This is a genomic window from Acidimicrobiales bacterium (genome assembly GCA_035533095.1).
Classification (GTDB): domain Bacteria; phylum Actinomycetota; class Acidimicrobiia; order Acidimicrobiales; family Palsa-688; genus DATLUM01.
The window spans coordinates 1-55,404 of record DATLUM010000137.1 but is presented as its reverse complement, the minus strand read 5'-3'; the positions used below and the strand labels follow the sequence as shown (position 1 = coordinate 55,404).

The following is a 55,404-nucleotide window of genomic DNA, read 5'->3' as shown; positions in this document are numbered from 1 at the left end:
CAGACCGGTTGCGCCCAGCCCGAACAGGACCGCCGCGAGGACGAGGTACCAGGCTCCCGGAACGCTCACTGGCCCACCGTCCTACGGACGCTGAACCAGCCCGTGCACATTGGTTCGCTCCCAAGGTCGCTCACTGGTGCACTGCCTCCTCCTGCTCGTCTCGCGACATCTCGCCGGCGGACGGGTCCCTTCGGCGGGACAGCACCACCGCTGCGACGACCGCGATGACCAGTAGGGCAGCCGTCATTTCGAACGGAAGAAGGTAGCGGGTGTAGATGGACTGCCCCAGCTTCTGGACGTTCTCACCCGGCCCGGAAAGGTTGCCGGCAAAACCGTGTAAGCCGCTCGTCCAGTGGTTCACCTGGGAAAGGATGAGGATCTCGACCAGTGCGACGATCCCGAGGAGGACCGCGAGCGGTCGTTGGAACCGAGTCCGTTCGGCTCCGGCGGGTTCTCGGCGGTCCACGCCGAGGAACATGATCACGAAGAGGAACAGGATCACGACTGCGCCGGCGTAGACGATGATCTGCACCGCTGCGAGGAAGTCTGCTGACTCGTTGACGAACTCGAGCGCTACTCCGAGCAGGGTGATGACGAGCATCAGCGCGGAATGGACCGGGTTGCGCATGAGGATCACGCCGAACGCGCCAGTGATGATCAAGGCCGCGCCGACGGCAAACACGGCCCAGGCGGAGCCGTGGGCCAGATGTACGCCCGACGCGGTGCCGGCGGCGAGAAGAGCGGCTGTCAACCCGTCTCCTGCCCCTTGGACGGCCTGCCCACCTTGACCCCGACGCCCTTCAGGGCGTTGCGTGCGAGTTCGCGGAGGGAAAAGTCGTTGTCCGCCGGGAAGTCGGCCGCCTCGGGGTCACTCTGGCCCTTCTGCGCTGGTCGCACGCCGTAGCCGAGCTCTCCCGACCACAGGGGCTGGCCTTCCAGCGATGCCGCCCCAGCGGGTGAGGTGGCCCGCACCCACGCCGAGGTGTTGCGATCGTCGCCGATAACCCAGTGCTCCCAGGGAAGCTCCTGCGGTTTGCCGTCGTCGTCGACCAGCAGCTCGGACTTGGTGTAGATGGCGTCGCCGCGGTTGGAGAACGAGAACTCGAACAGTTTCGACTCGGTGATCGCCTCGGTCGGGCAGGCCTCGACGCACATGTCGCAGTGGATGCAGCGGAGGAAGTTGATCTCGTAGACGTAGCCGTAACGCTCCCCCGGCGACACCGGCGAGTCCGGCGGGTTGTCCGCCCCGCGCACGTAGATGCACCGCGCGGGGCAGACGCCGGCGCACAGTTCACATCCGATGCACTTCTCCATGCCGTCCTCGTAGCGATTTAGGACATGGCGGCCGTGGAAACGCTCCGGCTTCGGCCGCTTCTCCTCCGGGTACTGGATGGTGACCTTGGGCTTGAACGGGAGCTTGCCCGTCACGACGAAGCCCTTGAAGAAGTCGATGAAGCTCAACCGTTCACCTCCCCCGATGCTCGGGAACGCCCGGATGCGAACTCGTCACGGGCCGATTCGACCTCCGTCGCGCCATGACCCACGTCTATGGCCCGCATCAGGAGCGCGATCAGGAGCACCGACCCTCCGAACGCCACGAATCCCCAGGTCCGGCTCACCTGGAACCCGGCGACGATCATCAGCATGGCGAGCGCGCCGGGGATGAGTCGTTTCCACCCGAGATCCATCAGCTGGTCGTAGCGCATGCGCGGCAGGGTCGCCCTGATCCACACGTAGATGTAAAGGATGATCAGCAGCTTGAGGAGGAACCAGAATGGCCCGATGCTGTGGCCGGCGATGCCCGGTCCGTCGGGCCCACCCAGCCAGAGGGTGACGATGATCGCCGAGTTGGTGACCAGCGCGGCGTACTCCGCGAGGTAGAACCATGCGAAATCGATCGACGAGTACTCCATGTTGTAACCACCCGAGAGCTCCTCTTCCGCTTCGACCAGGTCGAACGGCGGGCGCGTCATCTCGGCGGTGATGGCGATCGCGAACAGGGCGAAGGGGATCAACGCCGTCCTGATGATGTTCCAGTGATAGAGGAAGCCGCCGTGCTGGTTGATCACGATGGCGCTCGTGTGCAGCGAGCCGGTCACCACGATGACGGTCGCGGTCGTGAGACCAAGGACCGCCTCGTAGGACACCATCTGCGCGCTGGCCCGGACGGCGCCGAGCAGCGGGTACTTGGAACCGGATGACCACCCGGCGAGCATCACCCCGTATACGGCGATGCCGGAGGTCATGAGGAGGAAGAGGATTCCCCATGGGGGATCGACAAGCTGCAGCCGGGTCGTGTGGTGGGCGACCGTGATGGTGCCGCCGATCGGCACGATCGAGAAGGCCACCAGCGCCGGGAAGAGCATCAGATAGGGCGCGATCTTGTAGACGGCCTTGTCCGCCGTACGTGGGGTGAAGGCCTCTTTGAAGAGGAGCTTGGTCCCGTCGGCGAGCGACTGCAGCCAGCCGTTGGGGCCCGCACGGTTGGGGCCGTAGCGCACGCCGAGCCAGGCGACCGCCTTGCGCTCGTACATGACCATGAACAGCACCGAGACCATCACGAACGCGAAGACGACCACGACCTTTACGAGCAGGATGATCCAGACGGCCAGGTTGAGACCGTTCGCGAAGAGCGGGTCACCCATCGGAAGATCCCTCCTCTTCCGCGGCCGCTTCCACGCTGACACTGATGGCCGCTGCGCCGGCCTGGATGAGATCGCCGGCGGGCACGCCCGGCAGGTTCCACGGCAGGAAGGCCGTGCCCGGCGGCAGTGTCGGGTCGCCGGCGGCTGCCACGGTCACCTTCCCGCTCGCCGAGCGCAGCACCACCCGCTCGCCATCCGCAGTCCCGAGATCCGCGAGCACGGACGGGTGGACCCTCAGGCACGGCTGCGGGTGCAGCCCTGCTAGCGCCGGCACGGACCGCACGAGCGTCCCACCGTCCCACATGGTGCGCCGAGTCACCAACCGCAGACCTTGCTGCGAAATGCCGCTCGGGCCACCGGACTCACCGGAGCCGGATGCCGGCGCCATCTGCGGCAGGCCCATCGCCGCCGGCTGCGCCGGCGGCTCCGCCCCCTCGCCCGCCAGAACACCGGCCTCCTCGCCTGCTGGAACACCGGCCTCACCCTCGCCGGCAGCACCCGCCGTGCCCTCCGAAGCGGCTCCGGTTCGCACGCCACCCGCCGGCGACACCGTCACGGGCCGCACCCCGGCCTCGGTCTCGGGCTCCATCGCCACCGACGCGGAAGCCTTCAGCAGCATCGACGTGGGCGCGATGTTGTGCAGCTCGGCCGACGCGATCCCCGGATCCGCCATCGGGTCGAGTGGCTTGGGCGCGCGGCGGTCGGCACTGTCACCCGGCACGAGCGGAACGACCACCCCGTCGCGCGACTGCTGCTCCGAAAGGACGTGATACCCCGCGCCGGCGTGCACCGGCGACAGTCGCGTGACCTCCGCCCAGATGTCGTCTTGGCTGTTGAACCCGAGGTCCACGCCCATCCGGGTGGCGAGCTCGCTTGCGATCATCCAATCGGGCCATGCCAAGCCCGGGGCGGTCACCACCTGGCTGAGCCACGTGAGCCGTCCCTCGATGTTCGTGAACGTTCCGCGCTTCTCGGCCCAAGTCGCGGCCGGCAGGACGACGTCGGCGTGCTTCGTGGATTCGTTCAGGTGGGTGTCGACCGCGACCACGAAACGGGCACCGGACATCCCGCGCAGCGCCAGGCGGGCATCGATGAAGTCGCTGCGCGGGTCGGCCCCGAGCAACACCAGGCCTCCGATGCGGCCACGCGACGCTGCGTCGAGGATCCCCGCGGTGTCCATGCCCGCGCGACGAGGCAACTCGGCGCCCCAGTGGTGCGCGAACCAGTCGCGGCCCTCATCCAGCCCGAGTCGACCGGGTAGCACGCCGGGAGCCAGGCCGAGGTCGAGCGCACCGTGAACATTGCCACGGCGCAGGGCCGGAAGGAATGCGACCCCGGGGATGTCCGCCAGAACGCGCGCAGCAGCAGCGACCTGTTCGGCAGGCTCCGCAAGCGACGGGCGACCGATCAGGACCACCACGGCTGGTCCCGCCGAACCATCGCGTGCAGCGATCTCCGCAGCTCGCGCCAGGTGCCCACGCACCTCGGACAGGGCCGAGGCGTCGATGCCCGCCACCTCGCCCGTGACCGGCCCCTCGCCGGCCACTGCCGCGGCCAGCGCCTCCACCTCTCCGGGCCGGTACTGCAAGGTCAGGGCCGCGTACGGCGACAGGCCCGTGCGCGCGGGGGTGATCTCGACGATCTGCGCGCCCTTCTCACGGACCGCGTCGCGCAACCTGATGTACAGGACCGGTAGGTCGTCCTTGACGTCGCCGCACAGCGTGATGACAAGCGGCGCGCTGCACGCCTGGTCGATCGTCACCCGTGGCAAGCCGAGGATCGTCTCGGCCGGCAGCCCGTCACCGAGTTGCGCGTCGACGTTGTCGGTGCCGAAAGCGACGCGAGCCGCCTTCGCCCACGCGTAAGCGTCCTCGTTGGCCAGACGCGCGCCGCCGATGACCGCCAGGGACTCGCCGCCGCCCGACATTTTCGCCCGCGACAGGCCTTCCGCCGCCGCGGTGAGCGCCTCCGCCCAGGAGGCCGGGACAAGGTCGCCGCCCTTGCGAACCATTGGCGTCGTCAAGCGTGACTCGCTGCGGCCCGACTCGAAGACGAACCGTCCCTTGTCGCACAGCCAGCCCCAGTTGACCGGATCGGAGTCGACGCCGATCAGGCGGGTGATCTCGCCGAAACTCGACTGCACTGCGACGCGGCATCCGACCGCGCACGTGGTGCACGTGCTCTCCACCTGCTCCAGGTCCCAAGGGCGTGCCTTGAACCGGTACGGCTTGGACGTCAGCGCCCCTACCGGGCAGATCTGCACCACGTTGCCGCTGAAATAAGACGAATAGGGTTCGTCCGGGAAGACAGCGACCTCTGTCATGTCGCCACGCTCGGCGAAGTCGATAAGCGGATCCCCGGCCACCTCGTCGGCGAAGCGCACGCAGCGACCGCACTGGATGCACCGCTCACGGTCCAGCAGCACCAGCTCGCTCAACGCGATCGGCTTCTCCCAGTGCCGTTTCTCCTCGACGAAGCGCGTCTCACCGGGACCGTAAGCGAGGGTCTGGTCCTGCAGGGGGCATTCGCCTCCCTTGTCGCACACCGGGCAGTCCAGCGGGTGGTTGACAAGCAGGAACTCGAGAACGCCTTCCTGCGCCTTCTTAGCCATCGGGCTGGCGGTGCTGATCTTCATGCCGTCCGCGACGGGGTTGTAGCAGGCCGGCATCAGCGAAGGTCCCCGAGGGCCCTCCACCTCGACCAGGCACATGCGGCACATGCCCACCGGCTTCATGCGCGGGTGGTAACAGAAGCGGGGGATGTAGACCCCAGCTTCGTCGGCAGCCTGGATGATCCACTGACCGGCCTTCGCCTCGACCTCGCGGCCGTCGATCGTGATGTTCACGGTCTCGCCACCGGGAGCCGGAGCCGGCGGCGCCGTGCCGACGGCGCTCTCGGTCACGGTCGGGCGGGAGACCAGGCGGACTGGCGCCTCGACGCCGGTGTGGCCGGTCGAGGTGCCGGGTCCCGGGTTGACCTCAGACACGGGCCATCTTCCTCGGCAGGCGGTCGGGGGGGAACGGGCAGCGACCCTCTCGTACATGGGCGAGGTATTCGTCGCGGAACTTCCGGATCCCGGAAGCGATCGATGGGGGCATCGACGGGCCGAGGACGCAGATGGTGGTCTGCGCCGGCGGCCAGGTGACGCCCGGAGAGATGTTGTCGCACACGTCCATCAACAAGTCGAGATCCGATTCACGCCCCTGGCCGGACTCGATCCGCTCGAGGATCTTCTCGAGCCAGCCGCTGCCCTCGCGGCATGGCGTGCACTGCCCGCACGACTCGCGGTGGAAGAACCGCGTGATCCTCCACGCCGCGCGCACCATGCACGTCGTGTGGTCCATGGGGATGACCGAACCGGAGCCCGCCATCGAGCCCGCTCCGGCGATCGCTTCGTTGGACAAGGAGACGTCGACCTGATCGGCGCCCAACCACGGCGAAGACACTCCACCCGGGATGATCGCCTTCAGGTCGTTGTCGTCGCGGATGCCACCGCCGAGGCGGGGGTCGTAGATCAGGTCCCTGAACGTGGCCTTCGCCCACTCGAGCTCGTAGTTGCCGGGCCGCTTCACGTGACCCGCCAGCGCGAGCAGCTTTGTCCCTTTCGAACGACCCTCGCCCAGCGCAGCGAACGCCTCCCCACCGTGCAGCATCAACCACGGCAGGTTCGACACCGTCTCGACGTTGTTGACGATCGTCGGCGCGCCGTAGAGGCCCATTGCCGCGGGGAAATACGGTGGCTTGATCCTCGGGTACCCCCTCTTGCCCTCGAGGCTCTCGAGCAGCGCTGTCTCCTCGCCGCAGATGTAGGCGCCGGCTCCGGGGTGCACGACGATGTCCACCGAGAAGTCGCTTCCGAAGATCTTCTGGCCGACCGCCCCCATCCCATAGGCCTCGTTGAGGGCGGCCTGCAGTCGTTCGATCGCGAGCGGAAACTCACCGCGGACGTACAGAAACACCTGCGCAGCGCCGATCGCGTACGCGCAGATCAGCGATCCTTCGATGAGCTGATGGGGGTCTCCCTCGATGAGGGCGTGGTCCTTGAAGGTCGCCGGCTCGCTCTCGTCGCCGTTGATCGTCAAGTAGATCGGCTGCGCCTTGCGGAGCATCCCCCACTTGCGGCCCGCCTCGAACCCCGCACCCCCACGGCCGAGGATGTTGGCCGTGTTCACGTGCTCGTGCACCTGCTCAGGTGTCATCTTGAGAGCGGCGCGCAGTCCCTCGTAACCCTGGTCGTCCAGGTAGGACCGCAGGGTCCACGAGTGCGGCGTCGCCAGCCGCCGGCTGACGATCGGTGCGGCGTCGGTGACCGTCACTGGCGCCCTTCCAGGTGCCCGGCATTGATGGACGCCACTGCCGCCGTCGTGCGCCGCGTGCCCAAGGGCACCGGATGCTGACCGGCGCCACGACCGTCCGATCCAATGCCGGCCGCCCGGCGTACCCGGCTCAACGTCCCGTGCGGCGGCACCTCCTCGTCGAGCCGCCCGGCGCGCAGGTCCTCGACCAGCGAGTCGAAGCCGTCCGGGTCCATGTCACCGAAGAACCGCCAGTTGACAGTGACGCACGGAGCGTTGCCGCACAGCGCGAGGCATTCGGCGTCCTCCAGGGTGAACATACCGTCCGCCGTGGTCCCGCCGGGCGCGACGCCAAGACGGTCCTCCACGTACTCCAGGAGCCGGTAGGCCCCCTGGAGCATGCACGCGATGTTGGTGCAGACCGCTACGAGGTACTTGCCGACCGGTTCGAAGTGGAACATGTCGTAGAAGGTGGCGGTGCCGCGTACCTCGGCGGCAGTGAGGCCGAGCATCTCGCCGACTTGCTCCATCCCATCTTCCGACAGGTACCCGTCCTGCTCCTGCAGCACGTGCAGGATCGGGATGAGAGCCGAGCGCGCGTACGGGTAGAGGGCGATCAGGTCGCGCGCGCGTTGCTCGTTGTCGGGCGTCAGGCGGGCCACGCCCGATCCTTGCCCATCGGCGAAGCTGCCGCAAAACCCGCGTGAAGTGAGTCTTGAGTTGGCTTCGCAAACCGACCCGTCCAACCCGGGCGGCGCCGCGAGACCATCACCGGTCGACGTCACCCAGGACGGGATCGATCGTCGAGACGATCGCGATCGTGTCGGCGATTAGCGAGCCTCGCGCAAGGTGCGGAAGCGCCTGCAGGTTGGCGAAGCTGGCGGCGCGCATGTGCAGCCGGTAGGGGCGGGACGTCCCGTCGGAGACGATGAAGCACCCGCTCTCGCCGCGCGGGCTCTCGACGGGGACGTACGCCTCGCCGGCGGGTACCCGGAAACCCTCGGTGTATAGCTTGAAATGATGGATCAACGCCTCCATCGACTCGTCGATGCGGTTGCGCGGGGGCGGCGTCACCTTCTTGTCCTGCACGCGGAAGTCCCCGCTGGGCATCATGTCGGCGATCTGACGAATGATCCGCACTGACTCGCGGATCTCGTTGAAGCGGATGGCGTAGCGGTCCCAGCAGTCGCCGTTGGTTCCGACGATCACGTCGAAGTCGACGTCGTCGTAGGCGAGGTAGGGCATGTCTCGCCGGAGGTCCCATGCCACTCCCGTGGATCGCAGCAGCGGTCCGGTGAGCCCGAGGGCGATGGCGGTATCGGCGTCGACCGGGCCGACCCCCTGCAGGCGCCTCTGGAGGATCGGCTGGCCGGTGAGCAGGTTGTCGTACTCGTCCATGCGGCGCGGGATGGCCTCGCACAGTGCCAGGACGTCGTCGCGCCACCCATCCGGGAGGTCCGCTGCCACCCCGCCCGGACGGATGTAGTTGTGGTTCATCCGCAAGCCGGTCACTTTTTCGAAGAAAGACAGCACCATCTCGCGGTCACGCCATCCGTACACGAGCATGTTGATGGCGCCGATGTCGGCGCTGTTGGTTGCGAGCCACAAGAAGTGGGAGCTGATCCGGTTGAGCTCCGACATGAGCATGCGGATCCAGGTTGCGCGGGGCGGTATCTCGACCCCGAGGAGCCGCTCGACGCTGAGGGAAAAGGTCAGCTCGTTGAAGAACGGCGACAGGTAATCCATGCGGGTCACGTTCGTGGACCCCTGGTGGTACATCAGCTCCTCGCCGGTCTTCTCCATCCCGGTGTGCAGGTAGCCCACGACGGGCTTCGACCTCAGCACCGTTTCCCCGTCCAGTTCGACCATGACGCGCAGCACCCCGTGGGTAGACGGATGCGACGGGCCAAGGTTGAGGATCATGGTCTCGTCCTCGGGCGCCTCTACGTCGAGGTCCATCCGGTCGAGTCGCGGTCCCTCACCCGTGCGCACCGTGGTGCCCGACTCGATCCACATCTCGCGCGCGCTCGTGCGCTGGCGGGGCGCCATCTCCTGGTCACCCTCGTCGGTCTTGATCTCGAGCAGCCCGGCCATCTCCTCCCCGCCCGGTTGGACCCGGCCGAGGATCTTGTCCAGGAGGCTCGTGCGCCGAGCGGGATTGGTCGGCGTGTCGCTCACTTGGGGGACTCCTTGAACTGGACCGGGACGTGCCCCACGTCGTAGTCCTTTCGCAGCGGGTGACCTTCCCAGTCCTCCGGCATCAGGATTCGCGAGGGGTCCGGATGGCCGTCGAAGCGGATCCCGAACATGTCGTAGGTCTCGCGCTCGTGTGCCTCGACGCCGGGCCAAACGTCGAACAACGTCGGCACGTGGGGGTCGTCACCCGGCACCTGGCAGCGGACCCGGATCCGCTTGCGTTGCCTGAGGGAGAGGAGCTCGACGACTACCTCGAACCGCTCCGCCTTGACGCTCTCAGGCAACGACCGACCGGGATGGGTGAGGTAGTCGACGCCCGTCACCCCTACCGGCATCGCGTACCCATCGGCCTTCAAGGCCTTGCACAGCTCGACGTAGGAGTCGCGGTTGCAGTGCACGACTTCCGCTCCGAAGAATGTTTCAGTCGGGCACCCGTGCAGGGTCGCCGGCTGTGAGGGCGGCGCGGTATCGGTCATCTCCTCGACGGGTGGAGTCTGCTCGCTCATGGGTGTCGCTTACGCCGACCTTGGTGCAGCGAGTTGGATCCCTGCGCCTTCGCGTGCACCGGAGGGCGATATGCGGCGGGTGATCTCGCCGGTCCGGATCTTCTGGTGCAGGGTCAGGATGGAGTGGATGAGCGTCTCGGGTCCCGGGGGGCAGCCGGGCGCATACACGTCTACCGGGACGATCTGGTCGACGCCCTGGACGATGGCGTAGTTGTTGAACATGCCACCGGTGCTCGCGCACACCCCCATGGAGATGACCCACTTCGGCTCCATCATCTGGTCGTAGACCTGACGGAGCACAGGCGCCATCTTCTGGCTGACCCGCCCAGCGACGATCATGACGTCGGCCTGGCGCGGCGACGCTCGGAACACCTCCATGCCGAAGCGGGCGAGATCGAAGTTCGCGGCGCCCGTCGCCATCATCTCTATCGCGCAGCAAGCGAGCCCGAAGTTGGCGCCCCAGGAGCTCGAGGCGCGCGCCCACTTGACGAAACCCTCGAGCGTGCCGGTCAGGAAGTTGTGCTGGAGATCCTCAAGGCCCATGTACCGCCTCCTTGCGCTCCTCGCGTTGCTGGCGTTCTCGTGTGGGATCGAAGGCCCGTACCGCACCGTAGAACGGCGCGCCCAGCTGCTGCCAACCGACCTGCACCAGGTTCGGGAGCACCTACGCGCTCTCGACGTGTTCGGGTTGAGGCTGGCCGGCCGGCGCTCTCTCGGAGCCGGGGTCGAGCGGTCGCGGCGCAGCACCGCGGTACAACTCGCTGGGGCGCGGGACCCGGCGCACCGTTGCCGTGGGGCTGCGTACGAGGTCGACCGGGGCCTTGCCACCCCTGCGCGCTCTCGGGCCCCAGTCGAGCGCGCCGTTGGACACGAGGTAGGCGAAAGCGATGAATACGACCACCGCGAAGGCCGCCATCTCGGCGAGCCCGAACGTGCCGAGCTGGTGGTACATGACGGCCCAGGGATAGAGGAAGATCACCTCGATGTCGAAGATGATGAAGATCATCGCCACCAGGTAGAACCGCACAGGAAAGCGGGCGGCCGGCTGGTAGTGCGGGACGATCCCGGACTCGTACGGCCCTTCTTTCGCGGCGGTCGGACGCTTCGGACCGAGCAGCCTCGACCCCGCCACCGACGCGCCCGCGAAGAGGGCGGTCAGGGCCAGCATCAATACGATCGGGAGGTACTGGTCCATCGGCGGCCGATGTTAGTGCTGGCCCCTCTGGGCCGGTCCATTCCGGCTAGCCGGGCGGCGCCGGCAGGCCCCGGCGGCCCCGTCCGCCATGCCGGCCGCCGGCGGCGACCCTCCGGTCCTCTAAATTGCTTCCATGGATAGCGCCGCTCCCGCCCAGACGCGCCACTGTGACGTCTTGGTGGTAGGCGGCGGGCCGTCGGGGTCCGCGTGCGCGTACTGGCTCGCCTCGGCAGGCCATGACGTCGTCATGGTGGAGCGCAAGACCTACCCCCGCGAGAAGACCTGCGGGGACGGCCTGACCCCGCGGTCCGTGAAGCAGCTGGAAGACATGGGCCTGGGCGACGAGCTGGCTGGCGCCGGGCACCGCTACAGCGGCCTTCGCTCCCACGGCTTCGGGCGAACCCTCGAGTTGACCTGGCCGGGCCATCCCACCCTGCCCGGCTACGGGTACGTGATCACCCGCAAGGACCTCGATGCCCTCGTCGCCGAACGCGCGGCGAAGGCAGGCGCGACCGTGTGGGACGGGTCCGAGGCGACCGCGCCCATCGTCGAGGGCGGCCTGGTGCGGGGAGCCGACGTGAAGATCAAGCCCGAGGGTGACAGGCGGTCCCCCACCGGCGTAGCCGTCCGTGCCCGCTACGTGGTCGTCGCCGACGGTGCCAACTCGCGCTTCGGGCGCATCCTCGGCACGAGCCGCAACCGCGCCTACCCGCTGGGCATGGCGATCCGCGGGTACTGGACCTCGCCGCGCCACGACGAGCCGTGGATCGACAGCTGGCTCGACATACGGGACAAGGGCGGCAACGTGCTTCCCGGCTACGGGTGGATATTCCCGGTCGGCGACGGGAGGATCAACGTCGGGATCGGTCTGCTGTCGACCTTCAACCAGTGGAAGGCAGTCAACACGACGCACCTGCTGCAGAGCTTCTCCGAGTACGCCCCGCCGTCGTGGGACATCCGCCCCGAGACGGCCTGCGGGCCACCGACCGGGGGTCGCCTGCCCATGGGGATGTCCGTCGGGCCTCACGCCGGCCCGACCTGGCTGGTCGTGGGCGACGCGGGCGGGACGATCAACCCGTTCAACGGCGAAGGGATCGCCTATGCGTACGAGTCCGGCCGCATGGCGGCGGACGCTGTCAACCTCGCGCTCAGTACCGGCGACGGGATGGCGCTCCAGACCTACGAGAAGCGCCTGCAGGAGACTTACGCGCTCTATTACAAGGTGGCGCGGGCGTTCGTGAAGGTGATCGGGCGACCGGAGATCATGCGCACCCTCGTCACCACCGGCATGCGCAGCCGCTCCCTGATGGAGTGGGTGCTGCGGATCATGGCGAACATCCTCCGCCCGGACGAGATCGGCCCGGCCGAGGCGGCGTACAGGGCGCTGGCGGCGCTCGCCAGGCTCGTCCCCGAAGCCGCCTAAATAGGTTCACCCCCGGCGACTTCTCCGAACGCCTCGACGGTGCGCTCGAGGTCCGCGTCGCTGTGCGCGAGGCTCGGGAAAAAGACCTCGTAGGCGCCCGGGGCGATCGCCACTCCGCGTTCGAGCAAGCCGTGCATGAGCGGGGGGTAGCGGCCGGTCCCCGCGGAGGCCTTGGAACCTTCGTAGTCCGTGACCGGCTGATCGGCGAAGAACACGCCCAACAACGGGCCGGCCACTGGCACCTGCACGCCTGGACCCATGGCGTCGGCCAGCCCCGCGGCCAGGCGCCCGACCCGTGCGGAAAGTTCGCCGTATGCAGACCGATCCAGCTCGGCGAGCACCGCAAGACCAGCAGCGGTCGCCAGCGGATTCCCCGACAACGTCCCGGCCTGGTAGACGGCTCCGGCCGGGGCCAGCTCGTCCATCACGTCGCGGCGACCGCCGAAGGCTGCAAGCGGAAGGCCACCCCCGATCACCTTTCCGAAGCACCACAGGTCCGGTGTCACGCCGAATACCTCAGCGGCGCCGCCGTACGCGACGCGAAAACCCGTTATCACCTCGTCGAATACCAGGAGCGCTCCCGCGCGGTCGCATGCTTCGCGCAACCCGGCGAGGAACCCGGGCGCCGGTGGTACCAGACCCATGTTCGCCGCGACCGGCTCGACGATGACGCAAGCCACGTCGTCGCCGATCTCGGGGACGACGTTGTACGGAGCGACGACTGTGTCCGCGACTGCCGCCTTCGTGACGCCGGCGGACGCCGGAAGCCCGAGCGTCGCGACCCCGCTCCCGCCGCCGGCAAGGAGCCCGTCGCTGTGACCGTGGTAGCAGCCGGCGAAGAGCACGACCCTGTCGCGGCCGGTGGCGCCGCGCGCCAGGCGCACCGCAGACATCGACGCCTCCGTGCCGCTGGACACCAGGCGGACCTTGTCGCAGCCGGCGACCCGGGAGCAGATCTCCTCGGCCAGGAGCACCTCTCGCTCCGTCGGCGCCCCGTAGGACGTTCCGTCGCCGGCGGCGGCCCGGACGGCTTCGACCACCTTGGGGTGTGCGTGCCCGAGTATCGACGCCCCATAGGACTGGACGTAGTCGAGGTAGCGGGTCCCCTCGACATCCCACACGTACGCGCCCTCCGCCCGCTCCACGAAGTACGGGACGCCTCCGACGGATTTGAAGGCGCGGACCGGCGAGTTCACCCCGCCCGGGATCACCTTCTGGGCGCGCTCGAAAAGGGCCTCGTTGGTCGCCTCGCGATCACGCATTGAGAAGCTCGGCCACCTCAGCGGCCAGGTAGGTGAGTATCAGGTCGGCCCCGGCGCGCTTGATCGCGACGGTGTGCTCGAGCGCTACCGCCGGCCCGTCGATCCAGCCCCGCTCCGCCGCGGCCTTGATCATCGAGTACTCGCCGCTGACGTGGTACGCGGCGAGCGGGACGTCTACGCGCGAGCGGACCGCGGCGATGACGTCGAGGTAGGCGAGCGCCGGTTTCACCATGACGATATCGGCGCCCTCGTCGACGTCGAGCGCGACCTCGCGGAGCGCCTCGCGCGCGTTGCGGTTGTCCTGCTGGTACCCCTTGCGGTCGCCGCCGCATTGGATGGTGACGTCGACCGCGTCGCGGAACGGGCCGTAGAGCGCGGAGGCGTACTTCGCCGCGTAGGACATCACCGCGACGTCCGTGAACCCTCCCCCGTCCAGCGCGGCGCGGATCGCACCGACCTGCCCGTCCATCATCCCCGAGGGCGCGACCACGTGCGCGCCGGCGTCGGCTTGAGCGAGGGCGACCTGGCCGTAGCGGTCAAGGGTCCGGTCGTTGTCGACGCCGCCGGAGGAATCGAGGATCCCGCAGTGGCCGTGGTCCGTGTACTCGTCGAGGCAGAGGTCGGCCATGAGGACCACCGACTCGCCGAATTCCTCGGCGAGTCGGCGCAGGGCCACCTGCGCGATGCCGTCAGGGTCCGATGCGCCCGAGCCGACCGCGTCCTTGCGGCTCGGAACCCCGAACAGGACCACCGCAGGGACCCCGAGGGACGAGACGCGGTGGACATCCTTCACGAGCGACTCCACCGTGTGCTGGACCACCCCCGGCAACGACGCTATGGGCTGTGGCTCCTCGATCCCCTCCCTTACGAACATCGGCGCGATGAGGTCCGAGGGGCTGAGCGACGTCTCGGCGACCAGGTCGCGCAAGGCGGGGGTGCGGCGCAACCTGCGCATCCGGGAAGCCGGGAAGACCATGCGACAAAGGTACCGTCGTGCGGCGCCTGTCAGCGCTGCCCGGGTAGCTTGCGGCGTTCCAGAATGGACGGAGGAGGTTCGATGGCAGCTCACTACCGCCGGCCGGGGTGGTTCACCAAGCACGTGGCCAACGGGATCGTGGCGGGGGCCACCCGCCTGGGCATGAGCATGCGGGGAAGCAGGGTGCTCGAAGTTCGCGGTCGCAAGACCGGCCAGCAGAGGCGGGTCCCGGTCAACCTCCTGGAGGTGGGCGGCGAGCGCTTCCTCGTGGCGCCGAGGGGCGAGACGGAGTGGGTGCGCAACGTCAGGGCGGCCGGCGGGAGACTCGCCTTGCTGCTCGGTGGCAGGCGGGAGGAACTGGTCGGCACCGAGGTCACCGGCGACGACAAGACGTGGATAATCCGCGAGTACCTCAGGAAATGGAAGTCCGAGGTAGGGGTGTTCTTCGACGGGGTGGGTCCTGACTCGACCGACGAGGAGATCGCCACGATCGCGCCCCGTCATCCCGTGTTCCGGCTTTCAAGCGCGGGGCAGCACTCCGAGTAGCGCTTCGATGAGACCGTCGACGGTGTGAGGCGAAGCGACCGCGTCGACCCGCATGCCGGCGTCCTCCGCGGTCGACGCTGTGGCCGGCCCGATGCACACCACTACCGGCGGCACCGCTTTGACCCCGCAGGACTCTACGAAGCCTGTGACCGTCGACGACGACGTGAAGCAGACGGCGTCGGCCTCGGCGACGAGCGACCGCGTCTGCGGGTCGGCCGGCTCCCGCACCGTCTGGTAGGCCTCGACGAGATCCACGTCCCACCCGGCCGCCGCTAGGCCGAGCGGGAGGACCTCCCTTCCCTCGGCGGCACGCGGCAGCAGAACGCCGGTTCCCGCCGGTCCGGGGGGATCGGGGAATGCCTCGAGCAGTGATTCCGCCGTCTGGCTGTCCGCCATCAGGTCGGGGACGATCCGGTACCTGCGCAGCGCGTCCGCGGTGGCGGGGCCGACCGCTGCGACACCCGTCTCCGACAGAACCCTCGCGTCCGGGATCAGGTCCATCAGCGCGTCGACAGCGTTCGCCGAGGTGAACACCACCCACCCGTACGCGCCATCGACGAGGGCGGCCGCTGCCCGGCGCAGACCGTCGCCTCCATCCGACGGAGGGTCGATCCTGATCGTCGGCACCTCGACGGGCCGGGCCCCGAGATCCCGCAGCCGCGACGACAGACCGGATGCCTGCGAGCGGGCGCGCGTGACCACGATCCGGCGCCCGAACAAAGGCCGCGACTCGTACCACCTCAAATCCAGCCCCGCAACGGCGCCGATCACCATGGTGACCGGGGGGTTCAGAGGAGTCGAGGCGAGCTCGTCCAGGCGCACCCGCACGGAGCTCTGCTCGGGCCGGGTACCCCAGCTCACCGCAAGTACCGGGGTGGACGGATCCAGCCCGCCTGCCATCAACCTCGCCGCGATCTGGTCGCGGTGCGCAACCCCCATCAGGACTACGATCGTCCCGCCGGCGCGTGCCAGAGCCTCCCAGTCGGTCTCCCGGTCGACGGCGTGGCGGCTGTGCCCCGTTACGACGGTGAACGACGTCGCCATCCCGCGGTGCGTCACGGGTGTACCTGCGTACGCGGGGACGGCGATCGCCGACGTGACGCCCGGGACGATCTCGAACGGCACCCCGGCGTCCATCAGGGCCAGCGCCTCCTCGCCGCCGCGCCCGAACACGAACGGGTCGCCGCCCTTCAACCTGACGACGCACCGCCCGGCCTTGCCTTCGGCCACGATCAGCTGGTTGATCTCGTCCTGGTGAGCCGGGCCTCCCGGCTCCTTGCCGACGTCGATCCGGCGCGCTCGGGTGGGTGCGAGGTCGAGGAGGCTGGCGTCGGCCAGGCGGTCGTGGACCACGACGTCGGCGCGTGAGAGCAGCTCGGCGCCGCGGACGGTCAGCAGCCCCGGGTCGCCGGGGCCGGCACCCACGAGGTAAACGGTCACCCGCCGCTCACCCCGCCAGGAGGTCTGCGCCGCCGGAGACCAGGAGCTCCTCGGCGAGGTCGGCTCCGAGAGAGGCCGGCGCTCCGACCCCACCGCGGCGGCTCGAGCGCAGCATCACCCTCCCGTCAGGAGAAGCCAGCATCCCCTCGACCTTGACCTCGTCGCCATCGAGACGAGCGTACGCGCCTACCGGAAGGTCGCATCCGCCTCCCAGACGCGCGAGGAAACCGCGCTCACAATCGAGCGCTACCCGGCTCGGTCCGTGCTCGATCGCCGCCAGCAGCTCGAGCACGCCGGCGTCGCCGTCCCGGCACTCGACCGCGAGACAGCCCTGCCCTACTTGCGGCAGCATCGCCGACTCGTCGAGCACCTCGTCGGCGCGGTCGAGAAGGCCGAGCCTTGCCAGCGCCGCTGCCGCCATCACCACGCACCCCCCAGCGGGAACCTTCTCCAACCTGGTTGCGATGTTGCCGCGCAGGCTGGTGAAGGTGAGGTCGGGGCGGATCCACGCCAGCTGCGCCCGCCGGCGCACCGATCCGGTCGCGACCCTGGCTCCCGCCGGCAGGTCGCCGAGAGTCGAGCCCACCAGGGCATCGCGCGGGTCGCCGCGCTCGGGGACCGCCGCGATCGCAAGCCCGGGCGCTGGCACCGACGGCAGGTCCTTTGCCGAGTGGACGGCCACGTCCGCCCGCCCGTCGAGGACGGCCGCCTGTACCTCCTTGACGAACACGCCCTGGCCGCCGATCTCCCAGATCGGAACGTCGAGCCTGCGGTCACCCGACGTCTCTACCACGACCAGCGAAACTTCGACACCTTCGATCGCCGCGCCGATCAGCCGCGCGACCTCACCGGCCTGCCAACGCGCGAGCTCGCTCCCCCGTGTCGCTATACGCAGGCGCAACTCGGGCGTCTAGAGGTCGAACAGCTGCCGCAGCGCCTGTGCCAGCTGCTCGCCGCCTGGACCGCCCGCGGACGTCTTCAGCGCCACCGTCGGGTCGTGGAGGATCTTGGCGACGATGCCGCGGCTGAGCGCCTCGACGGCCTGCGCCTGCGCGGGCGACAGGCCGGCGAGCCGGCGGGCGAACCGCCGCATCTCGGCCTCGCGGATCTCCTCCGCGCTGTCGTGCAGCGCTGCCACGAGCGGCGCGACCTGCCGCTGCGCGGCGACGTCGACGTAGCGCTCGACTTCCTCCGCGACGATGGCCCGCGCGAGCGGGACCTCAGCGCGGCGTCCGTCCATCGCCTTCGACGCGAACGCCGACAGGTCGTCCATGTCGAGCAGCGTGACGCTGGGCAACGAACCCACCGACGGGTCCACGTCGCGAGGCACCGCTATGTCGACGATGAGAAGCGGGCGGCCCTCCCGGGCCTCCATCAACGGTTCCAGGTCAGCCGCCTCGAGCAGCACATCCGCAGATCCGGTCGAGGCGAGCAGCACATCGGCCTGAACGAGAGCGGAGGGCAGCGCGTCCCACTCGATCGCCCGGCCGCCGCAGCGCGCCGCCAGCTCTGTCGCCCGGCTCCACGTCCGGTTGACCACGACCAGCTCGCCGTCGCCATCCAGAGCGCCGGCCAGGGCCTGGGCCATCGCCTCGCCCATCTCGCCGGCACCCATAACAACTGTCGTGACACCCGACAACGACCCGAGCTTCTCCCCCGCCAGCGCCACCGCCGCCTGCGAGAGCGACGTGGTGCCCCGCGAGATTGCGGTCTCGGAGCGGACGCGCTTGCCGACCTCGAGCGCCTGGCGGAACAGCATGGACAGGACAGGCCCGGCGGTGCCGTGCTCGCGAGCGGCGTCCCAGGCGGAACCGACCTGGCCGAGGATCTCGCTCTCGCCGAGCACCGCGGAGTCGAGGCCCGCGGCGACGGTGAACAGGTGGCTCGCAACCGCCTCGTCGTGATACTCGTACAGGTGGCCGGCGAAGTCCTCCGGCGGGCGGCCGCTCCACGCGGACAGGAAGTTCCGGATGTCGGCGATGGCGGTGTGAAAACGGTGGGCGACCGCGTAGATCTCCGTGCGGAGGCAGGTCGACAGGACGACGACCTCGGTCAGGTTCTCGTGCGCGGCAAGGTCGTGCAGCGCCTTGGGAAGGCGCGCCGGACCGACCGTCATCGGCTCCAGCGCCGACAAAGGCACCATGCGGTGGTTGAGACCTACTGCGACGACAGACACGCCTGGAGGCGCTCCCTTGCCAGGGCCACCTGGCCCGTTCGGATCAATTCGAGCATGTCGGAATTCAGCGCCGTGCGCCAGTCGACGTCCTCTGTTGAACGCCCGGCCGCCTTCATCTGTTCCCTGGCGTCCGACAGCCACTCGGCGAGCAACGCCACCTCCGGGCCGAGTTGTCCGGCCACCTTCTCACGGATCCACCCCGCCAGCGCCGGGCTGTGCCCGGACGTGGACACCGCGACCACGACCGGCCCCTGGCGCACCACCGCCGGCAAGGTAAACGAGCACGCCGGCGGGTCGTCCACCGCGTTGACCCAGACACGCTCAGCTTCGCCGTCGGCGTGGACCCGCCGGTTCACCGCCGGGTCGTCCGTCGCGGCCACCGCGAGCCACGCCCCATCGAGATCACCCTTGCGGTACTCCCTCTCCTCGACCGATACGCCAGCCAGGCCCCGGATCGCCGTGCTGACCCGAGGCGCGACAACCACGACCTCGGCGCCGGCGGCCGACAACCCCTCTGCCTTGCGCGCAGCGACCGGTCCACCTCCCACGACCACGCAACGCCTCCCCGCGACGACGAGGTTCACCGGGTACACCGGGACGTACGAGTCCACCCTCAACCCCCGATCGGCGCTGCCTGCGCGGGCGCACCCTCAGGCCGGCGGGCCGGATCAGCCTCAGGCCGGCGGGCCGGCGGCGTTGCGATCTGGTGTTCCTGGTAGAAGCTCAGGATCTGGAGCTCGATACCCAGGTCCACCTGCCGGAGGGCGACCCCCCGCGGAACGCACACCGTCGTCGGCGCGAAGTTGAGGATCGACCGCACTCCTCCTTCTACGGCGAGATCCGCCACCGCTTGAGCGGCTGACGCCGGAGTGGTGAGGATCGCGACCGCGACGCGCTCCGCGCGCATCACCTCCGGCATGCTCGCCACCGAGGCGATGGTGACGGGGCCGATGGCGGTGCCGATCTTGGTGGGATCGTTGTCGAACGCTGCGATCACCTGGAACCCCCGCGCCGGGAGCCCGCCGTAACCGGCGAGGGCCTGCCCCAAGCGTCCCGCGCCGATGATCGCCACGCGGTGCGCCTCGCCCAGACCGAGCTGCCGGTTGATCTGCATGAGGAGGTAGGCGACGTCGTAGCCGACCCCTCGCGTGCCGTACGAGCCCAGATAGGAGAGGTCCTTGCGGACCTGCGCGGCGTTGACGCCGGCGCGGCCGGCGAGCGCCTCGGAGGAGATGGTCGCCTCGCGTTCTGCTGCGATCTCGTCCAGCGCCCTGAGGTAGAGAGGAAGCCTCGCTACGGTCGCTTGCGGGATCCGCCGCGCGGATGCCATACCCCGATGCTACCGGCGGTCCTCGCCGGGCCGAGCCGGCGATAACCGCACGGCGTCGCCTTCGTGCAACCCGAGCCGGGAAGCCGCCGGCGCACGGTCCAGGGCCAGCGCCAGCAACCCGTACGAGTCGGTCACGAGCCCGAGTTCGCCGCTGGCGAGGTCACCGAAAGCTGCCACCCGCCGAGCCCCGACACACCCGCCGCCGGCGGCGACTTGCACGGTGTCGCTCACGCCCTCCCCGCGCGTGTTCAGCTGAGCGTTGCCGAACCGGTCGACCCACAGCACTTCGCACGCCACCACGCCGTCAACCCCGGCGGCGGCGATTCTGACCTCACCGCCCATGAGGCTCGACGGGTCGACGGCAACTCCCGCGTCGGCCAGCGTCCACTCCCCAGAGGCCAGCCGGGCAGCCACGGGAGCGAACAGGTCGCGCCCGGCGAAGGTTGCACCCGAATCCTGCGCAGCGACCGGCAGGGCCAGAAGCTCGACGGCCGCGGTGACACCGCCCAAGGCCCGGGCTGCCGGTGCGAGCAGCCCGTTGTCCGGGCCGACGAGGGTCACTCCGGCGCCGGCAACTTCCAAGGCGACGGCGCGCCTCGGGGTCCCCACGCCGGGGTCCACGACGGCCAACACGACGCTCCCCCTCAACCAGGGACCGCACCTCCACAGGGCGAGCGACCCGGCTCGGACATCGTGCGCCCGGATCCGGTGGTTCAGGTCGACGACTCTCACGCCGGGCGCCTCGGAGACAATGACGCGGTGAACGATCCCGACGAACTCGTCGTCGAGGCCGTAGTCGCTGAGGAAGACGATCGGCCGGGCTATGAGATCTACCAGGGGGGCAAGTGCCGGAAGCGAACCCGGGGGTTCAGCCTGCCTGCGTGTACTGCCCGGCGAGGTAGCGGTCCACGTCGTCCTCCCGGATCCGGTACGAACGACCGACCCTCACCGCCGCCAGCTGTCCCGACTGCACGAGCCGGTAGACGGTCATATTGGAGACCCTCAGCTGGTCAGCTACCTCGGCGACAGTGACGAACCTCGGCCTCGCTTCGCCCGACTGCACGTGTGGCTTTCGTTGCACGCGTCCTACCACCCTTCTCCGTGTCACGAGGGTACGCCAGTGAGGCTCCGGTGAAAAGGGGGGCTCATGAGATATGGGGAAAGACCGGCAGGTTCGCGGGTCCCCTCCTAGGTCCCCAGTTCGCGGGCGCGCTGGGTGGCAGCGGCGACCGCGTCGAGGATGGCGCTGCGCACCCCCGCAGACTCCAGCGCACGCAGGCCCGCAGCGGTCGTGCCTCCCGGGGACGTGACCGCCGCTCGCAGGGTAGACGGCTCGTCCCCCGTCTCGTCGAGCAACCGGGCCGAGCCGAGCAGGGTCTGGATGGCGAGCTGCCGGGCGACAGGGCGGGTGAGCCCGACCAGCACCCCGGCGTCGATCAAGGCCTCCGCCACCAGGAACACGTAAGCCGGTCCCGAGCCCGAAAGGCCTGTCACGGCGTCGAGGGCGGACTCGTTGACAGTTACGACGGTGCCGACCGCCTGCAGGATCCCCGAGGCCCATGTGAGGTCGTCGGGGCCGGCGCTGGCCCCACCGGCGATAGCCGACGCCCCTGCACCGACGAGGGCCGGGGTGTTGGGCATCGCCCGCACCACCGCCGGGCCGGCGCCCAACCACGCCTCGAGTGAGCTGGTCGTGACGCCGGCGGCAATGGAGAGCACCCGCGCCACGCCGGCCGGCACGAGGTCCCGGCACGCCGTTTGCACATCCGCGGGCTTGACCGCGATGACGGCCCCGTCGGGCCTGCCGTGCTCGTCCAGTGCCGCGCGAACGTTCTCTGCCAGGCGCAGGGCCGGGTAGCGCGACGCGAGGTCTTTTCTCCGGGACTCGTACGGTTCCACGACCGTGATCGACTCCGCCGGTGCCCAGCCGCTGGCGATGAGGCCGCCGGCGAGCGCCTCGCCCATCTTCCCGCCGCCGAGCAGCATCAACGACCCCACGCCGGCCACCCTATGCGGGTCGTGGCGCCGCCGCCCGGGTTTGACCCACAGGCCGTTCGCACTTCCCCGAACGAACGAGTCCCGCGAACGCCCCCGGGTCGACGGCACTGGCGACAGTACCGGTACCCCAGGGGGGCGGCAAGGTCTATCCGCAGGCGACCAGAACGGCGCTGGTCAGGGCCTCGACTCGCTCCCAGAGGTCGGCCGCGGCAGCCTTCCACGTGTAGTCGCCGGCCCTCGACGCAGCCGCATCTCCCATCCTCGCCGCGGTCTGCGGATCGCCCAGGAGCGCCGCCAGCGGGGCGGCGTAGTCAGCCGGATCCCGGCCTTCGACCAGGTAACCGGTGCGCCCGTGGTCGACCAGAGTGGTCAGTCCCCCAACCGCCGACGCCACTACTGGGATCCCGCACGCGGCCGCCTCGAGCGCCACTAGTCCGAACGACTCGGAGTGGCTCGGCACGACACACACGTCCGCGGCCCGATAGTAGGTGGAGAGGCGCTCGTGTGGCTGTGGCGGCAGCAACCTCACTGCGTCGTCGAGTCCGTACACCCGGATGCGGCGCTCGACCTCCGCCATCTCCGCGTCACCGTGCGGACCGCTCGGGCCGCCGATGAGCACGAGGCCGGTCTCGCGCAGGCGGTCGCGGCCGCGGGAGCGGATCTGTGCGAGCGCTTCCACCGCGACGGTCGGGCCCTTGAGCGGTTGGATGCGGCCGGCGAATACGACCACCGGGGCGGCTTCCTCCAGCCGCGTGGCGCGGCGCGCCTGCCCCCGGTCACCCGGGCTGAAGAACGCGTGGTCGACGCCGGGAGCGACCGTGACGATCCGATCGGGGTTGGCGCCGTAGAGATCGACCAGCTGCTGCGCTTCCACGCTGCAGGACGCGACCACCGCGTCCGCGCACCCGACTATCTGCGATTCGGCGATGGCGCGGCGCGCGGGTTCCTGGAAAGAGATCTCCTCCGGGCTGGCGTCCGCCTTGACGCGGTCGAGCGTGTGGAAGGTGACGAGCAACGGCAGCTCGAGCTCGTGCTTGAGCGCGTGGCCAGCGAGGCCCGAGAGCCAGTAGTTGGCATGGATCGCGTCGACCTGGCGGCCGGCGGCCGCCAGCGCCGCGAGCCTGCCGCCGACGCCGCGCGTCCACGCCGGCACCAGCTCCGACAGCGACTCCTTGGCGACCGCGCATCGAGGTCCGGCGGGGACGTGGTGCACCCGGAAACCCGGTTCGACCTGGACAACGCTCGGAGCGTCCACCGACTCGGTCCGCGTGAACACCTCGCACTCCACGCCCGAGCGCGCGAGCGCCGCGCACAGTTCCCGGACGTACACGTTCATGCCGCCGCCGTCGCCCGTACCCGGCTGCGCGAGCGGAGAAGTGTGCATCGACAGCACTGCGATGCGGGGCACGACCTACCCGGCCTCCTCGTCGGACGGGGGCTTGGAGGGACGGGCCGTCTCGTTTTCCCGCCTGAACGACAGGTAGATGCGCAGCAGCGTCTGCTTCTGATCCTCCGTCAATCCCGGTTCGCCGAGGATCGCGTGAGTCAGGTCACCGTCTCCTTCGCGTGGGTCGAGTATCCCGGCGCGGATGTAAAGGGTCTCCGCCGAAATGCGCAGCGCCTTGGCGATCTGCTGCAGTATCTCCGCAGACGGCCGGCGCAGGCCGCGCTCGATCTGGCTGAGGTAAGGGTTCGATATACCCGCCATGTCGGACAACCGGCGCACCGACAGGCGCGCGACGGATCGCTGCTCCCGGATGAACTCGCCGAGCTCTCGCCAGGGATCGGGAAAGTCGTTCATCGGGGCACCGTCCGAGCGATGCCGCCCCGATCTGTGCCGACTGATCCGCTCACGAGGTCGCTCATCGCTCAGGCGGGGAGCATCTCTGCTATCAGGTCGAGCAGCTGCACCGACGAGAACGGCTTGGTGAGGAACGCATCCGCGCCTGCGGCCCTGCACTCGTCCTCGAGGCGCGGGTCGTCGCGCGCCGTCAGGATGACGACCTTGGCCCGGTCGTGATCGAGCCGCCGGCACACCTCGACGCCGTCGATACCGGGCATCATGATGTCGAGCACGACGACGGCGGGTTGTCTCTCGGATGCAAGGCTCAAGGCGGACGCGCCGTCGCGGGCCTCGACGACCTCGAACTCGTCGGCCTCCAGCACCGCCCGCACCAACCGGCGGATCATCTCGTCGTCGTCGACCACGAGCACCAGCCGTGGCCGAGTTGCGGACTTCACGGCAGCAGGCTGTCGACCGTCGCCTCGCCGGTGCCGTACCGCCGCACGATCTCGTCCTGGAGCCGGTCGAGCACTTCGAACACCGACCGCCTCTGCGAGGAAACGGTCTTCTCGAGTTCGACCAGGCCCTCGCAGGCGGACGACACCTCGGAGTCCTCGAGAGAGTCGATCTTCGCGAGGTGGCTCGCCGGTATCACTGCTTCGAGGCGTGCCTCCAGCTCCGGATCCAGCTCACCGGGGCCCATCAGAGCGGGCAGGCGACCCAGGCCCGGGGCGTGCACGTGGTCGGACAGGATGGTCGGAAGTTCCTCGACCAGAGACGTCAGGTCGCTGTGACCTTCGCCGTCGCGCCGGAGCCGCTGCTCCGCCAAGAGGATGTCCAAGCGGCCCTGGATGATCCGGCGGAGGTAGGACAGCCCGGTCTCGACTTCCGTAGCTTCGTTGCGGCGCGTTCGTACATCTGCCAGCGACCAGCCCTCCAGGCCATCGAGGTAGCCGGGAGCCAAGACGTCCTCGAGTCGAGCCACCGTACGGGGAGGCTACCGCACGGCCCGGATGTAGGTCGCCTCCGCGCCGGAACGGCGCTCAGCGCTGCACGACGGTCGAGACCAGGATCGCCCACACGGGGGCCGCGAGGATCATCGAGTCAACCCTCCGCAGCGCCGGCAGCCTGTCCCACCCCGTCGCCCGGCCGGCGAGCCAGACACCCACCGGAGCGACCAGTCCGGTCATGCCGACGACCAGCCACGACCGGGTGCCGGTGAACGGCGGCACCAACACTGCGGCGACGAACACGGCGAGCACGCCGACCGTCAGCAGGCCGGCGCCCACTCCGGGCCAGCCTCCGGTGCCGCGACCGTTGCCGTTGAGATAGCTTGCCGCGTCGTAGAGGCAGACGACGAATGCGAGCGTTAGACCAAGGTTGGCGCCCTGCGCGTCAGCGACGATGAAAGAGATCGCGGCTGCTATAGGGCCGCCCACCGCGACGGCAACGGCCGGGGCACGCAGCGGACGGGGCACCGCCCGGAGCGCCGACACGGATGCGATAACGGCAGCGGGGACCACGACGAGCCCGACCGCCAGCGATCCCATCACGCAGGAAGCAAGGAGCAGCGCGGCCCAAAGCACCCCGCGCGCGGCCACAGCCAGTTGTGTGGTGCCCGTCTTGTTCTCGGCGGCCGCCCTTCCGCGGGCGACGACCCTCGCCGGCGTTTGGGTCCTTACCCTGCGGCGACCCGCAACGACGAGCTCGCTTGCGATGCTCATCCGTAGCCTCCCGATACCGGCGGGAGTACCGCCACCTCGTCACCGTCGCGAAGAGCCGTGGCCTCTTCGGCAGGCTCGCCGTTGACCCACACGCGGCAGCCTTCGAGAATCGCGGTGAACGCCTCGCCGTGCCGCCGGCGGGCGCCGTCCAGCACCTCCGCCAGCGTGGCGGCGTCGACCGACTCCTTCGCGACGCCGGCGGCCTGGCGCGCTGCCGCGAAGAACAGGAGTGTCACGCCGGCCGGGGCGCGCTCCTCTCGAATGCTTTCGGGGGCCACCTCACCCATCAAACCCTCTCGTGCCAGCTGCGTACCTTCTCCTCGTGCGGTGTGAACCTACCCGGCAACGACTTCTTTTTCTCACCTGGCCTAGCCTTGCCTGCAATGCCCGGTCGACTCGTCGTCATCCGCCACGCGCAGTCCGAATGGAACGCCGCGGGCTTGTGGCAGGGGCACGCCGATCCGGTGCTGTCGGACGAGGGTCGCCGCGAGGCCCGCGCGGCCGGCAAGCGGCTCGCAGAGCTGGATTCCTTCGACGGGGTCTTCTGCTCCGATCTCTCCCGCGCGGTCGAGACCGCCGAGATCCTGACGGCGTCGATGGGATCGATCCCTCCGCCGGTTGTCGAACCCGGGCTTCGCGAGTACGACGTCGGTGAGTGGAGCGGGCGGACCCGCGACGAGATCGAGATCCGCTGGCCGGGTGACATCGCGCGCTTCAGTTGCGGTGAGTTGCCAGCGCCCCCCGGCGGCGAGACCCGGTCGGCGTTCGACGATCGCGTGTCGGAGGCCGCAGCGAGGATCGGCCGCGCGGCCGAGTCGGCGGGTTTCGGCGCCATCCTCGTCGTCGCCCACGGCGGCGTGGTGAGGGCGCTGGCGCGCCTGGCCTCCGCGGCGGAATACCGCGTCGGGCACCTTGCGGGTTACCGCGGACGGCACAACGCCGGCGGTCTGTTGCCCGAGGAGCCGATCGACCTCCTCGAGCTCGAGCTCGCCTCCGATCCGTCCTAACCGTCCCTCTCCTCGGGTACGGTCCGGTCCATGAAGGTCGAGGTGGTCCGCAGTCCCCGCCGGCGCAAGACCGTGCAGGCACGCGAGGTCGGTGGGGTGCTGCGGGTCTCCATCCCCGCCAACATGACCAAGGCCGAGGAGGATCACTGGGTCGCCGAGATGCTTCGCCGGATGCAGCGCAAGTCCGCGGCGAACCTGATCGATCTCGAGGAGCGCGCACGCGTCCTGGCCGGTCGTTACGGGCTGAGGGAACCTGTGGCGATCCGGTGGGTCGACAACCAGGAGTGGCGGTGGGGTAGCTGCACCCCGGCCGACGGGTCCATCCGCATCTCGTCCAGGTTGGCGAGGGAGCCGGGATGGGTGATCGACTACGTCGTCGTCCACGAGCTGGCGCACCTTTCGGTGCCGGGTCACGGCGCCAGGTTCTGGTCGTTGGTGGAGCGCTACCCGCTGACCGAGCGTGCCCGGGGATTCCTCATCGCCCGGGGGCTGGAGCACGCAACAGGAGAGGACAACGATTCCCACCTTGCGCCCGCTGGCGCTGCTCATGCGCCCGCCGGCGCCCCGGTTCCGCTCGGCCAGATCGGGCTGTTCCCCTCCGGCGAGCTGGCCGGGTAACCACACCGTGCGCCCGGCTGTCAGAGTTCGGTGATGACGGCCGTCAGCACGCGGGGGTGACCGCCGTGAACGCAGATCCGCCGGCGCAATTATCGGTCCGGCTCCGGGCGATGGCCTCGGGAGCGACCACCGCCGGCCTGGCGCGTCTGCCTGTGACCGGCCGGCGGGTGGTGCTCGTGCACGTGTCGAGCGGGCAGCGGCGCGGCGCGCTCAGCGTCAGCGACAGCGACACCATCGCTGCGGGTGCCCGCATGGCCCTCGACCAGCGCCTGCCCTTCGTCATGGTGCTCACCTCGTCGGGCGCCGACGTGTTCGAGGGCGTCGCCTCTCTCGACGGTTGGGGGCGGGCCGCTCGCGCGATGTACTCCTGTTCGGGCATCGTGCCGACCGTCATCGTCGCCTACGGGCTGGCGCTGTCCGGGCCGGCCTTGCTGCTCGGCATGGCAGACGTCGTCGTGATGACACCCGAGGCGGTCGCGTACGTGTCGGGCCCCACGGCGGTCGCCGCGATGACTGGCCTGCAGTTGACGCCGGCGGAACTCGGTGGCCAGCGGGTCCACGCCCGTTCGACCGGTGTGGCGGCACTGCTGGCCGACAACGCGGACCACGGGCTGGAGGTCGCCGCGGCTGCTCTCGACTACTTGCCGGACCACGCCGACGAGGAACCGCCGGCGTGGCCCACCGACGATCCCTTCGATCGCGCGACTCCGTCACTGCGGGACCTGTTGCCTTCGAGCGCAAGCGGTTCCTACGACGTTCGCACGGCCGTGTCGGCGGTTGCCGACGACGCCGAGTTCCTCGAGTTCCGGGCGGCCTGGGCGCCTCAGCTGTGCACGTTGCTGTGCCGGATCGACGGGCACCCGGTAGGGGTGGTCGCCAACCAGCCGCAGTCGATGGCAGGAACGCTCGACATCTCGGCGTCACAGAAGGGGGCGCGCTTTGTCGCTTTCTGCGACTCGTTCAACGTCCCGTTGCTGACGCTGGTCGACACCCCCGGATTCATGCCCGGCAAGGACCTCGAGTGGCGCGGCATGATCCGCCACGGCGCGCAACTCGTGTTCGCGTACGCCGAAGCGACGGTGCCGCGCGTGTGCCTGATCCTGCGCAAGGCGTTCGGCGGCGCGTACATCGTCATGGACTCCAAGGGCATGGCCAACGACCTGTGCCTCGCGTGGCCGTCAGCCCAGGTCGCGGTGATGGGCGCTCAAGGCGCGGTCCAGATCCTTCACCGCCGCGAGGACGCGTCGACGCAGGCCCGCCTCGTGGAGGAGTACGAGGAGACCTACCTCAACCCATACGTCGCTGCCGCGCGTGGCTTCGTCGACCAGGTTGTCGACCCCGCCGAGACCCGCAAGGCCGTGGCGTCAGCCTTCCGGATGCTCGCGACCAAGCGAGAGCGGATCGTCGCCCGCAAGCACGCCAACAGCCCGCTCTGAGGCGCTGGCCGGCGCCGGCAGTCCCCTGTGGTCGGCGCACGTGGCTGCCAGCGGGTCCCGCTCCACTTCGTCTTCTGCAATCTGCCGGCCGCAGGTACCGCAGCGTCCGTAAGTGCCGTCGTCCAATCGGCGCAGCGCGGCCTCGACCGCTTCGAGGTCGCCCGCGATCCGGTCGAGCGTCTCCGTGTACCCGACCGCCACGGTCGCCTCGTCCTCACTCATGCCCGCAACGCTAATTGCCTGGAGCCTGCCGCCGGCGCACCCCGGTCGCCGGCGCTTCGGTCCGAGTGGGTAGCCTAAGTATCCTCAGGGACTAGTTAAGTTACCCAGTACGGGCGTCGCCGGCGTCGCCGCCCGCCTCTACCCTCCTCCGACTCTCGCTCCCATAACGGGGCAGATCCGTGGTGGGCCGCCAGGGTCTCGAACCCTGCACCTTGGGATTAAAAGTCCCCTGCTCTACCGGATGAGCTAGCGGCCCGTATGCTCTGACCAGCACTTTTACAAACGATACCATCTCGACCTGTAGTCCTGGACTACTTTTGGACTAGCACTTTTGGGGTGGCCGGCTGGAGGAGCCATGCGAGGGACCAAGGACGAGCGATCACCGGGGATATGGCGGCTGCGGGTGTTCATCGGCCGCGATCCTGTCACGGGCAACCCGAAGCAGGTGACGAGAACCTTCCACGGCACCAAGAAACAGGCCGACACCGCCTTGGCCGAGTTCGTCACCGAGGTCTCAAACGGCACCGTTCCGATCGTCGCCTCCACCACAGTCGCCGAGTTCCTCGACCGATGGCTCGACCACATCACACCGACGCGCTCGCCCGCCACCATCAGGGGCTACCGCCACAAGGCCGAGAGGATCAACCACCGTCTCGGGGGGATCCGCCTCGACAAGCTGACCGCCCAGCACCTCGACCGCGCCTACCGAGCCTGGTTGGACGAAGGGCTCCACCCGAGCACCGTCCATCACCTCCACCGCGTGCTCTCAGCGGCCCTGCGCCAAGCGGTGAAATGGGGGCTCCTCGCCGTAGCGCCGACCGCCAGGGCGACCCCACCGCAACGGCACCACACGCCGAAGGAGATACCGACTCCCGACGTCGTACAGAAGCTCATCACCGCCGCGGAGGACAGAGGCCAGCCGGTCCTCGCGGCAATCATCGCCGTCGCCGCTACGACGGGTCTGCGCAGGGGCGAGCTCGCAGGCCTGCACTGGAACGACGTCTACCTCGATGTGGGCAGGCTCCACGTCCACCAGTCGCTCAAGAATGGTCTCGAGGGCGGGTGGGTCATCGGCCCCACCAAGACCCATCAGGCGCGCAGGATCTCCCTCGACGAGTTCACCACCACCGTCTTGCGGACCCACCGGGCGAATGTCGAGGCGTGGGCGGCTGACGCCGGCATTGAGGTCCTCGACGATGGGTTCGTATTCACGTTGGATCCCTCGGGCCGGGAGCCACTCAAGCCCGACGGGCTGACCCACAGCTTCGCGTCGCTGTGCCAGGCGGCCGGAGTTCGGGGCGTGAGCCTCCACACTCTGCGCCATTTCAGCGCGAGCATGCTGATCGCGTCGGGGCGCGACGTCCGCACGATCGCTGGCAGGCTGGGGCACTCCGACGCCACTACAACCCTGCGCGTCTACGCCCACATGGTCGAGGGCCGGGACCAGGACGCCGCCGACTACCTCGGCAGCCTGCTGTCCGCCGGTTCTTCCTCCACCTCCTCCCCGCGCCCCTCTTCGCCGGCCCGCCGGAGGAAGACCGGCCAGTTGACCCGATAGAGCCGCCCGACAGCGAAGCAACCGGGAATCTGGCGAAGCCGCGCCGCTTTGTACGCGGCTAGAACCTGGTCGGAGCTCTGCACACAGATCATGCGCTCGAGATTCCTTGAGGAAATGAACCGCAACGAGGGTATATAGGCGCTTCGCGCGTACATCCATGCCGGCAACCAGAGTTCGGTATCCCGAGCCAGGTGGCTGTCGTCGCGGCGGGTGAGGGCCGCAACGGTGAGACACTGGGTCCTGCCGGATTGTCAGGAGTTCACTGTGTCGACCACCTCGGGTGTTTCGGGCTTGTTAGCCCTTGGGTGGGATGACGGCTGGGCGTCAGCCCTGGAAGAGCTTGGCGATCCGACTGTGAGGCCGGCACGGGTGTCGCGCGTCGACCGCGGTATCTGCACCGTCATGACTGGGACGGCCGAGGTTCGGGTCGCGACCGAGCGGAGTGTCGAAGTAGCGGTCGGCGATTGGGTCGGTCTTGCCCCGGGGCCCACCGCCGGTGGGAGATCGCGGATCGTGGTTGTCCTTCCTCGTCGTGGTGTGTTCCGCCGAGCGGCCACTGCGAGGGGTGCGGCGCCCAAGCTCGTAGCCGCGAATATTGACACGGTGTTCTTGTGCGATGCGCTCGACGGAAGCCTCAGCCTTCGCCATCTCGAGCGCTTCTTGGCTCTGGCGTGGCAGAGCGGTGCCACTCCTGTCGTGCTGATTACCAAGTCCGATGCGGTCCTGCCGGCGATCGTGACCGAGGCACTAGAGGCAGTCAGGACGGTTGCCGAGGGAGTCAGTGTGGTCGTCGTCAGCTCGACGACCGGTGACGGCGTGGTCGACGTGGCGCCCTACTTGGTCCCGAGGCACACGGTCGCGCTACTCGGGTTGTCCGGAGCAGGTAAGTCGACGCTGGTGAACGTGTTGGCAGGTGCTGAGATCTTGGCGACCGGGGCAGTACGTCGAGACGGAAGCGGACGCCATACGACAACCCACCGCGAGCTGGTCCTGCTTCCCGGAGGCGGCCTTTTGATCGACACTCCGGGGATGCGAGCCCTGTCGGTGCTAGGCACGGGTGAAGGTGTGGAGCAGGCGTTCCAGGATGTCGAAGTGCTGGCCCGTGGCTGTACGTACGCCAGTTGCTCGCATTCCGGTGAGGCGGGGTGTGCCCTTGCGGAGGCGGTCTCCGACGGGTGCCTCGACCGCAGCCGCTTGGAGAGCTGGATGCGATTGAGGTCCGAGCCGGCATCTTCGGGACTCGAGAAGGCCCGGGGGGACATCGCTGAGCGTAAGCGGCGCAAGGCCGCAAAGTTCGTCGACCGCCGAGCTGCAAGAACGTAGCTCCTGCCGGCACACGCAGAACGCACGCCGTAATCCGCTAGGCGCGATCGCATGCTGGGTGCAGATCGGCACATCTCATGTCGGGCGTTCGGAGACGCTGCTTTCGTCGTGTCGCATGCGACGATTCAGCGGTTGTTGGGCGCCGAACGAAGATCCTGCGACCTGACCCGCCTATAGGCCCTTCCGGACCGTCCGGTCGAGAATGCCCAATGTGGCGCGCAGGGCCGACTCCGGGACGATCGGGAATCGTGCCTTGATGTCCCCTGTCACCCTTGACCAGTCGTAGTACGAGGTCACATTGGTTACACCGTCGTCGCCGGGATCCAGTCGGTATCCATAGAAGTGTGGGAACGGGATATCGGGCCCGAGGTCCCATGCGATCTCTTTGTCGCGCTCGAAAGTGATGATATGCACGGTTACGTCGTACTTGCCTAAGGGGACGTCATTGAGGGACTCGCGGTCCATGTGGATCACGAACGTGTCGCCGACCTTCTCCGCCGGCTCGCCGGTGAAGTCCTGCAGCATGCCCGACGCGTCAATTGCCACATGCCCTGCCGGGCTGCGTAGGACGTCGAAGATGGCGGGGGGTAAGGCAGGGATCGGCCTTGTTACCTCAATGCGGTCGGTGAGGAAGACGGTATCGGGCATGTGGGCTCCTCTTGATTGCAGACAGCCGGTACTGCGTTGATGGCGGACAGCAGAGCATCGCGCGTCGAGGCGCGTAGGTGCCCTCCGAGGAGATCGCCACCCACCCCGTCAGACCGATTAGAAGCCCCCCGCTCGGCCGACCTGGGAGGGGGGAGGATCACCGGAAGCGCCGGGGTTTGGACCGCCGAGGGGCGACTGGCGGGCGAACCGACGTGGCCGTCGTCGATATCCGCATGCCGCCCACCTTCACCGACGAAGGGCTGCGCGCTGCCATCTCCCTGCGACGGGATCACCCCGACGTGGGAATCCTCGTATTCTCGCAATACGTCGAGACCCGCTACGCCGCCGAGCTGCTCGCCGGCGGCGCGGCCCGTATCGGATACCTGCTCAAAGACAGAGTCGCCGACGTCACCGACTTCGTCGAAGCCCTCGGACGCGTGGCCTCCGGAGGCACCGCTGTCGACCCGGAAGTCGTAACCCAGCTGATGGGCGCCTCCCGCCGCACCGACACCCTGGACAAGCTGAGCGCTCGGGAGCGGGAAGTGCTTGCACTCATGGCGGAGGGGAGAACCAACTCCGCGGTCGCCGCCACCCTCGTCATCTCGGAGGGCGCTGTAGAAAAGCACGTGGCCAACATCTTCTCGAAACTGGACCTACCGGCCACCTCGAACGACCACCGCCGGGTGCTGGCAGTACTCAAATACCTCGAGGGATGACAGCTACCGATCGGAAGAGAACCGAACTCTTCCCTTCTGCGAAGCTCCCCCCACCTCGCCCTCATCTAGTGACGCGCCCAGAGGTTATGGCCGGCCGTCGGAGCGCGCCGTCCAGCGGTCGATGGGGTGTTCGCATGCCACTCACCCGGGCGATCACGGGCACTCGCGTCGGCGGTTTGGCGTCGTGGGACCCCCCGCGCGTTCCCGGTCGGCCGTGCGATATCCGCGCGGGCCACGAACCGGTATCAGTGGACGGTCCCGCTAGAGGCCGAGAGCCTCCTTCAGGCCGTCGACCTCGGCTCGCAGCACCTCCACCTCTTTGCGCAGTGATTCCACCTCGTCGCGCAGGCCGTCGTCGCGCAGGCCGTCAGCCCGCAAGTCATCGGACCCACCGGTGGCCGGGGCCGACGGAGCCGCCCTGAATTCACTCGGGCTCGGAGCCGCCCTGGGAGTCGGCGCGGTCGCGCGCGGCTCGTCTGCGAGCAGGTGGGCCCATCGCTCCTCTTTCTGGCCGGGACGGCGGGCTAGGCGGGCGACGAAGGGTTCCTCTCCCCGGGTGAGTCCCTCCAAGTCGTGCTCGACGTCCTCGGTGCTGTCGAAGCGCGCCATCCTCTCGGTGCGTCCCCGCAACTCCCCGATGGTTTGCGGACCTCGCAGAAGCAGCACTCCCACCAGAGCCATCTGGCGTTCATCGAGAGCCAGCCGCTCGTCGAGGATCTGCCGGTAGCGCACCACAGAGCGGCCGTGCGACGGGAGCACGTAGCGGACCAGGCCCTTCCCCTTGAGAGTCGCGAGGGAGGCTTCGACGGTGGGTTCGTCGAGCGAGGTCACCGGTTCCCGGTTCGACGTCTGGTTGCAGGCGAGAACCAAAGCGTTGAGGCTCAGGGGATACTGCTGAGGGGTGGTCAGCTGCTTCTCGATGAGGCTGCCCAGGATCCGCCCCTCCACGAAGTCGACCTGCATGGTTCGAGCATACGGTCGGAGACCGTCTGGCTTCCTCGGGTGCCCACCCCAGCACCCTCCCCGTGTGAACGGCCAGCCACCGGCTGCGGACGGCCGGCGACAGAGCTGGCGTCAGGTATTGGTCCACGGGCCATGGAGGTCTGCCCCCACGCCACCGGCCCCGAAGAGGGACGGTGCAGAACGTCCGCTCAATAGTTCGCGTCTACCTCCGAGACCACGAGCGCAGATCGGCACGTCAGGCCTCTCCTGCTCACCCGGCGGTTGAGGGCGTTCCGTCACATAGTTAGTCTCGCTCGAGCCTTCGTAGTCCTCGATCAGGCGTCCATAACTCGACGACAAGCTTGGCGGCCTGGGCGTTGAGTGCGGTGATAGTGACCTCCGCGATGTCGGCGATGAACATCTCGCCCTCAAGTTGCTCGCTTGCGTCGCCCGTAGTTACCGGGCCGGAGGGGATCGCTCGTCCGGCGATCTTGGCCTCACCTGGCCAGTCGTTCTCCTTCCCCGGCTCAGGGTGGAAAGTTGGGCCGTGGAGGGCGAAGCGAGGATCCCGCTTGAGGTCTGCCCCCTTAAGCGCACCGGTCATCGACCCGAAGCGGAGATGACCGTCTCTGAACTCGCATTCGATGCCCGAGATGCGTGGCGAGCCGTCGGCGCGCAGCGTAGCGATCGTCTTGTGGCGACCGGCGTCGAACAGCCCCCGAACGCGTCCGGCGAAGTCTGGTTCCGTCTGCTCGATCTCCTTCCACGCGGGCACAGACGTGCAGCCTATTCTCGGTGTCCGTTTGGTCGAGACGCTCCACAGGTGGCTTCTCTAAGTGATGCCGTTCGGGGGAGCAGAACGCGCACTCAAGAATCCGAGTGTCGCCGCGCTCGCAGCAGCGCATATCGGCACTTCTCGAGTGTCTCCGCAAGCCGGCGATCAGGGTCACCGGGCGGCCGGTGATAGGAGAGGCTCGAGGCGCGTGGTCTGGGGCACAATCTGGGCTGTCGGGGTGGAGGGTGCTGGATGTTGCGGCGTGTCGCTGTCAGCGGGCCCGCTGTCGGAGGTCGATGAGTTGGTGGGAGCGGCCGACACCATCGTCGATGGCCTTCGTCGGCCGGCTGAGCCGGGGGCTACTCCTCTCGAACTCGGGAGCGCTGCCAGCCCGGCCGGCGGTCCCGCACGCCACACCGGATCAGTCCGAGTTCTCTACGATGCGCTGCTGGGTCAGCGACCGCGACCGTCGGGAAAATCAAACCTCTTGGATCGGGGGCTCGCGATGATGTACCTCGTTTCGGGACGAATCCGCGGACGCCGAGATCGGAGAGTGGTGTAGGTGATCAAGAGGCTCCAGGCGGTAGCGCTCGACTGCGCAGACCCGCTGCGGCTCGCCGAGTTCTATGCCGAACTGCTCGGCGGTCGGGTGGTCATGGAACCCGACGAGCCGGACTGGGTGGAGGTGGTTGGGTTCGAAGGGACGCCGCTCGCCTTCCAGCGAGTGGACGGCTATCGGCCGCCGGGCTGGCCTGGGCAGGAGCACCCCCAGCAGGTCCACCTCGACTTCGACGTGGACGACATTGAAGCGGACGAGAAAAGGGTGCTCGAGCTTGGCGCGACCGTGCTCGAGCGCACTGACCAGCTGCGCCAGGATGCCAACTGGCGGGTCTACGCCGACCCGGCCGGGCATCCATTCTGCCTCTGCCTCCACTGACATGCGCGCCCGGCGCGGTGCCCCCTCCCACAGCTTCGCCTCCGTGAGCACCGACGCGGCGGAGAGGCGCTGCTTGGCACGATCGAGACATGCGCGCGCCGCATCCGCGTCGGTGTGCTCCAGCGACTCGAGCTGTCCTCGACGCCCGAACACCGAGATCAACGCCGAGCCGCCTCCTCGTCCACGAGGCCCAACCTGGGTCGCACTCGGTCCGACACGCTTGCCGGAAACCGGGTGCTTGCTGTGATTGGCGCACAGTTAGCGGCAAGTGCTAGCTCTAACTGGGTGTGTCCCTATTGACGGCTGCGCGCGGGGCAGACGCGTTTACCGGATCTACCGATGGGCGGCACGTCCTGCTGTTCGCCCGCTGAGAAGCCCGGGTTGTGAGTGACCGGCATCCGCGATGAGGCACCATGGCACGCATGTCCTTGTCGACTCCCACGCTGCACACCGCTCGGCTGCGACTGCGTCCCTTCAACGACTCGGATGCGAACGCCCTCTTCGCGCTGCACAGCAACGCCTACGTGATGCGCTACTGGGACGCGCCGCCCTGGTGCGAACGTGTGCGCGCCGAGCGGTTCATAACGGCTTGCCGGCAGATGGCCGAGGCAGGCACCGGGAAGCGGCTGGCCGTGGACCGCGTTTCCGACGGGGCGTTCATCGGCTGGTGCAGCCTGACCCGGTGGAACCCGGACTACCGCAGCGCGTCGATGGGCTACTGCCTCGACGATGCAGCATGGGGCCATGGCTACGCGACCGAGGCCGCGCGCGCCTTGCTGCAGTGGGCAATCGACACGCTGGACCTGAATCGTGTCCAGGCCGAGACCGATACGCGCAACGCGGCATCTGCCCGCGTCCTGGAGAAGCTCGGATTCGTGCGTGAAGGGACGTTGCGGGAAGACTGCGTCGTGAATGGCGAGGTCTCGGACTCGTGGGTGTACGGGCTAATCAGGCGGGAGTGGCAGCCGTCGTTCGAGCCGGTTCCCGCCCGCTGAGTCCTCGCTCGCGAGACGGCGCCCGGCCACCGGCTGCTTCGTTCCGCTGAGTCGATGGGGCGGGGGCAGTGCACTCTCTTGCCGCGGGCGATCCGCACCCTGGCGCGTTCCGCGCGGTTCGTGACTGGCAGTCGCTCACGCCGCGACTGCGAGTCTGCGCTGGCGAGCCCGTTCGTATGACAGGTGGCGCAGCGTGGTCGCGATGCAGGCGACCTGGAGCCATCCGGTCGCCGAGGTGGTGGTGTTCTCGAACGACTTCGCCAGGCGGCGAGAGCGACCGAGACGGCCGTGGGCGACCTCGACGCGCTCGACGGCCACGATGCGCTTGGCGACCCGCCTCGCCCCAGCAATAGGGACACACCCAGTAACTGTCGCGAGCACTCAGCAAGCATCTTGGACTTGACCAGGACTTTTCCGTTTCGATCAGTCCACTTCGAAGGCCCGGATCCAGTTAAAGTCCCCTGCTCTACCGGATGAGCTAGCGGCCCCTAGCGCTGATCGAGAAACAGTAGGTTCGCGATGCGGCGAAGCGCGCCGCCGCTACAGGTTCACCTGCCCCGGCGGCAGCGTTACCAACAACGACAGCACCCCCGCGACGACAATCGCGAACCCCACCCCCACCACCAGCTCGCCGGCCCGCCCTAGTTGCCAGCCGCTCGCCGATCGGGACATCGCGAGACCCACCACGGCGCCGACGACCAGCCCTCCGAGATGGGCCCTCCAGTCGATTCCCGTCGAAGCGAAGCTGATCAGGAGGTTGATGATGATGAGCGCGAGGATCGCGCTGCTGTCCCACCGCCGGCGGCGAGCGATCACGAAGTACGCACCCATCAACCCGAAGATCGCTCCCGACGCGCCCACCCCGATCTGCAGCGGCTCGCTCAGAAGGTACGAGCCGACCGAACCACCGAGCGCCGACACGAAGTAGAGCGCGAGAAACCGGACCTTGCCAAGCTCCGCCTCGATCGGCGCCCCGACGATCGCGAGCGTGAACATGTTGAAGGCGATGTGCTCGATGTTCGCGTGCAAGAAGGCAGCGGATATCAACCGGTACCACTCGCCTTGGTGGACCGCCGCCGGAAGCAAGCCGTAGTTGCACTCGACGCTGTGCGGGCACTGGCCGACGAACTGGCCGTTGACGAAGAGCACGCCCGCCTTGCTCGACATCTCCCACACGTACACGATCACGTTGACAGCAATCAGGGCGATCACCATCGGCGTCATGCGGGTCGCACCAAGTCGCCCGTAACCCTGGCGCCCGGGCTGCCAGCGCCGCACCGGTGACGAACGCGCTCCTTCGCGCACACACGATCGGCACTGCCAACCGACAGGTGCTTCGGTCATGCACTCAGTGCAGATTGGCCTGTTGCACCGCCGGCACACCGAGCTGGCCAAGCGGCCCGGGTGCACGTAGCACGCCGGCACGCCGCCCTCCGGCACACCGCCGGCGGGGCCACCCCACGGCCCTCCGCCCGAGACCTCGCTCACTCCGCCTCCGCCACCATGTTCCAGCGCCGGATCACACGCTGACCCTGCGACCAATCCAGTTCGCTCACCGACGCCGTGTCCAGCTCCAACCAACGACCCACCCCCAGCTCGGCCCCCACCCACCGAGCCGCCAACGCCCTGCTGAAGTGGCCGTGACCGACCACCGCGACGTTCGACATACCTGATCCCACCACCCGGGCGACCACGCGATCCGCGCGGGCCGACACCTCTGCGGCGGTCTCGCCGCCCGGCCATGGACCGTCCCAGATGGACCACCCCGGGTACTCAGCGCGGATCTCGGCCGTCACCCGCCCCTCGAGCTCCCCGTAGTCCCATTCCCGAAGGTCCGGGTCGACCTCGAACTGCCCGCCAGCGGCGCCACCACACAGCCCGGCCAGCTCCGCAGTCCGGCGCGTGCGCAACATCGGGCTACAGAACACCAGGTCGAACCCACCCGCACCGACCAGCCACCTCACCAGCTCGCCGACCCCACTCGCCTGCCCTTCACCGCGAGTGGTCAATGGGAGATCCGTGCAGCCGGTGTGCTGCCCCGATCGGCTCCACTCCGTCTCGCCGTGGCGGATTACCCACAAACGAGGCTGGCCGCCGGCGGTTCCCACCCTGGCAGGTTACGCGTCGCGCCGCTCTAACAGCACGAAGGCCGCTACCAGAACGACCGCCACGAAGGCCGCCATCACGCCGAAGCCCTGCCACGGCCCGAGCGTGTGCGCGTCGCGCATCACGATGGCGAACTGCTGGCCGGCGTTGGTGGGCCAGTACTCCTCGATCGGCTGTTGCCATGACGTCGGCAGGGCATACGCGATGCCCGGCAGGACAAACAGGATCGCGACTATTACAGCGATACCCGCCGCGGCATGCCTCACGATCGTCGCGATCGCTGAGCCGAGCAACGCGAGCAGCGCTAGATACACGCCGGCACCTATGACCGCCCGGGCGACGTGCGGATACCCGATGCTCGCGGACGGAGCCTTGCCGTAGATGAGTGCCTGGCCGAGGAAGAAGGTCGCCAACGCGATCGCCTCGCCGGCGATCAATGCCAACAAAGTGAAGACGGTCAGCTTGGCCGACAACATCCGCGACCGCTTCGCGACGGCGGCGAGGCTCGTGCGGATCATGCCGGTCGAGTACTCGCCGCTGATGATCAGAACACCTAGCACCGCGAACGCCAGCTGCGCGATCGTGAGGCTGCGCAGGCTGTGATCGGTGGGATTCCAGTTGAAGTGCAATCCGGCGTCGCGGTGGAAGCGGCTGGCGCCGGCCCAGCTGATCAGCGCTCCGAGGCCGATCCCGAGGGCGGCGGCGGCGGCGAGCGACCAGAACGTCGAGCGGACCGTCCGCAGCTTCGTCCATTCCGAACGGAGCGCGTCGCCGAAGGTCGCGCGACGTACGGGAGAAGCCGTCTGCGGCGGCCGTTCGATCACCGCGGTCATCAGGCCACCTGCCCTGTCGCGTGGAACTCGACGCTGTCGCGGGTCAACTCCATGAACGCCTCCTCGAGAGATGCGCGTTTCGGCGTGAGCTCGTGCAGCACCAAGCCGTTCGAAGCGGCGAGTTCGCCGATGGCGGCAGCTTCGAGCCCGAGCACGTCGAGCGTCCCGTCTTCGACTCGGGAAAAAGACGCCCCTGCGTGCTGCACGAGTTCCTCCAGCCGCTCTCGCTGCGGCGAGCGGACCCTCACCGAGTGTCGCGAGCTCGACTCGACGAACTGGGTCACGCTCTCGTCACGTATGAGCTTGCCCTTGCCGATGACGATCAGGTGGTCGGCGGTGAGCGACATCTCGCTCATCAGGTGGCTCGAAACGAGCACGGTGCGACCCTCAGCCGCGAGCGCGCGCATCAACTGGCGGACCCAAGCAATGCCTTCCGGGTCCAGCCCGTTGACCGGCTCGTCGAACATCAAGATCCCGGGGTCACCGAGCAACGCCGCGGCGATACCCAACCTCTGGCCCATGCCGAGGGAGAAGCCGCCGGCGCGCCTGTCGGCGACTCCCTCCAGACCGACGATACGGAGCACCTCGTCGACCCGCGCCTTGGCGATCCCGTTGCTCTGGGCGAGGAGTAGGAGGTGGTAGTAGGCCTTGCGGCCACCGTGCAGGGCCTTGGCGTCGAGCAGGGCGCCGACCTCACGGAGGGGTGCCGGTAGGTCCCGGTAGGGGCGGCCGTTGATCGTCACGGCGCCGGAGTTGGGCCTGTCCAGACCGAGGATCATCCGCATGGTCGTGGTCTTGCCGGCCCCGTTCGGCCCGAGGAAGCCGGTCACCCGCCCCGGCGCCACATCGAAGCTGAGGTCGTCGACGGCGACGGTTCTCCCATAGTGCTTGGTGAGGTTTCGGGCCTCGATCATCGCTCCATCATGGGGCATGGGGCACCGCCGCACATCCCGCGCGAGATGTATTCACTCCGTCGTCCGCCGGTATGACGCCGCGGTAGCTTCGTGCCCCGTGCCCGCCGTCCCCCATTCCGGCGCCGCGATCGAGGTATCCGGGCTGGTCGTGCGCTACGGAGACCTGGTTGCGGTCGACGGGGTCGAGTTCAGCGCCCACCGGGGCGAGGTGGTCGCGCTGCTCGGCCGCAACGGGGCGGGCAAGACGAGCACCGTCGAGTCCCTGGAGGGGTACCGCCGGCGGTCTGCCGGCTCCGTGCGGGTGCTGGGCCTCGACCCCGGTGTCCACAGCGAGACGCGGGCTCTCGCCTCCCGTATAGGCGTCATGCTGCAGCGGGGCGGCGTCTACCCGGGTATGGGACCGGGGGAAGCAGTCCGCCTGTTCGCCAGCTATTACGACGATCCGGAACAGCCTGACGCATTGCTGGCCCGGGTGGGGCTCACCGCGGTGGCGCGCACCCCATGGCGCCGCCTCTCCGGAGGAGAACAACAGCGTCTCTCCCTGGCGCTCGCCCTCGTCGGCCGCCCCGAGGTGGCATTCCTCGACGAACCCACGGCTGGCGTCGACCCGCAGGGGCGGATCGCGATCCGCTCGGAGATCGCCCGGCTACGTGCCGTCGGTGTTTGCGTGCTCCTGACCACACACGAGCTCGAGGAGGCGGAGCGGGTTGCGGACACCATCGTCATCGTCGATCGAGGGCGGGTCGTCGCGTCCGGCACCCTTGCAGAGCTGACCGCGACCGGCAACGCCGGCCTTCGCTTCGAAGCACCGCCCGGCATCGACCTGGCCGCGCTGTCCGCCGCTCTCGACGCGCCGGTCCGCGAGCAATCACCCGGCCACTACACAGTCGAGGCAGAGAACGCGCCGGCAACGACGGCCGCTCTCGCCGCTTGGATGGCCGAGCGCGATCTCCCACTCACCAGCCTGCGCGCCGGGCGGGAGAGCCTCGAAGAGGTCTTCCTCCGCCTGACGGGCGAGCTTCCGGAGAACTCGCAACCATGAGAGCGCTCAGATCTCAGACCGCGACGGAGCTGCGGCTCACCTTGCGGCGCGGCGATGCGGTGCTGCTCAACCTGGCGATACCGCTGGGGCTGCTGATCTTCTTCTCGCTCGTCGACGTGCTGCCGAAGCCCGCCGGCGTGCGCCACCCGGTCGACTTCCTCGCCCCGGGCATCCTCGCCCTCGCGGTCATGTCGACGGCAATGGTCAGCCTTGGCATCGCGACCGGCTTCGAACGCCAATACGGGGTGCTGAAGCGGCTGGCCGCGACTCCGCTCGGCCGCCCCCGCCTGTTGGCGGCGAAGATCCTGTCGATCGTCGTCATCGAGGCGTTCCAGGTCGGCGTGATCGTCGGAGTGGCGCTCGGCCTCGGCTGGCACGCCGGCGGATCCCTGTGGCCCGCCGCCCCGGCGATCCTCCTCGGAACCGTTGGCTTCGCCGGCGTCGGGCTGCTGATGGCCGGTGCTCTGCGCGCGGAGGTGACCCTCGCCGCCGCCAACGGTCTTTACCTTCTCTTGCTGCTCCTCGGCGGGATGGTGATCCCGCTCTCGAAGCTGCCCGCTGGCCTCCGGACCTTCGCACGCGGGCTGCCCGCCGGTGCCCTATCCGACGCGCTCAACGGGGCTCTCGCCGCGAACTCTCAAGGCGTGCCTCTCAGGGCGTGGATCGTCCTGGCGGTGTGGGCGGCCGCAGCACCCGCCGCAGCGGCCTACTTCTTCCGTTGGGAGTAGCTGACTAAAGAGGTTCGCGCCGGTGGAGCAATTCTGCGAACTTCTTCAGTGCAGCACCAGCTGGTCGACTGCCATCGCGGCGAACAGCAGGGTCACGTAGGTGATCGACCAGTGGAACAGCTTCATAGCCAGCCCTTCGTTGGGCGATCGCCACAACCGGTAGGCCAGCACGCAGAACACCGCTCCGAGAATCACAGCCGAGGCCCAGTACAGCGCTCCCATCCTCGCGGTCCATCCGAATACCAGCGAAACCACGGCCACCAGCAAGGTGTAGGCGAAGATCTGCGCCGCCGTCTTCCTGAACGACGTCACCACCGGCATCATCGGCACGTCCACCGACTTGTAGTCGTCGCGGTAACGGATGGCCAAGGCCCAGAAGTGCGGCGGCGTCCAAACGAACATGAGGGCGAAGAGAACCACAGGGGCCCACCCGACGCTGTCGCGTACCGCCGCCCAACCGACCAGGACCGGAACAGCGCCCGCGGCGCCGCCGATCACGATGTTCTGCCTTGAAGTCCTCTTCAGCCAGAGCGTGTAGACGAAGACGTAGAACAGCGTGGCGCTGACGGCGAGCAGCGCGGAGAGCAGGTTGACCTCTGCCCACAGAAGGCCGAACGCTGCAACCTCCAAGCCGATGGCGAAGGCCAGCGCTTCCGGCGCGGACACGACCCCGGTGACCAACGGTCGCTTGCGGGTCCTGTGCATTACCGCGTCGATGTCGCGGTCGACGACCATGTTGATGGCGTTGGCTCCGCCCGCGGCCAGGGTGCCCCCGGCGAGCGTGGTGAGCACCAGCTGCCACGGGGGGAGACCGCGCGCAGCGACCACCATCGTCGGCAGTGTTGTCACGAGGAGCAGCTCGATGATGCGTGGCTTGGTCAGCGCGATGAAGCCGCCCAGGCGGCGCCCGAGGGATATTTCGCCCGGAAGGGCTGTTGGGGCCGCTGTCGACATCGGGCTACGAGACTACGGCAGCCCACCGGGAGCCAACAAAGCGGCCGGGTGGGGCCGCAGCGCCACCCGTCCTACGATGGTCGCGATGGCCGACACGACGACGACCGCCCCGGGGGCCGGGACCGTCGGCGGCCTGGCAGGGCTGACAGCACGTCTACCTCGCGTTTCGCCGCGGGCCTTCCGGGTCGTCGCCGCCGCAGCCGTGTGGGCCCTCGCTGTCACGATCGTGTCGGGGGCGGCTGTCCGCCTCACGGGGTCGGGGCTCGGCTGCCCGGACTGGCCGAACTGCACCGCGACCGGCGTCGTGGCGCCGCTGCAGTTCCACGCGTGGGTGGAGTTCGGGAATCGGTTGATCAACGCAGCGGTGTCGTTGGCCTCCATCGGGGCGCTCGCGGCCGCCCTGCTGCGTTCGCCCCGCCGGCGGGACCTCACCTGGCTGTCTGCCGGCCTGGTGGTCGGCCTGTTCGCCGAGGTGGTCATGGGCGCCCTCGTCGTCTACTACAAGCTGGCGCCAGCGCTCGTCTCGGCCCACTTCCTCCTCGGCCTCGCATTCCTCGCGGTCGCTGTGGTGCTCTACGAGCGGGCGGGCATCCACGACGAGGCGGCCGAACCCCGACCGCTCGTCGACCGCTCGACCATCGTCCTGTCCCGCCTCTTATTGATCGCCACAGCCGCGGTGGTCACCCTCGGGACCATCGTCACGTCCACCGGTCCTCATGGAGGTGACCCGACCGCTCAGCGGTTCCGTCTTTCCCTTCATTCTGTTGCACAGCTGCACGGCACTTCGGTCGAGATATTTCTCGTGGTCACCGTCGTGGCGCTGTGGAACCTGGCTCGGACCGGCGCACCCCGGCCGGTCATCAAGAGGGCGCAATTGCTCCTAGGTGCGCTCGTTCTTCAGGCGGTTATCGGCTACATCCAGTACTTCAACGGTGACCCCGTCGGGCTTGTCGCCGTCCACGTAGCGGGCGCAGCCCTCGTGATCATCGCCGTCATCCACTTCTACGCGGGGCTCTGGGCCCGAGCGGCCCGGCCCGTGCGGGCGGGAAGCTGACGCGATGCCAACCGCAGCGCCGGTAGAGATCAAGGAACCCGAAGTAGGCGAGGTCGCCGCCGCGGACCGCCCGTGGAAGGTCCTGGTCTGGAACGACCCGATAAACCTGATGTCCTACGTCACATTCGTCCTCCAGAAGCTGTTCGGGTACAGCCGGGAAAAGGCCCACAGTCTCATGCTCGACGTGCACTACAAGGGAAGGGCCGTCGTGTCGCACGGCCCCAGGGAGAAGGCGGAACTGGACGTGTTCCGCCTCCACGAGCACGGCTTGTGGGCGACCATGGAGCACGACAGCTGACGCCGCTCTTCGCACGCCGGCTCATCCAGAGGTCAGGCGACGCCTACAAGCTCAACCTCGACGGTGACGAGCGCGACCTCCTGCGCAACCTCGGGCCGCAGTTCGCGGCTCTGCTCGACGACCCCACGCAGCCCGTGCTGGAACGGCTCTTCCCGCCCGCGTACAACGAGCAGGAGGACCTTCAGTTGCAGGACGAGTACCGCCGATTGATGCAGGAGGACCTCGTCGACCGCCATCGCCAGGAGTTCGAGCTGCTCGCCTCGACGGCCGGCTCAGACGCGTTGACCGGCGAGCAACTCCTGGCGTGGGCGCGCGCTCTCAACAGCATCCGGCTGGTCCTCGGGACCCATCTCGACGTGCAGGAGGACGAGGAGAACCGCCGGCCGGAGTCACCGGACGAGGCGCTCTACCAGTGGCTGACCTACCTGCTCGGTGAAGTAGTAGAAGCGCTGGAAGACCAGACTTGAGCCCATGGACGTTCAAGACGCTCTCGAGTTCCTCAGCTCCAACCACCGGTCGGTACTGATCGCCCGCCGTCCCGGCGGTGAACCACAGCCGTCGCCGGTGGTGCACGGGGTGGACGATCGGGGGAGGATCGTCGTGTCGAGCCGGGAAGCGGCGTTCAAGGTGCGCAACATCAGGCGCGACCCTCGCGTGACTCTCTGCGCGTTCACGGACAACTTCTTCGGGAAGTGGGTGGTGGTCGAGGGCCGCGCGGAGATCGTGTCGTTGCCTGAGGCGATGGAACCTCTGGTCGAGTTGTACCGCGGGATCGCCGGCGAGCACCCGGACTGGGACGACTACCGCGAGGCGATGGTGCGCGAGAAGCGCGTGATCATCGCTATCACCCCGACCTCCGCCGGTCCCGACCGAGCGGGGTGAGCACCAGCCCAGCTCCCGTACCTGCGAGGCGGGAGACCATCGCCGGCACGGGAGGGGTGAACCTCAGCTGCATCGTCCGGAACCGCGACGGTGACGCAACGCCTTTGCTGCTGGTTCACGGTCTCGCGTCGAACGCCCGCCTGTGGGACGGGGTCGCCGATCGGCTCGCGGCGTCCGGGCACCCGGTCGTCGCTGTCGACCAGCGCGGTCATGGCCGGTCCGAAAAGCCCGGCGACGGTTACGACTTCCAGACCTTGACCGCCGATCTGCTGGCACTGGTCGATCACTACGGCTGGGATAGACCGCTGGCCGCCGGCCAGAGCTGGGGCGCGAACGTCGTGCTCGAGCTCGCCGCGCTCCACCCGGATGCTGTGAGCGCGGTCGCTCTGATCGACGGCGGTACCCACGACCTCGCGGACGGTTTCGCCGACTGGCCGACGTGCGAAGCCGCGCTCGCTCCACCGCCGCTCGACGGCATGCCCGCGGCCCGCGTCGAATCACACATTCGCAACTCGCACCCCGGCTGGCCCGAGCAAGGGGTAGAAGGGACCCTCGCCAACATGGAGTTTCTCCCGGACGGGACCATCCGCCCGTGGCTGTCGCGCGAAGACCACATGGTGATACTCCGCCACCTTTGGGAGCACAAACCTTCGACCCGCTTCGCGGAAATGAGCGTTCCCGTGCTGATCATCCCGGCGCGAGACGAATCGAACCAGCGCTGGATGCAAGGCAAGCGTGATTCGGTCGAACGCGCTGCGAAGCTGCTGCCGCGCTCGGTCGTTCATTGGATCGACGGTGACCACGACCTCCACGCTCAGCACCCCGATGTCGTCGCTGACCTGCTCGACGCAGCGACCCAGCCGGGGTTCTTCTCGTGACACCCCGGCTGCTGGTCATCATGGGGTCGGGCGAGACGGCGCCGACGATGGTGAAGCCGCACCGTTTCCTCTTCGAACGGCTCGGGCCGGATCCGGTGCCGGCAGTGCTGTTGGACACGCCCTACGGCTTCCAGATGAACGCGGACGACATCTCCGCCAGAGCGGTCGAGTACTTCACCGCCAGTGTGGGACGGCGCGTGGAGGTGGCCGAGTTGCGCCGCACCGAAAGCGCCGATCTGGTCCGGCGTGAAACCTCTATCGCGAAGATCGCCTCTGCGCGGTGGGTCTTCGCGGGCCCAGGCAGCCCGACTTACGCGCTGGAACAGTGGGCCAGGACGGACGTTCCCGACCTGCTGGCGGACAAGCTCGCACACGGTGGGTGCGTCGTGTTCGCCAGCGCGGCGGCGCTGACGCTCGGCCGCTTCACAGTCCCGGTGTACGAGATCTACAAGGTCGGAGCGGACCCTGTATGGGCGGACGGGCTGGATCTCATCGCGCCTGTGCTCGGCCCCGACGTGGCGGTCATCCCCCACTACGACAACGCCGAAGGCGGCAACCACGACACCCGCTTCTGCTACCTGGGCGAGAGGCGCCTGTCTGTGCTCGAACAGCAGCTTCCCGCCGGCGGGTGGGTGCTCGGCGTGGACGAGCACACCGCGCTGATACTCGATGTGGACGCGGGCAGCGCCACTGTCGCCGGCAACGGAACCGTCACGGTGCGCCGGCGGGGCCAGTCGGCCGTCCTGGCGGCCGGCGATTCGGTACCGATCGGCTCGCTGGCCTCGCTTGCATCGGGGAAAAGACCTGGCGGCGCGCCTCCCCAGCCCGAGGCCGGGGCCTCTGCCGTGGCGCCGCGTACCGCCCTGCACGGCGAGATCCGCCGGCTCGAGATCGAGTTCGACGGCGCGATCGCGGCTCGCGACGTGGCGACAGCGGTGGGCGCGATCCTGGAACTCGACGAGACGCTCGCAGCATGGGCCGGCGACACGACCCAGTCCGACGCCGGCGAACGCGGGCGCGCCGCGTTGCGCCGGATGGTTGTGCGCCTCGGATCTCTGGCGGAGACGGGGGCGCGCGACCCGCGTGAGGTGGTGGGCGTCTACGTGGAGGGCTTGATTGCCGAGCGCGAGTCTGCCCGAGAGGCTCGTCGTTTTGCAGACGCCGACCGCATACGGGATCTACTGGTTGCCGCGGGGGTCGAGGTGCGTGACACTCCAGAGGGCACCGTCTGGGATCTCAGGAGCGGGTGACGAGGCCCGAGGTCAGCCTGCAAACGTGAGCGGGGCAATCACTGATTCTTTCGTCGAGACCTCTCAGTAGGACCACGTAGCCCCCCTGAACGTCAGACCTAACCTTGGAGTGTGACTGGCCTTGGTCCACCTGTGGAGTGAAGAGTCGAGCAGTCGATGAGCTGCTGCGAATTGGAGCGACCGCCCGTCCTGGCAAGCCGGTCTTCACCGATTTGATCCAAACCCTCGAGAACTGAGGAAGGTGCCGTAACCTGAGCCGGCACACCGGTGTTGACCGGCAACCCCGGGGGAGGGTGAGGCGACGTGGCTTTTGACCTGCTGATCCGAGGCGGCTCGCTGATCGACGGCACCGGATCCGCGGCCACGAGGGCGGACGTCGGGATCGCCGGTGGGGTTGTCGTCGACGTCGGACGTCTCGCCGGGACCACCGCAGAGCGGGTCATCGACGCCGACGGCGCGGTGGTGGCCCCGGGGTTCGTGGACATCCACACCCACTACGACGGTCAGGCAACCTGGGACGAGCGGCTGCAGCCGTCCTCTGCTCACGGCGTCACGACCGTCGTGATGGGCAACTGTGGGGTCGGATTCGCGCCGGTCCGGCCGACCGATCACGCCCAGCTGATAGAGCTGATGGAGGGAGTCGAGGACCTACCGGGCACGGTCCTGCACGAAGGCCTGACCTGGGAGTGGGAGAGCATCCCCGAGTACCTCGACGCCCTCGATCGGCGGCCGCACGACATCGACTTCGCGGCGCAGGTGTGCCACGGCCCGCTTCGCCTCTACGTGATGGGGCAGCGCGGAGCCGACCGTGAACCCGCCAGTGCCGAGGAGATCGCCGACATGGGTCGCCTCGCCGCTGAGGGGATCCGAGCGGGCGCTCTCGGTTTCACGACCAGCAGGACCCTCAACCACCGAACGAGCCGCGGTGAGCCCACACCGACTCTGACCGCGGCACGCGAGGAGCTGGTGGGAATTGCCGAAGCCATCGGGGAGACCGGCGGCGGTGTCCTGCAGGTCATCTCCGACTTCCCGGACTTCGACGACGAGATGACGACACTCTTCGAGATGATGCGGCGGTCCGGACGGCCGCTGTCGATGTCTCTCGCCCAGTTCCGCCCAGGCCCGGGCTACCGACGCCAGCTCCAGACGTTGGAAGACGCCAACCGCGAAGGGCTTCAGATGCGGGCGCAGGTCGCTGCCAGGGCGATCGGCCTGATGATCGGCCTGCAGGGCTCGGTGAACCCACTGAAGGGTTCCGAGACCTACCGCTCGGTGGAACACCTTCCACTGCCCGAGCGAGTCGAGCGGCTCGGTCAGCCCGACGTCCGCCGCCAGGTGCTCGCGGAGCTGGCGGCGCGCCCCGGTGGCGTTCGCCAGCCGCTCGATCGGATCTTCGAGCTCGGGGATCCCCCCGACTACGAGCCCGACTCCAGCGACAGCATCTCTGCCAGGGCGCGGCGCGCGGGGCAGGAGCCGGAGGAGCTGATGTACGACCTGCTCCTCGCAGACGGTGGCAGGACCCTTCTCTACCTGCCGTTCCTGAACTACTTCGACGGCAACCTAGACGCCGCGGCGGAGCTGCTCGGCCATCCGCACACCGTCCCCGGACTCGGGGACGGTGGCGCCCACGTCGGCACCATCTGCGACGCCAGCTTCACCACCACACTCATCACGTACTGGGCGCGGGACCGCCAGCAGGGAACAAAGTTCGACCTGCCCTGGGTCATGAGCCGCCAGTCGAGAGCCACGGCCGAGGCCGTCGGGCTACTCGACCGGGGGATCGTCGCGCCCGGGTACAAGGCTGATCTGAACGTCATCGACTTCGACAACTTGCGCAACAAGCCACCACGGATCGCCCACGACCTTCCCGCCGGCGGCAAGCGCCTCGTCCAACCGGCACAGGGCTACCTCCACACGGTGGTGTCGGGAATCGAGACCTATCGCGACGGCGAACCGACCGGTGCACTACCGGGCAGGCTCGTCCGCGGCGCCAGGCAGGACCCGACAAGAGGCCACCACAACCAAGCCGGAGGCCAGGCATGACTTTCCCGATCATCTCTGCGGACTCACACATCACGGAGCCAGCAGAAACCTACGTCGACCACATCGACCCGGCATTCGCCGACCGTGCCCCGCGACTCGAGAACTGCGGCGAGGAGATCGGCGACGCGTTCGTGATCGACGGGTTCCCCAAGCCCCTGTCCCTCGGGACCGTGGCAGCCGCCGGCAAGAAGCCCGAGGAGATCAAGCTCAAGGGATCTCGCTTCTCCGACCTTCATGCGGGCGGGTGGGACCCGCAGCTGCGGCTCGCCGACCAGGAACGGGACGGCGTCGCCGCGGAGGTCATCTACCCGAGCATCGGCATGGTGCTCTGCAACCATCCTGACCTCGACTACAAGAAGGCCTGCTTCGACGCGTACAACCGGTGGATGGCCGGCTACTGCTCGGCGAGCCCCGATCGCCTGATCGGCCTGGGCCAGACGGCGATGAGAACGCCCGAGGAGGGCATCGCGGACCTGGAGACCATGAAGCAGCTCGGCCTGCGCGGGGTGATGATGCCCGGGCAGCCCGGCGTCGAGGACTACGACTCCCCCATCTACGACGAGTTCTGGGCGGCGACGGTGGCGCTGCGCATGGTCCCGTCTTTCCACATCCTCACCATGAAGGCAGGGCACACCCGGGGCCCGAGGATGAACTCGTTCCTCTCCATCGTCCGCGGCTGCCAGGACGTCATGGGGATGCTCGTTCTCGGCGGCGTGTTCGAGCGCAACCCGTCCGTCCGGGTCGTGTGCGCGGAGGCCGACGCCGGCTGGGTCCCGCACTTCATGTATCGCATGGACCACGCCTACAACAGGCACCGCAACTGGCTACCCGCCCGACAGGAACTGAGCCGCCCGCCGTCGGAGTACTTCGCCGAGAACGTCTACGTCACGTTCCAGGACGACTGGACCGCGTTCCGCTTCGCCGGCGACATGAACTGGCACCGGCTCCTCTGGGCCAACGACTTCCCCCACTCCGACTCCACCTGGCCCTGGAGCCAGGAGCTCCTCGACAAGCACACGGAGGAGCTCAGCCCGGAGCAGAAGCAGGCGATCCTCTCCGGAAACGTCGCCGACCTCTACGGGATCGACACGTCGGCACTTCCCGCTGCCGCGTGACCGAGTTCTGGCTCGCGGGAGCGTCGCTTCCCGGCCGCACCGCCGACCTGGCGCACCGGGCGGAGGACGAGGGCTGGGACGGTTGGGCGCTGGTCGACTCGCAGAACCTCGCCTTCGATCCCTACGTGCATCTCGGGCTTGCAGCAGCTGCCACGTCGCGCCTGAAACTGGCGACCGGTGTCACCAACCCGTTGACGCGCCACCCCGCCGCGACTGCGACGGCTATCGGAACCGTACAGGCCGAATCCGGCGGCCGCGCGGTCCTCGGTATCGGTCGCGGCGACTCGTCGCTCGCCCATCTCGGTCTGGCCCCTGCATCGCCTGCAGCCTTCGAGCGTTACCTCGTGAGACTGCAGGGATACCTGCACGGTGAAGAGGTCCCGTTTGACGCATCGCGGGACGGTGCCGGCGTTGCCCCGCCCGCCACCGCCCTCGGCATGGCGGACGCTCCATCAGGAAGCCGGATCGGATGGATCGCCGCCGGTTCACTCCCGAAGGTGCCCCTTGACGTGGCCGCCACGGGGCCGAAGGTGATCGGCATCGCGTCGCGTGTCGCCGACCGCATCACGTTCGCCGTCGGCTCCGACCCCGAGCGCATGAAGTGGGCGATCGGGGAGGCGCGCTCCGTTGGGATCGGTGATCGGATGCCGCTCGGCGCGTACCTACCTGTCGTCGTGCACAAAGACAGGGACCGTGCGAGGGAGCTCGTCGGCGGCGGGGTTGCGTCGTTTGCGAGGTTCTCGGTGATGCATGGCAAGGTGGCGGGGCCCGTCAACGACGCCGACAGGGACGTGCTTGCCGGCGTGCACGACCGCTACGACATGCACCGCCACTTCACCCACGGCTCTCCGCAGAGCCAAGGACTGCCGGCGGAAACGGTGGATCGTTTCGCCGTGGCCGGGCCACCGTCGTACTGCACGGAGCGCCTCGCCCAGCTGCTGGAGCTCGGCCTGGACAAGCTCGTGCTGCTCGGAGGGGGGATCGGCATGGACCGGGACGCGGCTCGCGAATCCCGGCGGATGCTGGTGGAGGAGGTCCTGCCGAAGCTCCGTTAGCGCAGTCCCGCCCGGATAGGCTCTGCTCCTTCTGCCCCCATCGTCTAGCGGCCTAGGACACCGCCCTTTCAAGGCGGCAGCACGGGTTCGAATCCCGTTGGGGGTGCTGCGCTCCGGTGCTGGTCAGAGGCTATTTTTGGCCGTCCGGCCGGGTCGTTCGAGAAGGTCGAATTGGCCGTCGTGCGCGCTGCGTGCGCGAACGAATCGGCCGCCGCTTCCGCGAACGGGTCTCTAAGGACTGTGAGGGTCACTGGGTTCCGGCACACTGGAGCCATGGCCAGCAGCGACCAGGTCGCCCCCGAAGAACGCCATTACGGCGACCACCGGCCGTACCCGGATCCGCCGGCCCGCCTGGCCGACCTCACCGGGCCAACCGATGGGCGAATCGAGCTGCCGACCACGATCGACTGGGGCCCAAGGCGGACATACGACCTGGCCCGGGACGCCGATCGCCGGGTGGTCTACGAGCGGGTGCTGCGAGAGGCAGCAACGACCGCCGAAGTGGCTCGTTTCGTCAACGGAGCTGTCCTGGTCGAGGTGTGGCCCCGCCTGTTCCTTCCCCGACGCATCCGGGAGAACTGGCAGGGCCGCTTCCCGGAACTGGTTTCAGCCGCTTAGCTCGGATCCGTGGACGAACTCCAGGAGCGTCTCGCTCGAGTGGGCCTCTCAGCCTTGAGTTCATACGGGTTCGTCCTCGCCGGTGGCTACGCGCTCCAGGCTCATCAGCTCGTGGACCGGCTGAGCGAGGACATCGATCTCTTCACCGACAGATGGGACCGGGAGGAGTTCACTCGGGCCGTGGACGCCGTTTGCAAGGCGTACCGGACGGACGGGCTGGATGTCGCTGTCCCTCGACGAGCCGAGGCCTTCGCCCGCATCCAGGTAACTGACCCCCAAGCAGGCAGGATCGCAACCGTCGACCTGGCTGCCGACTTCCGCCAGTTGGACCCTGTCCAGTTGTCCGTCGGACCGGTGCTGGCGGAGCGAGATGCCGTGTCGTCGAAGGTGGCCACTGTCTTCAGCCGAGGGGAGGCCCGGGACTACTTGGACCTTGCCGGGATCCTCGACAGCGGCCGGTTCACCAGGGAAGAGCTCATCCGCCTCGGCAGCGAGGCGGATCGAGGCTTCAGCAAAGGATGGTTCGCCGAGGCTCTCGCCGGCGTTGACCGCTTCCCGGAGGAAGACTTCGCCGGCTATGGCGTAGATAGCAAACGCATTGCGCAGGTCAAGGAGACGATGCGCAGTTGGAGTAGCGCGCTGCGGGCGGAGATCGCACGAGAGACAGTTCCACCCTCGGTCCCGGAAGTGACTCGCAGCATCCAGACGCCGACAGGGCCCGCTTACCCGCAGCAGCGGGGCCGTGGCCACCCCTCCCCCTCCCCTTGGACAACTGGGCCGTCGGGTACGCCCGAAACCCCGTCTCGCGGCCCTGAGATCGGCTTCTAGGCCTTTGGCGATCGGGCTCGTGCAGGCCGGGCCGGCGCCGTTCGCAGAGGAGTCACCGTCCCGACTGCGAGATCAGCCAGAGCGTCGGCGATGGCACGGTCCCGATCTTCCGTCGCGTGCTGGTACCGAAGGGCGGCTGTTGGGTTGGCGTGCCCACCACGACGCATCAGTTCCGCGATCGAGGCACCGGACGCAGCGGACCAGGTGAGCCCGGAGTGGCGGAGGTCGTGGTAGAAGAGGTCGGGCCGTCCGATCACCTCCCGGGTGCGCTGCCATATCCGGTTGAGTGTGCTCGGCAGCATGGGCCCGCCGGCCTCGGAGGTGAAGAGCCAGTCCTCGGGATTCGGACCAACGTATCTCTCGAGGTGCTGCGTCAAGGCGGGGAGGACGTTCGAGGGCACGGCGATGCTGCGTCGGCCCGCTGACGTCTTCGGCGGCCCGACGACGAGTTCTCCGGACATCGGCCGCACTACGGAGCGGTCGATCCGGATGGTGCTGTGCAAGAGATCGATGTCGCGACGCTGCAGACCGAGGACTTCTCCTCGCCGTAGCTGGCACCAAGCAGGCAGGAGCACTGCCAGCCGATGATGATCGGGAGTGGCTTTTGCTGCGGCAATGACCTCTGCGACTGACGCAGTAGGGCGTTCAGCCGATCGTGCCTGTCCGGCTCCCTTAACCCGGCACGGGTTCTTGGGGATGAGCCCGTCCGTGACGGCGGTCGTGAGGATGGCCCGCAACATCCGGTACGCGTCGTCGGCTGTGGTCTTGTATCTCGCTCTCATTCCCATGTACCACGAGCGGACAGCCGAGGGTCGGAGCTTCGCCAGTTCCTGATCGCCGAGTATCGGCAGGACATGGCGGTCGAGCATGTGGCGGTACTTGGCCCAGGTGACCGGCCGTAGGTCGGTACGACATGTGAGCCAGCCGTCGGCCCACTTGGCCAAGGTGACCCTCCCGCCCGACGGATCGATCCACACCCCGCGCAGGATGTCCGCCTCCATGGCGGCCAGCGCGGCTTGAGCTTCGCTCTTCGAAGCGAAGGTCTGCGGGGCTACGTGGCGGACGGTCTCGTGCCAGTAGCTGGCTTGGTAGCGGCCGGATGGGAGCTTTCGGACTGAGCCGAAGTGGCGGCGGGCGGGCATGGAAGCACCTCCAGAGACGAGAGCGTCGTGGAGGAGGCTCTTTCGGCGTCCCCGGGCCCGGCGGAGCCTCGAGCCGGGCCGGGATCGGCCGCCAAATGCGGTCTTCATCGTACAGCGGGGCGGGCGTCAGTTATGCGATGACGACCTCTCTCATCCTTCTCCAGGGGAGTGTCACTTCCGGGAAGTGACACTCCTCTGGATTCTCGTGAGAGGGCCCGTCGGGTCCGCATCCACCGGGTCGGAGGGCGTGTCATTCCCCGGGAATGACACGAGTTCGGTGCCGGGTGAGGAGGTCCTTGCGCGATGCACCAGACCGATAGCTGGCGGCCCGGTGGCCCTCATTACGGGAGGTCACAGATGCCGCTGGAGGAGTTGCCGGAGTTCTTGACCGTCGAGGAGGCGGCCCGGGTCTTGCGGATCGGGCGCACCTCGGCCTATCTGCTGGCTCAGCAGTGGCGGCACACCGGAGGCCGTAGTGGCCTGCCGGTGCAGCGCCTGGGCCGGCTGCTGCGGGTGCCCCGATCGGCGATCGAGCGGATGGCTGTCACACCGGGAGACGCCCGATGACCGGCCAGCCGCTGGATCGGTGGGCGTCTTCGGATGTGTTGGCCGCGGTGGTCGACGTCGAGATCGCTGCCGTCCTTGGCCGGACGCCATCGAAGGACGAGGCGCTTTTGGCGTTGGCGGCCCGGCGGGAGTTGGAGGACCGGATGCGCCGGCACCGCTGGCTGGCCATGGAGACCGCCCGCAAGGCGGGCGCTACCTGGGCGGAGATCGCCGCCGCGGCCGGCGTGAGGCCGGCGGATGCCCGCCGGCTGTATGAGGTGACGCTGGCCCGCCAGAAGGCGTTCGGCTACGCCGAACCGCACCGCCACGATCCCGGCGTCCCCGAGCTGTAGCCGTGTCCGCGACCGCAGGACAGCACGCCCGGACAGCCGCAGGCCACCGGGCCCCCCGCCGCAACGTCAACCGGTCAGAACCCATCCCTTCCT

Annotated in this window: 63 protein-coding genes and 2 tRNA genes (1 of these 65 only partly in view); 26 read left to right on the top strand and 39 right to left on the bottom strand. The window is 68.6% G+C overall.

What is annotated here, in order from left to right; all coding sequences use genetic code 11:
* The 11 genes from nuoK to ndhC all read right to left on the bottom strand — a co-directional run.
* Window positions 1-69: the 5' end (the start) of an NADH-quinone oxidoreductase subunit NuoK gene (gene nuoK, locus VNF71_16055; protein HVA76068.1), read on the bottom strand. The gene continues 237 nt to the left of window position 1, outside the view; only the first 69 of its 306 coding nucleotides appear in the window; the start codon lies at window positions 67-69; its stop codon lies beyond the left edge, outside the window.
* A gap of 61 nt (window positions 70-130) precedes the next feature.
* The gene (locus VNF71_16050; protein HVA76067.1) at window positions 131-751 is read right to left on the bottom strand and encodes an NADH-quinone oxidoreductase subunit J; all 621 of its coding nucleotides are present in this window, start codon (window positions 749-751) and stop codon (window positions 131-133) included.
* Window positions 748-1,461 carry an NADH-quinone oxidoreductase subunit NuoI gene (nuoI, locus tag VNF71_16045; protein ID HVA76066.1) on the bottom strand — a complete coding sequence of 238 codons (714 nt, stop codon included), beginning with the start codon at window positions 1,459-1,461 and terminating at the stop codon, window positions 748-750. Before nuoI ends, VNF71_16050 begins: the two co-directional genes overlap by 4 nt.
* Entirely contained in the window at window positions 1,458-2,645 is a 1,188-nt protein-coding gene (locus tag VNF71_16040; GenBank protein HVA76065.1) for a complex I subunit 1 family protein, read from the bottom strand. The genes nuoI and VNF71_16040 overlap by 4 nt, the downstream gene beginning before the upstream one ends.
* On the bottom strand, window positions 2,638-5,631 hold the full coding sequence (nuoG, locus tag VNF71_16035) for an NADH-quinone oxidoreductase subunit NuoG (GenBank protein ID HVA76064.1): 2,994 nt from the start codon (window positions 5,629-5,631) through the stop codon (window positions 2,638-2,640). The genes VNF71_16040 and nuoG overlap by 8 nt, the downstream gene beginning before the upstream one ends.
* On the bottom strand, window positions 5,624-6,961 hold the full coding sequence (gene nuoF / locus VNF71_16030; GenBank protein ID HVA76063.1) for an NADH-quinone oxidoreductase subunit NuoF: 1,338 nt from the start codon (window positions 6,959-6,961) through the stop codon (window positions 5,624-5,626). Before nuoF ends, nuoG begins: the two co-directional genes overlap by 8 nt.
* The gene (locus tag VNF71_16025) at window positions 6,958-7,602 is read right to left on the bottom strand and encodes an NAD(P)H-dependent oxidoreductase subunit E (GenBank protein HVA76062.1); all 645 of its coding nucleotides are present in this window, start codon (window positions 7,600-7,602) and stop codon (window positions 6,958-6,960) included. Before VNF71_16025 ends, nuoF begins: the two co-directional genes overlap by 4 nt.
* 106 nt (window positions 7,603-7,708) lie before the next feature.
* A complete protein-coding gene (gene nuoD, locus VNF71_16020; protein ID HVA76061.1) occupies window positions 7,709-9,118 on the bottom strand; it encodes an NADH dehydrogenase (quinone) subunit D in 1,410 nt (469 codons plus the stop codon).
* Window positions 9,115-9,642, bottom strand: coding sequence for an NADH-quinone oxidoreductase subunit C (locus VNF71_16015; GenBank protein HVA76060.1), 528 nt, complete (start codon window positions 9,640-9,642; stop codon window positions 9,115-9,117). Before VNF71_16015 ends, nuoD begins: the two co-directional genes overlap by 4 nt.
* A gap of 9 nt (window positions 9,643-9,651) precedes the next feature.
* Window positions 9,652-10,185 carry an NADH-quinone oxidoreductase subunit B family protein gene (locus VNF71_16010; protein ID HVA76059.1) on the bottom strand — a complete coding sequence of 178 codons (534 nt, stop codon included), beginning with the start codon at window positions 10,183-10,185 and terminating at the stop codon, window positions 9,652-9,654.
* Between the two features lie 121 nt (window positions 10,186-10,306).
* A complete protein-coding gene (gene ndhC / locus VNF71_16005; protein ID HVA76058.1) occupies window positions 10,307-10,837 on the bottom strand; it encodes an NADH-quinone oxidoreductase subunit A in 531 nt (176 codons plus the stop codon).
* Window positions 10,838-10,970: 133 nt separating this feature from the next.
* On the opposite strand from ndhC, the gene VNF71_16000 reads away from it, so the two are divergent.
* Window positions 10,971-12,260, top strand: coding sequence for a geranylgeranyl reductase family protein (locus VNF71_16000; protein ID HVA76057.1), 1,290 nt, complete (start codon window positions 10,971-10,973; stop codon window positions 12,258-12,260).
* On the opposite strand, the gene VNF71_15995 is transcribed toward VNF71_16000, so the two are convergent.
* Together VNF71_15995 and hemB are read right to left on the bottom strand one after the other, a co-directional pair.
* Complete coding sequence (locus tag VNF71_15995; protein HVA76056.1) at window positions 12,257-13,522, bottom strand: glutamate-1-semialdehyde 2,1-aminomutase; 1,266 nt, start codon at window positions 13,520-13,522, stop codon at window positions 12,257-12,259. The two genes, VNF71_16000 and VNF71_15995, sit on opposite strands and share 4 nt — an antisense overlap.
* Entirely contained in the window at window positions 13,515-14,498 is a 984-nt protein-coding gene (hemB, locus tag VNF71_15990; GenBank protein HVA76055.1) for a porphobilinogen synthase, read from the bottom strand. Before hemB ends, VNF71_15995 begins: the two co-directional genes overlap by 8 nt.
* 81 nt (window positions 14,499-14,579) lie before the next feature.
* On the opposite strand from hemB, the gene VNF71_15985 reads away from it, so the two are divergent.
* The gene (locus VNF71_15985) at window positions 14,580-15,044 is read left to right on the top strand and encodes a nitroreductase/quinone reductase family protein (GenBank protein ID HVA76054.1); all 465 of its coding nucleotides are present in this window, start codon (window positions 14,580-14,582) and stop codon (window positions 15,042-15,044) included.
* On the opposite strand, the gene cobA is transcribed toward VNF71_15985, so the two are convergent.
* The 14 genes from cobA to VNF71_15915 form a co-directional block, all read right to left on the bottom strand.
* Complete coding sequence (gene cobA / locus VNF71_15980) at window positions 15,018-16,484, bottom strand: uroporphyrinogen-III C-methyltransferase (protein HVA76053.1); 1,467 nt, start codon at window positions 16,482-16,484, stop codon at window positions 15,018-15,020. The genes VNF71_15985 and cobA overlap by 27 nt on opposite strands.
* A gap of 7 nt (window positions 16,485-16,491) precedes the next feature.
* A complete protein-coding gene (gene hemC, locus VNF71_15975) occupies window positions 16,492-17,385 on the bottom strand; it encodes a hydroxymethylbilane synthase (GenBank protein HVA76052.1) in 894 nt (297 codons plus the stop codon).
* Between the two features lie 9 nt (window positions 17,386-17,394).
* Entirely contained in the window at window positions 17,395-18,660 is a 1,266-nt protein-coding gene (gene hemA, locus VNF71_15970; GenBank protein ID HVA76051.1) for a glutamyl-tRNA reductase, read from the bottom strand.
* A complete protein-coding gene (locus tag VNF71_15965; GenBank protein HVA76050.1) occupies window positions 18,642-19,271 on the bottom strand; it encodes a bifunctional precorrin-2 dehydrogenase/sirohydrochlorin ferrochelatase in 630 nt (209 codons plus the stop codon). The genes hemA and VNF71_15965 overlap by 19 nt, the downstream gene beginning before the upstream one ends.
* Window positions 19,272-19,273: 2 nt before the next feature.
* Entirely contained in the window at window positions 19,274-19,990 is a 717-nt protein-coding gene (locus VNF71_15960; GenBank protein HVA76049.1) for a redox-sensing transcriptional repressor Rex, read from the bottom strand.
* A 9-nt stretch (window positions 19,991-19,999) separates the two neighbouring features.
* A complete protein-coding gene (locus VNF71_15955) occupies window positions 20,000-20,803 on the bottom strand; it encodes an SAM-dependent chlorinase/fluorinase (protein ID HVA76048.1) in 804 nt (267 codons plus the stop codon).
* Between the two features lie 55 nt (window positions 20,804-20,858).
* Entirely contained in the window at window positions 20,859-21,071 is a 213-nt protein-coding gene (locus VNF71_15950) for a helix-turn-helix domain-containing protein (GenBank protein HVA76047.1), read from the bottom strand.
* A 107-nt stretch (window positions 21,072-21,178) separates the two neighbouring features.
* Window positions 21,179-21,988: a pyrroline-5-carboxylate reductase gene (gene proC / locus VNF71_15945; GenBank protein HVA76046.1), complete on the bottom strand. Its 810-nt coding sequence runs from the start codon at window positions 21,986-21,988 to the stop codon at window positions 21,179-21,181.
* Between the two features lie 145 nt (window positions 21,989-22,133).
* Window positions 22,134-23,396: a glycosyltransferase gene (locus VNF71_15940; protein ID HVA76045.1), complete on the bottom strand. Its 1,263-nt coding sequence runs from the start codon at window positions 23,394-23,396 to the stop codon at window positions 22,134-22,136.
* Window positions 23,397-23,399: 3 nt separating this feature from the next.
* The gene (locus VNF71_15935; GenBank protein ID HVA76044.1) at window positions 23,400-23,789 is read right to left on the bottom strand and encodes a helix-turn-helix transcriptional regulator; all 390 of its coding nucleotides are present in this window, start codon (window positions 23,787-23,789) and stop codon (window positions 23,400-23,402) included.
* A 68-nt stretch (window positions 23,790-23,857) separates the two neighbouring features.
* Window positions 23,858-24,229 (bottom strand): response regulator, encoded by a 372-nt coding sequence (locus VNF71_15930; protein HVA76043.1) that lies wholly within the window; start codon window positions 24,227-24,229, stop codon window positions 23,858-23,860.
* A complete protein-coding gene (locus VNF71_15925; protein ID HVA76042.1) occupies window positions 24,226-24,756 on the bottom strand; it encodes a hypothetical protein in 531 nt (176 codons plus the stop codon). Before VNF71_15925 ends, VNF71_15930 begins: the two co-directional genes overlap by 4 nt.
* Before the next feature lie 58 nt (window positions 24,757-24,814).
* Window positions 24,815-25,495: a hypothetical protein gene (locus VNF71_15920; GenBank protein ID HVA76041.1), complete on the bottom strand. Its 681-nt coding sequence runs from the start codon at window positions 25,493-25,495 to the stop codon at window positions 24,815-24,817.
* Window positions 25,492-25,782, bottom strand: a complete 291-nt coding sequence (locus VNF71_15915; GenBank protein HVA76040.1) for a MoaD family protein — start codon at window positions 25,780-25,782, stop codon at window positions 25,492-25,494. Before VNF71_15915 ends, VNF71_15920 begins: the two co-directional genes overlap by 4 nt.
* Window positions 25,783-25,878: 96 nt before the next feature.
* Here VNF71_15915 and VNF71_15910 point away from each other — a divergent pair, with 96 nt between their 5' ends.
* From VNF71_15910 to VNF71_15900, 3 genes are all read left to right on the top strand, one after another.
* A complete protein-coding gene (locus VNF71_15910; GenBank protein ID HVA76039.1) occupies window positions 25,879-26,502 on the top strand; it encodes a histidine phosphatase family protein in 624 nt (207 codons plus the stop codon).
* 30 nt (window positions 26,503-26,532) lie between these two features.
* Window positions 26,533-27,120 (top strand): M48 family metallopeptidase, encoded by a 588-nt coding sequence (locus VNF71_15905; protein HVA76038.1) that lies wholly within the window; start codon window positions 26,533-26,535, stop codon window positions 27,118-27,120.
* 65 nt (window positions 27,121-27,185) lie between these two features.
* Window positions 27,186-28,556 carry a carboxyl transferase domain-containing protein gene (locus VNF71_15900; GenBank protein HVA76037.1) on the top strand — a complete coding sequence of 457 codons (1,371 nt, stop codon included), beginning with the start codon at window positions 27,186-27,188 and terminating at the stop codon, window positions 28,554-28,556.
* Here the strand turns inward: VNF71_15900 and VNF71_15895 are convergent.
* Together VNF71_15895 and VNF71_15890 are read right to left on the bottom strand one after the other, a co-directional pair.
* Window positions 28,485-28,778: a hypothetical protein gene (locus tag VNF71_15895; protein HVA76036.1), complete on the bottom strand. Its 294-nt coding sequence runs from the start codon at window positions 28,776-28,778 to the stop codon at window positions 28,485-28,487. The two genes, VNF71_15900 and VNF71_15895, sit on opposite strands and share 72 nt — an antisense overlap.
* A 180-nt stretch (window positions 28,779-28,958) precedes the next feature.
* A tRNA-Lys gene (locus VNF71_15890) sits at window positions 28,959-29,034 on the bottom strand.
* A 99-nt stretch (window positions 29,035-29,133) separates the two neighbouring features.
* On the opposite strand from VNF71_15890, the gene VNF71_15885 reads away from it, so the two are divergent.
* Together VNF71_15885 and rsgA are read left to right on the top strand one after the other, a co-directional pair.
* Window positions 29,134-30,336, top strand: coding sequence for a tyrosine-type recombinase/integrase (locus VNF71_15885; protein ID HVA76035.1), 1,203 nt, complete (start codon window positions 29,134-29,136; stop codon window positions 30,334-30,336).
* A gap of 369 nt (window positions 30,337-30,705) precedes the next feature.
* Entirely contained in the window at window positions 30,706-31,659 is a 954-nt protein-coding gene (gene rsgA, locus VNF71_15880; protein HVA76034.1) for a ribosome small subunit-dependent GTPase A, read from the top strand.
* Window positions 31,660-31,830: 171 nt separating this feature from the next.
* Here rsgA and VNF71_15875 read toward each other — a convergent pair whose 3' ends face one another.
* Window positions 31,831-32,307 (bottom strand): hypothetical protein, encoded by a 477-nt coding sequence (locus VNF71_15875; GenBank protein HVA76033.1) that lies wholly within the window; start codon window positions 32,305-32,307, stop codon window positions 31,831-31,833.
* A 212-nt stretch (window positions 32,308-32,519) separates the two neighbouring features.
* On the opposite strand from VNF71_15875, the gene VNF71_15870 reads away from it, so the two are divergent.
* Window positions 32,520-33,023, top strand: a complete 504-nt coding sequence (locus VNF71_15870) for a response regulator transcription factor (protein HVA76032.1) — start codon at window positions 32,520-32,522, stop codon at window positions 33,021-33,023.
* 261 nt (window positions 33,024-33,284) lie between these two features.
* Here VNF71_15870 and VNF71_15865 read toward each other — a convergent pair whose 3' ends face one another.
* Together VNF71_15865 and VNF71_15860 are read right to left on the bottom strand one after the other, a co-directional pair.
* Window positions 33,285-33,986: a YceH family protein gene (locus tag VNF71_15865; protein ID HVA76031.1), complete on the bottom strand. Its 702-nt coding sequence runs from the start codon at window positions 33,984-33,986 to the stop codon at window positions 33,285-33,287.
* 283 nt (window positions 33,987-34,269) lie between these two features.
* Entirely contained in the window at window positions 34,270-34,740 is a 471-nt protein-coding gene (locus VNF71_15860; GenBank protein HVA76030.1) for a pyridoxamine 5'-phosphate oxidase family protein, read from the bottom strand.
* Between the two features lie 562 nt (window positions 34,741-35,302).
* Between VNF71_15860 and VNF71_15855 the strand changes: the two genes are divergently transcribed.
* Complete coding sequence (locus tag VNF71_15855; GenBank protein ID HVA76029.1) at window positions 35,303-35,677, top strand: VOC family protein; 375 nt, start codon at window positions 35,303-35,305, stop codon at window positions 35,675-35,677.
* Between the two features lie 422 nt (window positions 35,678-36,099).
* Complete coding sequence (locus VNF71_15850) at window positions 36,100-36,672, top strand: GNAT family N-acetyltransferase (protein ID HVA76028.1); 573 nt, start codon at window positions 36,100-36,102, stop codon at window positions 36,670-36,672.
* Between the two features lie 135 nt (window positions 36,673-36,807).
* Here VNF71_15850 and VNF71_15845 read toward each other — a convergent pair whose 3' ends face one another.
* The 5 genes from VNF71_15845 to VNF71_15825 form a co-directional block, all read right to left on the bottom strand.
* Window positions 36,808-37,053 carry a hypothetical protein gene (locus VNF71_15845; GenBank protein HVA76027.1) on the bottom strand — a complete coding sequence of 82 codons (246 nt, stop codon included), beginning with the start codon at window positions 37,051-37,053 and terminating at the stop codon, window positions 36,808-36,810.
* A 159-nt stretch (window positions 37,054-37,212) separates the two neighbouring features.
* Window positions 37,213-38,016, bottom strand: a complete 804-nt coding sequence (locus VNF71_15840) for a rhomboid family intramembrane serine protease (protein ID HVA76026.1) — start codon at window positions 38,014-38,016, stop codon at window positions 37,213-37,215.
* 140 nt (window positions 38,017-38,156) lie between these two features.
* Window positions 38,157-38,780: a histidine phosphatase family protein gene (locus VNF71_15835; protein ID HVA76025.1), complete on the bottom strand. Its 624-nt coding sequence runs from the start codon at window positions 38,778-38,780 to the stop codon at window positions 38,157-38,159.
* Window positions 38,781-38,789: 9 nt separating this feature from the next.
* Window positions 38,790-39,611, bottom strand: a complete 822-nt coding sequence (locus VNF71_15830; GenBank protein ID HVA76024.1) for an ABC transporter permease — start codon at window positions 39,609-39,611, stop codon at window positions 38,790-38,792.
* Window positions 39,611-40,525 carry an ATP-binding cassette domain-containing protein gene (locus VNF71_15825; GenBank protein ID HVA76023.1) on the bottom strand — a complete coding sequence of 305 codons (915 nt, stop codon included), beginning with the start codon at window positions 40,523-40,525 and terminating at the stop codon, window positions 39,611-39,613. The genes VNF71_15830 and VNF71_15825 overlap by 1 nt, the downstream gene beginning before the upstream one ends.
* A gap of 97 nt (window positions 40,526-40,622) precedes the next feature.
* Here VNF71_15825 and VNF71_15820 point away from each other — a divergent pair, with 97 nt between their 5' ends.
* Together VNF71_15820 and VNF71_15815 are read left to right on the top strand one after the other, a co-directional pair.
* Window positions 40,623-41,567 carry an ABC transporter ATP-binding protein gene (locus tag VNF71_15820; GenBank protein ID HVA76022.1) on the top strand — a complete coding sequence of 315 codons (945 nt, stop codon included), beginning with the start codon at window positions 40,623-40,625 and terminating at the stop codon, window positions 41,565-41,567.
* Window positions 41,564-42,295, top strand: a complete 732-nt coding sequence (locus tag VNF71_15815; protein HVA76021.1) for an ABC transporter permease — start codon at window positions 41,564-41,566, stop codon at window positions 42,293-42,295. The genes VNF71_15820 and VNF71_15815 overlap by 4 nt, the downstream gene beginning before the upstream one ends.
* Window positions 42,296-42,340: 45 nt before the next feature.
* On the opposite strand, the gene VNF71_15810 is transcribed toward VNF71_15815, so the two are convergent.
* Window positions 42,341-43,249 (bottom strand): heme o synthase, encoded by a 909-nt coding sequence (locus tag VNF71_15810; GenBank protein HVA76020.1) that lies wholly within the window; start codon window positions 43,247-43,249, stop codon window positions 42,341-42,343.
* Window positions 43,250-43,334: 85 nt separating this feature from the next.
* On the opposite strand from VNF71_15810, the gene VNF71_15805 reads away from it, so the two are divergent.
* The 12 genes from VNF71_15805 (at window position 43,335) to VNF71_15750 (ending at window position 53,270) form a co-directional block, all read left to right on the top strand.
* Window positions 43,335-44,303 (top strand): COX15/CtaA family protein, encoded by a 969-nt coding sequence (locus VNF71_15805; GenBank protein ID HVA76019.1) that lies wholly within the window; start codon window positions 43,335-43,337, stop codon window positions 44,301-44,303.
* Window positions 44,304-44,307: 4 nt separating this feature from the next.
* Complete coding sequence (clpS, locus tag VNF71_15800; GenBank protein HVA76018.1) at window positions 44,308-44,601, top strand: ATP-dependent Clp protease adapter ClpS; 294 nt, start codon at window positions 44,308-44,310, stop codon at window positions 44,599-44,601.
* Window positions 44,574-45,068, top strand: coding sequence for a DUF2017 family protein (locus VNF71_15795; protein ID HVA76017.1), 495 nt, complete (start codon window positions 44,574-44,576; stop codon window positions 45,066-45,068). Before clpS ends, VNF71_15795 begins: the two co-directional genes overlap by 28 nt.
* A 4-nt stretch (window positions 45,069-45,072) precedes the next feature.
* Window positions 45,073-45,483: a PPOX class F420-dependent oxidoreductase gene (locus VNF71_15790; GenBank protein ID HVA76016.1), complete on the top strand. Its 411-nt coding sequence runs from the start codon at window positions 45,073-45,075 to the stop codon at window positions 45,481-45,483.
* Window positions 45,480-46,361 (top strand): alpha/beta hydrolase, encoded by an 882-nt coding sequence (locus VNF71_15785; protein ID HVA76015.1) that lies wholly within the window; start codon window positions 45,480-45,482, stop codon window positions 46,359-46,361. The genes VNF71_15790 and VNF71_15785 overlap by 4 nt, the downstream gene beginning before the upstream one ends.
* Entirely contained in the window at window positions 46,358-47,611 is a 1,254-nt protein-coding gene (locus VNF71_15780) for a hypothetical protein (protein HVA76014.1), read from the top strand. The genes VNF71_15785 and VNF71_15780 overlap by 4 nt, the downstream gene beginning before the upstream one ends.
* Before the next feature lie 303 nt (window positions 47,612-47,914).
* A complete protein-coding gene (locus VNF71_15775) occupies window positions 47,915-49,654 on the top strand; it encodes an amidohydrolase family protein (protein ID HVA76013.1) in 1,740 nt (579 codons plus the stop codon).
* Window positions 49,651-50,769: an amidohydrolase family protein gene (locus tag VNF71_15770; protein ID HVA76012.1), complete on the top strand. Its 1,119-nt coding sequence runs from the start codon at window positions 49,651-49,653 to the stop codon at window positions 50,767-50,769. The genes VNF71_15775 and VNF71_15770 overlap by 4 nt, the downstream gene beginning before the upstream one ends.
* A complete protein-coding gene (locus VNF71_15765; GenBank protein HVA76011.1) occupies window positions 50,766-51,824 on the top strand; it encodes an LLM class flavin-dependent oxidoreductase in 1,059 nt (352 codons plus the stop codon). The genes VNF71_15770 and VNF71_15765 overlap by 4 nt, the downstream gene beginning before the upstream one ends.
* 33 nt (window positions 51,825-51,857) lie before the next feature.
* A tRNA-Glu gene (locus VNF71_15760) sits at window positions 51,858-51,930 on the top strand.
* 167 nt (window positions 51,931-52,097) lie between these two features.
* On the top strand, window positions 52,098-52,442 hold the full coding sequence (locus tag VNF71_15755; protein HVA76010.1) for a hypothetical protein: 345 nt from the start codon (window positions 52,098-52,100) through the stop codon (window positions 52,440-52,442).
* A gap of 9 nt (window positions 52,443-52,451) precedes the next feature.
* Complete coding sequence (locus VNF71_15750) at window positions 52,452-53,270, top strand: nucleotidyl transferase AbiEii/AbiGii toxin family protein (protein ID HVA76009.1); 819 nt, start codon at window positions 52,452-52,454, stop codon at window positions 53,268-53,270.
* Here the strand turns inward: VNF71_15750 and VNF71_15745 are convergent.
* Entirely contained in the window at window positions 53,267-54,412 is a 1,146-nt protein-coding gene (locus tag VNF71_15745; protein ID HVA76008.1) for a site-specific integrase, read from the bottom strand. The genes VNF71_15750 and VNF71_15745 overlap by 4 nt on opposite strands.
* A 303-nt stretch (window positions 54,413-54,715) precedes the next feature.
* Here VNF71_15745 and VNF71_15740 point away from each other — a divergent pair, with 303 nt between their 5' ends.
* Both VNF71_15740 and VNF71_15735 read left to right on the top strand, forming a co-directional pair.
* Window positions 54,716-54,979: a helix-turn-helix domain-containing protein gene (locus VNF71_15740; GenBank protein HVA76007.1), complete on the top strand. Its 264-nt coding sequence runs from the start codon at window positions 54,716-54,718 to the stop codon at window positions 54,977-54,979.
* A complete protein-coding gene (locus tag VNF71_15735) occupies window positions 54,976-55,311 on the top strand; it encodes a hypothetical protein (GenBank protein HVA76006.1) in 336 nt (111 codons plus the stop codon). The genes VNF71_15740 and VNF71_15735 overlap by 4 nt, the downstream gene beginning before the upstream one ends.
* The last annotated feature ends 93 nt before the right edge of the window (window positions 55,312-55,404 follow it).

What these genes read in the sequence shown, in the direction of transcription:
- VNF71_15885 (HVA76035.1), top strand. Translation starts at nt 29,134, where the DNA reads ATGCGAGGGACCAAGGACGAGCGATCACCGGGGATATGGCGGCTGCGG.
- ndhC (HVA76058.1), bottom strand. Translation starts at nt 10,837, where the DNA reads ATGGACCAGTACCTCCCGATCGTATTGATGCTGGCCCTGACCGCCCTC.
- clpS (HVA76018.1), top strand. Translation starts at nt 44,308, where the DNA reads ATGCCAACCGCAGCGCCGGTAGAGATCAAGGAACCCGAAGTAGGCGAG.
- VNF71_15910 (HVA76039.1), top strand. Translation starts at nt 25,879, where the DNA reads ATGCCCGGTCGACTCGTCGTCATCCGCCACGCGCAGTCCGAATGGAAC.
- VNF71_15755 (HVA76010.1), top strand. Translation starts at nt 52,098, where the DNA reads ATGGCCAGCAGCGACCAGGTCGCCCCCGAAGAACGCCATTACGGCGAC.
- VNF71_15825 (HVA76023.1), bottom strand. Translation starts at nt 40,525, where the DNA reads ATGATCGAGGCCCGAAACCTCACCAAGCACTATGGGAGAACCGTCGCC.
- VNF71_15815 (HVA76021.1), top strand. Translation starts at nt 41,564, where the DNA reads ATGAGAGCGCTCAGATCTCAGACCGCGACGGAGCTGCGGCTCACCTTG.
- VNF71_15960 (HVA76049.1), bottom strand. Translation starts at nt 19,990, where the DNA reads ATGGCATCCGCGCGGCGGATCCCGCAAGCGACCGTAGCGAGGCTTCCT.
- VNF71_15850 (HVA76028.1), top strand. Translation starts at nt 36,100, where the DNA reads ATGTCCTTGTCGACTCCCACGCTGCACACCGCTCGGCTGCGACTGCGT.
- VNF71_15805 (HVA76019.1), top strand. Translation starts at nt 43,335, where the DNA reads ATGGCCGACACGACGACGACCGCCCCGGGGGCCGGGACCGTCGGCGGC.
- VNF71_15790 (HVA76016.1), top strand. Translation starts at nt 45,073, where the DNA reads ATGGACGTTCAAGACGCTCTCGAGTTCCTCAGCTCCAACCACCGGTCG.
- VNF71_15810 (HVA76020.1), bottom strand. Translation starts at nt 43,249, where the DNA reads ATGTCGACAGCGGCCCCAACAGCCCTTCCGGGCGAAATATCCCTCGGG.
- VNF71_15745 (HVA76008.1), bottom strand. Translation starts at nt 54,412, where the DNA reads ATGCCCGCCCGCCGCCACTTCGGCTCAGTCCGAAAGCTCCCATCCGGC.
- VNF71_16000 (HVA76057.1), top strand. Translation starts at nt 10,971, where the DNA reads ATGGATAGCGCCGCTCCCGCCCAGACGCGCCACTGTGACGTCTTGGTG.
- VNF71_15920 (HVA76041.1), bottom strand. Translation starts at nt 25,495, where the DNA reads ATGAGCATCGCAAGCGAGCTCGTCGTTGCGGGTCGCCGCAGGGTAAGG.
- VNF71_15895 (HVA76036.1), bottom strand. Translation starts at nt 28,778, where the DNA reads ATGAGTGAGGACGAGGCGACCGTGGCGGTCGGGTACACGGAGACGCTC.
- VNF71_15840 (HVA76026.1), bottom strand. Translation starts at nt 38,016, where the DNA reads ATGACCGAAGCACCTGTCGGTTGGCAGTGCCGATCGTGTGTGCGCGAA.
- VNF71_15915 (HVA76040.1), bottom strand. Translation starts at nt 25,782, where the DNA reads ATGGGTGAGGTGGCCCCCGAAAGCATTCGAGAGGAGCGCGCCCCGGCC.
- VNF71_16015 (HVA76060.1), bottom strand. Translation starts at nt 9,642, where the DNA reads ATGAGCGAGCAGACTCCACCCGTCGAGGAGATGACCGATACCGCGCCG.
- VNF71_15865 (HVA76031.1), bottom strand. Translation starts at nt 33,986, where the DNA reads ATGCAGGTCGACTTCGTGGAGGGGCGGATCCTGGGCAGCCTCATCGAG.
- VNF71_15740 (HVA76007.1), top strand. Translation starts at nt 54,716, where the DNA reads ATGCACCAGACCGATAGCTGGCGGCCCGGTGGCCCTCATTACGGGAGG.
- VNF71_15935 (HVA76044.1), bottom strand. Translation starts at nt 23,789, where the DNA reads ATGAACGACTTTCCCGATCCCTGGCGAGAGCTCGGCGAGTTCATCCGG.
- VNF71_15770 (HVA76012.1), top strand. Translation starts at nt 49,651, where the DNA reads ATGACTTTCCCGATCATCTCTGCGGACTCACACATCACGGAGCCAGCA.
- VNF71_15830 (HVA76024.1), bottom strand. Translation starts at nt 39,611, where the DNA reads ATGACCGCGGTGATCGAACGGCCGCCGCAGACGGCTTCTCCCGTACGT.
- VNF71_15875 (HVA76033.1), bottom strand. Translation starts at nt 32,307, where the DNA reads ATGCCCGATACCGTCTTCCTCACCGACCGCATTGAGGTAACAAGGCCG.
- VNF71_16010 (HVA76059.1), bottom strand. Translation starts at nt 10,185, where the DNA reads ATGGGCCTTGAGGATCTCCAGCACAACTTCCTGACCGGCACGCTCGAG.
- VNF71_15985 (HVA76054.1), top strand. Translation starts at nt 14,580, where the DNA reads ATGGCAGCTCACTACCGCCGGCCGGGGTGGTTCACCAAGCACGTGGCC.
- hemB (HVA76055.1), bottom strand. Translation starts at nt 14,498, where the DNA reads ATGGTCTTCCCGGCTTCCCGGATGCGCAGGTTGCGCCGCACCCCCGCC.
- VNF71_15905 (HVA76038.1), top strand. Translation starts at nt 26,533, where the DNA reads ATGAAGGTCGAGGTGGTCCGCAGTCCCCGCCGGCGCAAGACCGTGCAG.
- VNF71_16040 (HVA76065.1), bottom strand. Translation starts at nt 2,645, where the DNA reads ATGGGTGACCCGCTCTTCGCGAACGGTCTCAACCTGGCCGTCTGGATC.
- VNF71_15995 (HVA76056.1), bottom strand. Translation starts at nt 13,522, where the DNA reads ATGCGTGATCGCGAGGCGACCAACGAGGCCCTTTTCGAGCGCGCCCAG.
- VNF71_15735 (HVA76006.1), top strand. Translation starts at nt 54,976, where the DNA reads ATGACCGGCCAGCCGCTGGATCGGTGGGCGTCTTCGGATGTGTTGGCC.